The 57,671-nt window shown below is 43.4% G+C and carries 49 protein-coding genes and 2 pseudogenes (1 of these 51 only partly in view); 26 read left to right on the top strand and 25 right to left on the bottom strand.

The window, feature by feature from the left end; genetic code table 11:
• Positions 1–32: 32 nt before the first annotated feature.
• Together OCV44_RS20360 and OCV44_RS20355 are read right to left on the bottom strand one after the other, a co-directional pair.
• Positions 33–1,835, bottom strand: coding sequence for an HD domain-containing phosphohydrolase (locus OCV44_RS20360; RefSeq protein ID WP_139685123.1), 1,803 nt, complete (start codon positions 1,833–1,835; stop codon positions 33–35).
• Positions 1,836–1,896: 61 nt separating this feature from the next.
• On the bottom strand, positions 1,897–2,391 hold the full coding sequence (locus tag OCV44_RS20355; RefSeq protein WP_139685124.1) for a hypothetical protein: 495 nt from the start codon (positions 2,389–2,391) through the stop codon (positions 1,897–1,899).
• Positions 2,392–2,639: 248 nt separating this feature from the next.
• Here OCV44_RS20355 and OCV44_RS20350 point away from each other — a divergent pair, with 248 nt between their 5' ends.
• The 4 genes from OCV44_RS20350 (at position 2,640) to OCV44_RS20335 (ending at position 8,731) form a co-directional block, all read left to right on the top strand.
• Positions 2,640–3,116 (top strand): CreA family protein, encoded by a 477-nt coding sequence (locus OCV44_RS20350; protein ID WP_009845193.1) that lies wholly within the window; start codon positions 2,640–2,642, stop codon positions 3,114–3,116.
• A gap of 143 nt (positions 3,117–3,259) precedes the next feature.
• Positions 3,260–4,564 carry an inosine/guanosine kinase gene (locus OCV44_RS20345; RefSeq protein WP_139685125.1) on the top strand — a complete coding sequence of 435 codons (1,305 nt, stop codon included), beginning with the start codon at positions 3,260–3,262 and terminating at the stop codon, positions 4,562–4,564.
• Positions 4,565–4,837: 273 nt separating this feature from the next.
• Positions 4,838–6,586 (top strand): formate--tetrahydrofolate ligase, encoded by a 1,749-nt coding sequence (locus tag OCV44_RS20340; RefSeq protein ID WP_139685126.1) that lies wholly within the window; start codon positions 4,838–4,840, stop codon positions 6,584–6,586.
• A gap of 240 nt (positions 6,587–6,826) precedes the next feature.
• Positions 6,827–8,731 (top strand): sensor domain-containing diguanylate cyclase, encoded by a 1,905-nt coding sequence (locus tag OCV44_RS20335; protein WP_139685127.1) that lies wholly within the window; start codon positions 6,827–6,829, stop codon positions 8,729–8,731.
• 68 nt (positions 8,732–8,799) lie between these two features.
• On the opposite strand, the gene OCV44_RS20330 is transcribed toward OCV44_RS20335, so the two are convergent.
• On the bottom strand, positions 8,800–9,405 hold the full coding sequence (locus tag OCV44_RS20330) for a beta-phosphoglucomutase family hydrolase (RefSeq protein ID WP_009845180.1): 606 nt from the start codon (positions 9,403–9,405) through the stop codon (positions 8,800–8,802).
• 87 nt (positions 9,406–9,492) lie between these two features.
• On the opposite strand from OCV44_RS20330, the gene arfB reads away from it, so the two are divergent.
• The gene (arfB, locus tag OCV44_RS20325) at positions 9,493–9,903 is read left to right on the top strand and encodes an alternative ribosome rescue aminoacyl-tRNA hydrolase ArfB (protein WP_012600691.1); all 411 of its coding nucleotides are present in this window, start codon (positions 9,493–9,495) and stop codon (positions 9,901–9,903) included.
• A 106-nt stretch (positions 9,904–10,009) separates the two neighbouring features.
• Here the strand turns inward: arfB and OCV44_RS20320 are convergent, their stop codons facing one another.
• Complete coding sequence (locus OCV44_RS20320) at positions 10,010–10,327, bottom strand: helix-turn-helix domain-containing protein (protein ID WP_139685128.1); 318 nt, start codon at positions 10,325–10,327, stop codon at positions 10,010–10,012.
• A gap of 199 nt (positions 10,328–10,526) precedes the next feature.
• Between OCV44_RS20320 and OCV44_RS20315 the strand changes: the two genes are divergently transcribed.
• Positions 10,527–10,865, top strand: a complete 339-nt coding sequence (locus tag OCV44_RS20315; RefSeq protein WP_012600693.1) for a hypothetical protein — start codon at positions 10,527–10,529, stop codon at positions 10,863–10,865.
• Between the two features lie 139 nt (positions 10,866–11,004).
• Here the strand turns inward: OCV44_RS20315 and OCV44_RS20310 are convergent, their stop codons facing one another.
• From OCV44_RS20310 to OCV44_RS20300, 3 genes are all read right to left on the bottom strand, one after another.
• A complete protein-coding gene (locus OCV44_RS20310; RefSeq protein WP_139685129.1) occupies positions 11,005–12,162 on the bottom strand; it encodes a S1 family peptidase in 1,158 nt (385 codons plus the stop codon).
• Between the two features lie 297 nt (positions 12,163–12,459).
• Positions 12,460–13,593, bottom strand: a complete 1,134-nt coding sequence (gene gcvT, locus OCV44_RS20305; RefSeq protein WP_139685130.1) for a glycine cleavage system aminomethyltransferase GcvT — start codon at positions 13,591–13,593, stop codon at positions 12,460–12,462.
• A gap of 470 nt (positions 13,594–14,063) precedes the next feature.
• Entirely contained in the window at positions 14,064–14,687 is a 624-nt protein-coding gene (locus tag OCV44_RS20300; RefSeq protein WP_139685131.1) for a helix-turn-helix domain-containing protein, read from the bottom strand.
• 440 nt (positions 14,688–15,127) lie between these two features.
• On the opposite strand from OCV44_RS20300, the gene OCV44_RS20295 reads away from it, so the two are divergent.
• From OCV44_RS20295 to gcvP, 3 genes are all read left to right on the top strand, one after another.
• The gene (locus OCV44_RS20295) at positions 15,128–16,420 is read left to right on the top strand and encodes a serine hydroxymethyltransferase (RefSeq protein ID WP_139685132.1); all 1,293 of its coding nucleotides are present in this window, start codon (positions 15,128–15,130) and stop codon (positions 16,418–16,420) included.
• Between the two features lie 51 nt (positions 16,421–16,471).
• Positions 16,472–16,852, top strand: a complete 381-nt coding sequence (gene gcvH, locus OCV44_RS20290; RefSeq protein WP_009845137.1) for a glycine cleavage system protein GcvH — start codon at positions 16,472–16,474, stop codon at positions 16,850–16,852.
• A gap of 89 nt (positions 16,853–16,941) precedes the next feature.
• Positions 16,942–19,836: an aminomethyl-transferring glycine dehydrogenase gene (gene gcvP, locus OCV44_RS20285; protein ID WP_139685133.1), complete on the top strand. Its 2,895-nt coding sequence runs from the start codon at positions 16,942–16,944 to the stop codon at positions 19,834–19,836.
• A gap of 62 nt (positions 19,837–19,898) precedes the next feature.
• Here gcvP and OCV44_RS20280 read toward each other — a convergent pair whose 3' ends face one another.
• The 5 genes from OCV44_RS20280 to OCV44_RS20260 all read right to left on the bottom strand — a co-directional run bounded on the left by OCV44_RS20280 (position 19,899) and on the right by OCV44_RS20260 (position 24,575).
• Positions 19,899–21,221, bottom strand: a complete 1,323-nt coding sequence (locus OCV44_RS20280; protein ID WP_261900919.1) for an IS4-like element ISVbsp1 family transposase — start codon at positions 21,219–21,221, stop codon at positions 19,899–19,901.
• A 1,034-nt stretch (positions 21,222–22,255) separates the two neighbouring features.
• Positions 22,256–22,804 carry a hypothetical protein gene (locus OCV44_RS20275; RefSeq protein WP_139686204.1) on the bottom strand — a complete coding sequence of 183 codons (549 nt, stop codon included), beginning with the start codon at positions 22,802–22,804 and terminating at the stop codon, positions 22,256–22,258.
• 133 nt (positions 22,805–22,937) lie between these two features.
• Complete coding sequence (locus OCV44_RS20270; protein ID WP_139686205.1) at positions 22,938–23,435, bottom strand: DUF2867 domain-containing protein; 498 nt, start codon at positions 23,433–23,435, stop codon at positions 22,938–22,940.
• Between the two features lie 631 nt (positions 23,436–24,066).
• The gene (locus OCV44_RS20265; RefSeq protein WP_139686202.1) at positions 24,067–24,327 is read right to left on the bottom strand and encodes a Txe/YoeB family addiction module toxin; all 261 of its coding nucleotides are present in this window, start codon (positions 24,325–24,327) and stop codon (positions 24,067–24,069) included.
• Entirely contained in the window at positions 24,324–24,575 is a 252-nt protein-coding gene (locus OCV44_RS20260; protein ID WP_139686201.1) for a type II toxin-antitoxin system Phd/YefM family antitoxin, read from the bottom strand. Before OCV44_RS20260 ends, OCV44_RS20265 begins: the two co-directional genes overlap by 4 nt.
• Positions 24,576–24,702: 127 nt before the next feature.
• On the opposite strand from OCV44_RS20260, the pseudogene OCV44_RS20255 reads away from it, so the two are divergent.
• Positions 24,703–25,182, top strand: a pseudogene (locus OCV44_RS20255) (transposase); the annotation flags it as partial.
• 32 nt (positions 25,183–25,214) lie between these two features.
• Here OCV44_RS20255 and OCV44_RS20250 read toward each other — a convergent pair.
• The 3 genes from OCV44_RS20250 to OCV44_RS20240 form a co-directional block, all read right to left on the bottom strand.
• Positions 25,215–25,565 (bottom strand): cupin domain-containing protein, encoded by a 351-nt coding sequence (locus tag OCV44_RS20250; protein ID WP_139686200.1) that lies wholly within the window; start codon positions 25,563–25,565, stop codon positions 25,215–25,217.
• A 164-nt stretch (positions 25,566–25,729) separates the two neighbouring features.
• Positions 25,730–26,332: a putative adenosine monophosphate-protein transferase Fic gene (locus tag OCV44_RS20245; RefSeq protein WP_139686199.1), complete on the bottom strand. Its 603-nt coding sequence runs from the start codon at positions 26,330–26,332 to the stop codon at positions 25,730–25,732.
• A complete protein-coding gene (locus OCV44_RS20240; RefSeq protein WP_246091860.1) occupies positions 26,325–26,780 on the bottom strand; it encodes a YhfG family protein in 456 nt (151 codons plus the stop codon). The genes OCV44_RS20245 and OCV44_RS20240 overlap by 8 nt, the downstream gene beginning before the upstream one ends.
• A gap of 166 nt (positions 26,781–26,946) precedes the next feature.
• Here OCV44_RS20240 and OCV44_RS20235 point away from each other — a divergent pair.
• The 5 genes and pseudogenes from OCV44_RS20235 (at position 26,947) to OCV44_RS20210 (ending at position 31,094) form a co-directional block, all read left to right on the top strand.
• Positions 26,947–27,971, top strand: a pseudogene (locus OCV44_RS20235) (IS110 family transposase).
• A gap of 438 nt (positions 27,972–28,409) precedes the next feature.
• On the top strand, positions 28,410–28,658 hold the full coding sequence (locus OCV44_RS20225; protein WP_004730320.1) for a type II toxin-antitoxin system Phd/YefM family antitoxin: 249 nt from the start codon (positions 28,410–28,412) through the stop codon (positions 28,656–28,658).
• Entirely contained in the window at positions 28,648–28,938 is a 291-nt protein-coding gene (locus tag OCV44_RS20220; RefSeq protein ID WP_005377002.1) for a type II toxin-antitoxin system RelE family toxin, read from the top strand. The genes OCV44_RS20225 and OCV44_RS20220 overlap by 11 nt, the downstream gene beginning before the upstream one ends.
• 219 nt (positions 28,939–29,157) lie before the next feature.
• On the top strand, positions 29,158–30,045 hold the full coding sequence (locus OCV44_RS20215; RefSeq protein ID WP_139686322.1) for a tyrosine-type recombinase/integrase: 888 nt from the start codon (positions 29,158–29,160) through the stop codon (positions 30,043–30,045).
• Positions 30,042–31,094 carry an IS91 family transposase gene (locus tag OCV44_RS20210; RefSeq protein WP_139686321.1) on the top strand — a complete coding sequence of 351 codons (1,053 nt, stop codon included), beginning with the start codon at positions 30,042–30,044 and terminating at the stop codon, positions 31,092–31,094. The genes OCV44_RS20215 and OCV44_RS20210 overlap by 4 nt, the downstream gene beginning before the upstream one ends.
• A 255-nt stretch (positions 31,095–31,349) precedes the next feature.
• Here the strand turns inward: OCV44_RS20210 and OCV44_RS20205 are convergent, their stop codons facing one another.
• Together OCV44_RS20205 and OCV44_RS20200 are read right to left on the bottom strand one after the other, a co-directional pair.
• Positions 31,350–32,096, bottom strand: a complete 747-nt coding sequence (locus OCV44_RS20205) for a hypothetical protein (RefSeq protein WP_139686040.1) — start codon at positions 32,094–32,096, stop codon at positions 31,350–31,352.
• A 168-nt stretch (positions 32,097–32,264) separates the two neighbouring features.
• Positions 32,265–32,789 (bottom strand): hypothetical protein, encoded by a 525-nt coding sequence (locus tag OCV44_RS20200; RefSeq protein ID WP_170213754.1) that lies wholly within the window; start codon positions 32,787–32,789, stop codon positions 32,265–32,267.
• 375 nt (positions 32,790–33,164) lie between these two features.
• Here OCV44_RS20200 and OCV44_RS20195 point away from each other — a divergent pair, with 375 nt between their 5' ends.
• Positions 33,165–34,547, top strand: a complete 1,383-nt coding sequence (locus OCV44_RS20195) for an MATE family efflux transporter (RefSeq protein ID WP_139686039.1) — start codon at positions 33,165–33,167, stop codon at positions 34,545–34,547.
• A gap of 134 nt (positions 34,548–34,681) precedes the next feature.
• On the opposite strand, the gene OCV44_RS20190 is transcribed toward OCV44_RS20195, so the two are convergent.
• From OCV44_RS20190 to OCV44_RS20170, 5 genes are all read right to left on the bottom strand, one after another.
• On the bottom strand, positions 34,682–35,308 hold the full coding sequence (locus tag OCV44_RS20190) for a LysE family translocator (RefSeq protein ID WP_135443654.1): 627 nt from the start codon (positions 35,306–35,308) through the stop codon (positions 34,682–34,684).
• Between the two features lie 296 nt (positions 35,309–35,604).
• On the bottom strand, positions 35,605–36,009 hold the full coding sequence (locus OCV44_RS20185) for a hypothetical protein (RefSeq protein WP_139686038.1): 405 nt from the start codon (positions 36,007–36,009) through the stop codon (positions 35,605–35,607).
• A 187-nt stretch (positions 36,010–36,196) separates the two neighbouring features.
• Positions 36,197–36,595 carry a hypothetical protein gene (locus OCV44_RS20180; RefSeq protein ID WP_139686037.1) on the bottom strand — a complete coding sequence of 133 codons (399 nt, stop codon included), beginning with the start codon at positions 36,593–36,595 and terminating at the stop codon, positions 36,197–36,199.
• A 288-nt stretch (positions 36,596–36,883) separates the two neighbouring features.
• Positions 36,884–37,663, bottom strand: a complete 780-nt coding sequence (locus tag OCV44_RS20175) for a hypothetical protein (RefSeq protein WP_139686036.1) — start codon at positions 37,661–37,663, stop codon at positions 36,884–36,886.
• Between the two features lie 161 nt (positions 37,664–37,824).
• Positions 37,825–39,174: a D-serine ammonia-lyase gene (locus OCV44_RS20170; protein ID WP_139686035.1), complete on the bottom strand. Its 1,350-nt coding sequence runs from the start codon at positions 39,172–39,174 to the stop codon at positions 37,825–37,827.
• A 157-nt stretch (positions 39,175–39,331) separates the two neighbouring features.
• Here OCV44_RS20170 and OCV44_RS20165 point away from each other — a divergent pair, with 157 nt between their 5' ends.
• The 5 genes from OCV44_RS20165 (at position 39,332) to OCV44_RS20145 (ending at position 46,081) form a co-directional block, all read left to right on the top strand.
• Positions 39,332–40,525, top strand: a complete 1,194-nt coding sequence (locus OCV44_RS20165; protein ID WP_139686034.1) for an MFS transporter — start codon at positions 39,332–39,334, stop codon at positions 40,523–40,525.
• A gap of 204 nt (positions 40,526–40,729) precedes the next feature.
• Positions 40,730–42,139 carry an ATP-binding protein gene (locus OCV44_RS20160; RefSeq protein ID WP_139686033.1) on the top strand — a complete coding sequence of 470 codons (1,410 nt, stop codon included), beginning with the start codon at positions 40,730–40,732 and terminating at the stop codon, positions 42,137–42,139.
• Positions 42,117–42,767, top strand: coding sequence for a response regulator transcription factor (locus OCV44_RS20155; protein WP_139686032.1), 651 nt, complete (start codon positions 42,117–42,119; stop codon positions 42,765–42,767). Before OCV44_RS20160 ends, OCV44_RS20155 begins: the two co-directional genes overlap by 23 nt.
• Positions 42,764–43,582 (top strand): DUF2861 family protein, encoded by an 819-nt coding sequence (locus tag OCV44_RS20150; protein WP_139686031.1) that lies wholly within the window; start codon positions 42,764–42,766, stop codon positions 43,580–43,582. Before OCV44_RS20155 ends, OCV44_RS20150 begins: the two co-directional genes overlap by 4 nt.
• A gap of 147 nt (positions 43,583–43,729) precedes the next feature.
• Positions 43,730–46,081: a glycoside hydrolase gene (locus OCV44_RS20145; protein ID WP_139686030.1), complete on the top strand. Its 2,352-nt coding sequence runs from the start codon at positions 43,730–43,732 to the stop codon at positions 46,079–46,081.
• Positions 46,082–46,244: 163 nt separating this feature from the next.
• Here the strand turns inward: OCV44_RS20145 and OCV44_RS20140 are convergent, their stop codons facing one another.
• Entirely contained in the window at positions 46,245–47,147 is a 903-nt protein-coding gene (locus OCV44_RS20140) for a LysR family transcriptional regulator (protein ID WP_139686029.1), read from the bottom strand.
• A 127-nt stretch (positions 47,148–47,274) separates the two neighbouring features.
• Between OCV44_RS20140 and OCV44_RS20135 the strand changes: the two genes are divergently transcribed.
• The 5 genes from OCV44_RS20135 to OCV44_RS20115 all read left to right on the top strand — a co-directional run bounded on the left by OCV44_RS20135 (position 47,275) and on the right by OCV44_RS20115 (position 53,419).
• Entirely contained in the window at positions 47,275–48,339 is a 1,065-nt protein-coding gene (locus OCV44_RS20135; RefSeq protein ID WP_139686028.1) for an HlyD family secretion protein, read from the top strand.
• Positions 48,340–48,342: 3 nt separating this feature from the next.
• The gene (locus OCV44_RS20130) at positions 48,343–49,893 is read left to right on the top strand and encodes a DHA2 family efflux MFS transporter permease subunit (protein WP_017082337.1); all 1,551 of its coding nucleotides are present in this window, start codon (positions 48,343–48,345) and stop codon (positions 49,891–49,893) included.
• 287 nt (positions 49,894–50,180) lie between these two features.
• A complete protein-coding gene (locus tag OCV44_RS20125; protein ID WP_139686027.1) occupies positions 50,181–51,770 on the top strand; it encodes a response regulator in 1,590 nt (529 codons plus the stop codon).
• Entirely contained in the window at positions 51,764–52,096 is a 333-nt protein-coding gene (locus OCV44_RS20120; protein ID WP_086051039.1) for an Hpt domain-containing protein, read from the top strand. The genes OCV44_RS20125 and OCV44_RS20120 overlap by 7 nt, the downstream gene beginning before the upstream one ends.
• 426 nt (positions 52,097–52,522) lie before the next feature.
• Positions 52,523–53,419 (top strand): sigma-70 family RNA polymerase sigma factor, encoded by an 897-nt coding sequence (locus OCV44_RS20115; protein ID WP_139686026.1) that lies wholly within the window; start codon positions 52,523–52,525, stop codon positions 53,417–53,419.
• 238 nt (positions 53,420–53,657) lie between these two features.
• Here the strand turns inward: OCV44_RS20115 and OCV44_RS20110 are convergent, their stop codons facing one another.
• Both OCV44_RS20110 and OCV44_RS20105 read right to left on the bottom strand, forming a co-directional pair.
• Positions 53,658–54,011 (bottom strand): hypothetical protein, encoded by a 354-nt coding sequence (locus tag OCV44_RS20110; RefSeq protein ID WP_139684947.1) that lies wholly within the window; start codon positions 54,009–54,011, stop codon positions 53,658–53,660.
• 219 nt (positions 54,012–54,230) lie between these two features.
• Positions 54,231–57,671 carry the final stretch of a tandem-95 repeat protein gene (locus OCV44_RS20105; RefSeq protein ID WP_139684946.1) on the bottom strand. 16,650 nt of this gene lie beyond the right edge of the window, so 3,441 of the gene's 20,091 nt are visible here — the last part of the coding sequence; its start codon lies beyond the right edge, outside the window; its stop codon occupies positions 54,231–54,233.

The following is a 57,671-nucleotide window of genomic DNA, read 5'->3' as shown; positions in this document are numbered from 1 at the left end:
CACCAATCACGACTTTATTTGCCAATAAACCGTTAACTCACGGCCAATTCTTCAATAACAGTAGGTTTATCCGTTAATTCAATGCAGCATTCAGCGGTGTCTGGATACGAATCACGAATAGCGACAAACTCGGGTAAGTGGCTCAATAGTAATTGAGTAAGCTCAGGATCGAACTGACAGCCGCATTCTCTCTCAAATAAATCGACAACCATCTCTAATGGCCACGGCTCCTTGTAACAACGGGCACTGAGTAGTGCGTCAAACACATCGGCAACGGCAGTAATACGAGCAAACAAGTGAATTTCGTCACCCACTTTGCCATTAGGATATCCGGCCCCATCCCAACGTTCATGATGCTCGTTGGCGATGATTGCGGCCAGATTAGTAATATCACCAGCTCCACTTTTCAGTAAGTTATAGCCTGCCGTAGTGTGAAGCTTCATCACTTCCCACTCCTGCTCGGTCAATTTACCTGGTTTATCCAAGATTGATTCAGGAACTGAAATCTTACCCACATCGTGCATCGGGCTAATGATCTCTATCATCTCAACCTCGCGATGACTCAAGCCACGATACTTAGCAAGTAACGCAGACAACTTGGCGACACGCTTAACGTGATTACCTGTTTCGCCAGAACGAGTTTCAATCGCCTCTCCGAGGACATGAATCATATCCTTCTGAATATTCAGCGTTTGCTTCTGAAGTTTTAAAATTCGTTTGCTCTTTTTGGCTAGCTCTTTCTTTTGGCGTAAAGTGACAAATTGCATCAAAATAATCAGGCTCAAACCTGCAATAACCATCGATAGACCCAATAGCAACTGAAAGTTTTTACGAATGAAAGATGAAGGCTCGTTAATGAATATAGCGTCATCAGGTAGCGCGTTTGCACTAATCCCATGTCGCTTCATTGCAAGGTAGTTAAATACAAAACGTTTGTTATCACCGGGAGTTAAAGGTTGGTTGAAACCAAGAGGTAGGTACTTATCCAACGCATTAACCGCCTGCTCACCCATGCTTTGAGAGTGATTCACATAGCCACCCAATACATCTCCCGAAATATAGAACTGCCACAAAGCAAACACTGGAGCAGCACTTACTTTAGACAATGTATCCGAAATCTCTTGATAAGTATGATACACACCTTGATTCAATTCGGTATTGTAATGACTGAGCAAAACCGCGTCATCAGCAGAGATACCTTCCAAAAACTGACGGGTACGCACTAACGATAGATCGCGTATTTCAACCAATGTGATGTTAGGGAACTCAGCCATCACGCGATTCATTTCTTTCTGGATCAATTTAGAAGTGACACTGTAATCATTAACAAAATACAGTTTCTTTAGATTAGGTCTTAATTTAGAAATCAGCTCAATATTGACGTCTATCTGATCGTTCTCATAAAGCACGGTTGCTCTATCAGATACCGCATACATGTCAGTACTAGAATCATTGATACCGGCAGCAACGACAGGTGTGGAGCGACCAATCAAATTAGGCAGAGATTCAAGGAAGTTCGCCGCGTTGTCGTCAGTCGCGATTACACCATCAAACTTATAATCTGCATATTTGGTACGTAAGTAGTTCGCGATAGAATCGTAGTACTCAGGGCTATGGACGCGCTTTGAATCCAAATACTCGATTGAGAGTTTAACTTCGGCTTGAGATTGGCTGAACGCACTGTCTATCCCTTTTTGGAAGTCAGCAGTCCACTGATAAGAAGGTTCGTATGAGTGTAAAACTAGGATGCGTTTGATATCCCAGTCATTAGCAAAACTGAGTGAAGAATAAGCGCTAACACACAATACAGCGATTGAGAACAACAGCTTGTACATACAATACCCTTTAAATAAGACGGGGTATTTTACTTAAATTAACGCTTTCTCAAAGAACCTTTTAGTTCTCGACCCACACTTTATCGCGAGAAGCATGATCTTGTACCCAAAAATCAAGGATCTGCTTAGCGAAAGCGTTGATACTTTGACCACTTCCAACCACAACGTCTGAGATTAGCAGAGAATCCTCCGCTTCTGTAACGATAGCGCTCGCTGCAACATCACCATTTTGAGTCCCTATGTATAAGACATGTTCGTCAGATAACATAATCTGACTCAAAAACTCTAACATGTGCGCCCTTTCGGTTTCATCTTGGTAAGCGCTGGCTTGGTTAAGTGAAAAAAGTACGGTCAGTTTATGGAAATCGACTTTATGCAGTTCATCAATTTGGGAAGGTGTTTGATCTTGCGTGAGGAGTTGGTATGTCTTGGACGGGAGTTTGCTTTGATAAAGTTCTCGGCCTAGCAGGCTCTCTTTTGCGGGGTAGGCAATATCGAGTTGACTAAACAGCCATTGGTTTTTCTTCTGTACAATTTCAGGTATTTCGTTATTCATTCTTTTAGTACCTACGGTTAGTATCCCCAAATGTCACAGCTATTTGGAAGACATATATTCGACTGAGGTGCCGAGCTACAAGCACAGAGCATACAGAGCATGACCAAGGCCAACAAGTACTTTAAATGCTTCATATTTTCCATTATCCAACAACATCCTTTAAGAACTTAACGAAAAGCTCTACACTCGTATTCAAGCTTTCAATATCCTTATAGTAAACAGAACTCTATAAATAAAAAGGACTTCTTATGAAAAAAGCCTTAATAGCAGCGGGTATCATCACAATGTTGGCTGGCTGTTCGGACAACGAGGTTGGCGACGTCTCTCTTGGATTCTTCACAATGAAGGACATCAAAATGTCTTCTTTAGATGATGATAAAATCGCAGGTGTGACTTGTCATATCGCTTCGATCGAAGCAAACCTTAGCCTTTCCGATCCAAGCGATAGCTCTATCTCTTGTCGTCAAACCGGTGAAATTACATCAGAAATGATTGCTAAAATAGACAAAAGCAAATCTGGTGAAGTGGTATTCAAACAATCAAAAAGTATCTTCTTTAAAACAATGAAGGTTCGTCGTATCTACGATGCAGAGAATCAATCACTACTTTACTTATCATACACCACCAAAGAAACAGAAGGCAGTTTCAAGCATAGCCTTTCAACCGTTCCCCTATGGGGTACTGAGGCTTACGTTGATCCAGCAACACTCGTCCCAGCGGAATAGGCTCACGTAAATGCCCTCAAGCGAAAAGTAAAACGAGTCACCTGTACAGACATCGTACAGGTGATTCTAAATGTAATAAAAATGAAAGAATCAGAAACAAAATGTGATATCATGCGGCAAAATTTTTTCACTGTATTTTTCATATGAAGTTTCCTGGACAGCGTAAATCTAAACACTACTTTCCAACTCACGCACGTGATCCGTTGGTCAACCAAATGCAACAAACGCCTAAGCTTCACCGCGCAACAATTGTCGGTGTTGGTCAAACGATTGTTGATATCGAAGCCCGTGTTGATAACGCGTTCCTTGAAAAATATGAGCTGAGTAAAGGTCACTCACTGGTATTGGAAGAGAGTAAAGCAGATGCGCTGTACGAAGAGTTAGTTGAGCGCGGTTTGATCACGCATCAATATCCTGGCGATACTATCGGCAACACACTGCACAACTATTCCGTACTTGCAGACAGTAAATCTGTATTGCTCGGCGTTATGTCTAAGAAGATTGAAGTTGGCTCATTTGGTTATCGTTACCTTTGTCGTACTTCTTCTCGTATGAATCTAAATCACCTTCAAACTGTTGATGGTCCAATTGGTCGCTGCTATACGCTGATTTCTGAAGATGGCGAGCGTACATTTGCCATCAACGAAGGCCACATGAACCAACTGCTTCCTGAAAGTATTCCTGAGCAAGTGTTTGAGAAAGCATCAGCATTGGTTGTTTCGTCTTACCTAATGCGTGGCAAGCCTGAAGATCCGATGCCAAAAGCGGTGCAAAAAGCGATTGAATACGCGAAAGCGCACAATGTGCCAGTTGTACTAACACTTGGTACTAAGTACGTGATCGAAGGTAATGCGGAATGGTGGCAAGAATATCTGAAAGAGAACGTAACCATTGTCGCGATGAACGAAGACGAAGGTGAAGCGTTAACGGGTGAAAAAGATCCACTTCTAGCCGCTAACAAAGCGCTTGAGTGGGTTGACCTCGTTCTATGTACCGCTGGTCCAATTGGCTTATACATGGCTGGTTACACTGATGAGCCTGCGAAACGCGAAACCACCTTGCCATTGTTACCCGGTAACATCCCTGAGTTCAACAAATACGAATTCAGCCGCGCTATGCGTAAGCAAGACTGTGAATCTCCAGTAAAAGTGTACTCTCACATTGGCCCTTACCTAGGTGGCCCGCGCGAGATTAAAAACACCAATGGCGCTGGTGATGGTGCACTTTCTGCACTACTACACGACATGGCAGCAAACAGCTACCATCATGTAAACGTGCCAAACTCAGAAAAGCACGAACACACTTGCCTCACTTACTCGTCTTTGTCTCAAATTTGTAAGTACGCAAACCGTGTAAGTTACGAAGTATTAACTCAGCACTCTCCTCGCCTTTCTCGTGCGCTACCTGAACGCGAAGATAGCTTAGAAGAAACATACTGGGATCGTTAATCTTTTTAGGTAACCCCTAAATAAAATTATCTAATCTGCGAAGGGCTGCTAGTATGCAGCCCTTTTTCTATCAAACCCCAGATAACAGTAATTAAAGGTAATCAAATCGAATAGGTTGCTCGTTTAAGATTTGATCTCGCGCAATGACTCTTTAGATCTGTTATCTTCCAGCACATAATTGATGTGGTTTGCCTTTACATGGCAAATTTATACAGTACTATCGCCACGCAAACGTTTACGTACCACCTTTCGGTTCTGATATAAGGATCAAATATGCTGTCTGATATTGATATTTGTCGCTCTACTCCCCTTAAAAGCATCAGTGAGGTTGCCAAGCAAGCTGGCTTGCAACACAACGAACATCAGCCATTAGGGCAATACAAATCTAAAGTGTCTCTCACATCACTTGAACGCCTCGCTAGCCAACAAGATGGTAAATTAGTCGTTGTTACGGCAATCACACCTACGCCTCTTGGCGAGGGCAAAACCGTCACCACTATCGGTTTAGCACAAGGCCTTGCTAAAATTAACCAATCCGCTATGGCCTGTATTCGTCAGCCTTCGATGGGACCGGTATTTGGTGTAAAAGGTGGTGCAGCAGGCGGTGGCTATTCACAAGTTGCCCCAATGGAACAATTGAACCTGCACCTGACTGGCGATATTCATGCCGTTACGGTTGCTCATAACCTTGCCTCTGCCGCTATTGATGCTCGTTTGTATCATGAGCAGCGAGAAGGGTTAGAAGCCTTTGAGGCTCGCTCAGGCTTAAAAGCTCTGGATATAGACTCGCGCAGAATCGTGTGGCGACGTGTCCTTGACCACAATGACCGCGCACTGCGCATGATCACCGTAGGAAAGAACGAATCAGGCAAAACAATCAACGGTTTTGAACGTGAAGATGGTTTTGATATCTCGGCCGCTTCTGAGCTAATGGCCATTCTTGCCCTGGCTGACGACCTTCAAGACCTACGCAAGCGTATTGGTCGTGTCGTACTCGCTTATAACCATCAAGGCTTGCCATTAACCGCAGATGACTTCAACGTTGCGGGCGCTATGACAGTGACAATGAAAGACTCTATTGAGCCAACATTGATGCAAACCCTTGAAGGTGTACCTACCCTGATACATGCAGGACCTTTCGCGAATATCGCACACGGTAACTCTTCAATCATTGCCGATAAGATTGCGTTAAAGCTGAGTGACTTTGTCGTGACCGAAGGCGGCTTTGGCTCAGACATGGGTTTTGAGAAGGCGTGTAACATCAAGGTTAAAGCATCGAATAAGAAACCAGATTGCGCAGTGATCGTCGCGACATTACGCGGCCTAAAAGCGAATTCAGGCTTATACGATTTAAGACCGGGAACTCCCCTACCAGATTCTATCTTCAATGATGACCAAGACGCACTTATTGCTGGCTTTGAGAATCTCAAATGGCACATTAACAACGTTAAGCAATATCAAGTGCCGACCGTTGTTGCAATCAACCGATTCCCACAAGATTCAGGTCAAGAGCTCGGTGCTTTGAAACAGATGATCACCGATTTCGACCCAAGCGTTAGCGTTGAAGTCAGTGAAGCATTTGGTTTAGGTGGCGAAGGCGCAACGGATCTGGCTCATTCCGTGGTAAAAGCATGCCAAAATAACTGTGAATTTAAACCTTTGTACCTCTCTGAACAAAGCTTAGAAGAGAAACTGATGGCAGTTGCTGAAGTCGGTTATGGCGCGGCAAGTATTTCGCTATCACCACTCGCAAAAAAACAGTTGGCAGAGTTTAGCCAACACGGTTATAGCGACCTATCTGTGTGTTTAGCAAAAACGCCACTGTCTATATCCACTGAGGCGCATCTAAAGGGTGCACCTACACAATTTGACGTACCGGTTAGAGAACTAAAACTGTGTGCGGGTGCCGGCTTCATCTACGCTTTATGCGGCAATGTAATGACAATGCCAGGCCTACCTGACAAACCGGCTTTTATGCAATTGGACATTGACAGCAAAGGGAATATCATTGGCTTAAGTTAATTACGACCAGGCATAGGCTAAAAATCCGCTTTATCTAAAATAGCCTGTCCGTACTATGATCCCAATTATATTTACGGACGGGCCTCCTTTCTGATACCTAATTGCTCAACCAACACTCCAAATGCAATAAATTTCATTGAAATCAAAATAATATGCAATCCTTATTATAAGTTTTGGGTCAAGATCACATTAATAGGCCTATAAAATATATAGTATTGCGCTGATTTTTCGAGGACAGTGATGAATACGAGTATAAAAAAACTGATCGGCCAATTTCTATGTACCCTGTTTGTCCTAGGATTAGTCCCTGCTCTCTATATAAACTCTGAATTTGAACGGGTTGAAGCTCAGCATGCGCTGAACATCAAACAGTCGAATCAAAACCAAATCGAATACAGCTTTCATCAACTCGCGATTATTGTTGAGCAAATATCAAACGCGGTTCCCTCTATTGCCGCTTCACAGACCCTACTCCGTGCAGTTGCTGAACCTTCGATTGCTAACAAACAGGCACTTCAAGATCTCTGGGTAGTATTAGCAAACGGGCAACAATACTACTCTCAACTACGTTTCCTAGATCTAGACGCCAACGAAGTCTTCCGCGTCAACTACAAGGACGGTCAAGCAACTGTCGTCGCAGACCGCAAGTTACAGAACAAATCCTCTAGCGATTACTACAAAGTGCTACAAGAATTATCGATCGGAGAGGTAAGCGCTAAAGGCATTGATCTTGAGGCCGAAAATGGAGAGTTAGTTCGCCCCTTTGCGCCGACACTTCGCATTATGACGCCTGTGACTGTAGGGGAGCACATTATTGGCTATTTCATTGCTAACCTAAATATGCGCGAAATCTATGAACGCTTACAATACCAGATTGGGACATCAACAACTGTTCCTGTCATTCTCAACAAAACCGGACATGTCATCATGGGTCCCGCCCCTGAGGATTCATTTGGGCATGTGATTGAATCACGTTCAGACAAGACGTATGCAAAACTAGCCCCAGGCCTGTGGCAGAATATTCAGAGCGGCATCTCATCCAGCTATTTTGATGGTAAAAACTGGTATTTTCACTCTGACATCAGCCCTAAGATTAAGCAGTTTGAAGGACCAATTTATATGGTTCTTCATATTGAAGAACATCAATTTAACACTCAGTTTCAACAAGAAAATCACGCCATAGTCGTTCAGATAATCATACTCTCGATATTGATTTCAATGATTTCTGCAGGTTTCGTACTGTGGAACAGAAATCATAAAAAAAACAGCATAGATAGCCAACTAGCAAAAGCGGCGATGAATGGCATGTCGGCGTTAGTGATTACAGATAGAAATAACCGAATCATAAAAGTAAACCAAGAGTTCACCCGTGTCAGTGGCTACGAGTTAGAAGATGTAAAAGGTAAACAGCCTTCATTGTTTAACGCTGGCCGCTATAATGAAGAGTTCTACATTAAAATGTGGAGCGTCATTAAAGAGACAGGAATGTGGGAAGGCGAAGTGGTGAACCGACGTAAAGATGGCACCTTAATCACGGAAATTCTTCGCATCCAAACCATCAAAGACTCAAAAGGTGTGATTCAATTTTATGTCGCTTCATTTGTTGATATCAGCAAACACAAAGAGCTCGAGAATAAACTGAGAAACCTTAGTGAGAAAGATGCACTATCTGGCTGCTGGAATAGACGAAAGTTCGACCTAGAACTTCGTGACGAGTGTTCTCGCGTTAGTCGCTACCCTAATCGTGAACAATCTTGCTTAGCCATATTGGATATTGACCATTTCAAAGGCATTAACGATAGGTTTGGACATGATTATGGCGATAAAGCCATACAAACAGTAGCACAGGTACTGCAACGTGAATGTCGAGATACCGATTTCGTGGCTCGTATTGGTGGAGAAGAGTTTGGGGTTATCTTGCCTCACACGACACCACAAGAAGCCGACTATGTGCTTAATAGGCTGAGAATCGCGATCAGTATCGAGTTCGACAACGTCGTTACAATAAGTGGCGGAATAACCAACCTAACAGGTGAACCTGCTCTCAATTATAAGTGCGCCGATTTAGCACTATACGAAGCAAAAGCAGTAGGTAGAAACAGTGTATGTTTGTTCCTTGATAGCGAAATGAGCGAAATTGCATAGCAGAAGCCTGAGTCGCACCACCGCCCCGCTAACTTGTTCATTTCACTCTAGAGTCGTTCACTTAACAATCAACTCGGTGCGGGGTAGAACTCAAGCGTATTCCCTTCGACTACCAGAATGCAATCCATATTCGCAGCATGGGCTGCCTGCTTACCAAGGTGAGTATCTTCAAACACAACACACTGCTTTGGCTGTAAACCCATACCAAAACAAGCAGCTAAGAAAGTATCAGGGTTTGGTTTATGATTCTTCACATCTGTCGCTGTCACTAAGATATCCAACTTACTCAAGATATCCGTTTTATCTAACAGTTGTTCTGCGCTCTTGCGTTGACTGCCCGTTCCAACCGCAATCTTCTTGTCACCGAGATGGTCTATCAAAAGAGAATACGTACAAGGGATAATATCTCCTTTGTCTTCAATAGCTGCAAACGAAGCCATTTTAAACGTAGAAACCGCTTGTGGGTCGAGCGATAAACCGTACTTACTATTTACCTCACCCGCGATCTTATAACTCGGCATTCCACCTAAGCTATGCAGCCAAGACGCTTCGAAATAAAAGCCGAACTCTTCCGCCGTTTGTTGCCATGCTTTCACATGTGCTGGCATTGTATCGATCAACGTACCGTCCATATCAAAGATTAATCCTTCATACGCCGTTAAATCAATTTTCATCACTACTACCACTCTTTAAGAAAGTTACTGATACCATACCCAATATTCAGTATCATGACCCCATATTACTGTTCAAAATGGATGTTTATGTTACAAATATCTAACTCTGTTTCAATTCAAGACTGGGAACTCCAGCTAACCGCGATCAGAGCTCAAGGAGCCGGAGGTCAAAACGTCAATAAAGTATCGAGTGCGATACATTTGCGTTTTGACATCAAGCATTCCACCCTACCCGATTTCTACAAAGAAAAACTCCTGGCACATAAAGATGGTCGTATCACTAAAGATGGTGTGATTATCATTAAAGCTCAACAGTACAGAACTCAGGAGCAAAACCGAGACGATGCTTTGGTACGTTTGAAAGAGCTGATCTTAGAAGCAACAAAAGTTCAAAAAGTGAGACGAGCAACCAAGCCAACACGCGGGTCCCAGAAAAGACGCTTAGAGAGTAAGAAACAAAGAAGCACCACCAAGCAACTGCGCGGAAGAGTAGACTAATTGTTGTGTTCCGCCCGCGAACAAATCAAGCATGACACATCCGCTGTAACCCGTTGATTTGAACAACGCTCGATACCTATACCGAGCGCTATTGATTCGAAAAAGGCTACTGCTTCTTTTTGACCGACAAAATCAATTTTATCAACAGCATTCGCTCTTCACTGGTTAACAAACGACTAGCAGCAGCTACATCTTCCGCTGCTGCTTCAGACGCTCCTACAACGTCGAGTACGACATCCAAGTCCGTCACTTTCAAAGTTCTCGTGATCGAACGATACTGAGACATTTTGATATCAGCCTCTCCCCGCTCAATTCGTTGATAAGTTTTTAGGCTCATCCCTGCGCTAGCCGCCAATTTTTCTTGAGACCAATTGCCTTGCTTCCTGCGCTCAATCAGCGCAATGACTATAGGTTCTTGTGACATAAGCAACTCCAGAATAGACAGTTATGACCTAAATTCAGCAAGAAGCAGACCATATTGACTTAGAACAGTTTACATAAGCGATTAAAGGCATATTATTCGGCCGATAAAAACGTTACGTTTCATGGACTTTCACACTTACAACGGCGTTAACTCGCGGGCAGATAAGTTTGAATTATCAAGAGCTAGGAAATAAGAAAAATTGCAAATTGCGAATAATGATAGCGTGAAATTGGAAATTGCGAATCTCTATAAATTGGCATTTCCTTGCATACAACAGGCTTTAGAATCAGAAGATACCCGTAATGAAATTGTTGCGGTACAGCAGAGATTACTGACTTACAAAGAAGTGCTGTTACACGGAAATATGCTGGAAGATAAAGAATTAAAACAGGCTTTTTCTGCATTGAACCAAAGCGAGAAAGGTGTTGTACAAGGTGGTATTCAAAATATCAACGATGCCATAAAGCAAATGGATGAAATTATCGAAAGGTATAGCAGGAAGGCGAAAATCAATAAGCAGGCTTATCAACAAGTTTGAATTGATAGCACACAGAAATAACTAAGTCGACGCTGATGTTTTAAGCGTCGACTTAATCTAAGGCTTCTCTCATTAATGCTTAAATGAACAAACTGTCGAGGTATAGCCCTCAACTATGCCGATAAACGTCTACTTAACGTTAAATAGATTGTCTTCTTATAATAAGTAAACCCAGTGCGAATATCGACAAGAAACCCAAAGAGCCGCCGCTGCTAGAACCTGAGTTGGTGCCTGAATTAGAGCCACCCGATAGACTGATTTTCGGCATTGATGTTTCATTTAGCAAAGCAGTAGATGAATCAAGGGTTTGACCATCGCTCACACGTACGAGAACACGAGAGCTCGGTGTACTTCTAACTTCAAAAGTTGCGTTTTCAGTGCCTGAAACAACTCGCTGAATCCATCCTGCATAATCATAAACCTCCGTAAAAACAGACGTATATTTTTCAGTAAGGCTGCCACATGTACCCGGCCCGTAACTTGTAATACCAATTTGCTGATAGCTACTCCCATCCCACCAATAGACAGGACCGCCTGAATCACCATTACAGGTCGAGTTTTTATATCCATTGAACTGCGCTCCATCAAAACAAAGCTGTTTGTCTGTTGAATTACAGCTATTTGTAGCATCGAAGGTTAAATTCGCTTGATTGACTACATTAGTAGCAGTTCTAGAAACCGTTTTGCCTTGGTCATCAGTTATATGACTCGTCAAGCCTCGGCCAACTGCTTTAAACGTATCTTGACCACGGTTCAATGCATAGACATTGTCGAATGTAGAGTTAATTGAAGAAGAGTAGTCTCGTACATTTAAGGCTGTTTTGAGTTTCAAGATAGCAATATCGTTTGGTAATACTTTCCCGTTGATGGGATCAAGATTATTACTATAGTCACTTGGATAATATATCTTTTCAACTCGTGCTGATTGGTATCCACCGTTGTTATATTTTGTTTGGTCCGCCATTCCTGGAACAACCCAAGTATTAAGCATCCACACGTAACTTTCATACACACAATGGGCAGCGGTAAGCACGAATTGTGCATCTATAATGGTTCCACCACAGTAGTTAGAAAATTTGGAACCATCATGAAAGTACAGGCTAGTAAACGTTGGATAAGTGTTAGTTAGCTCTGCATCTGTTGTGGGACTGCCATTGATAATATAAGGTGAAACACCAGCACTAGGAGCACTTTCGACCGAGTTTTCCGTCGCCATAACACTTGATGTGTAAATCAATGGAGCTAACAGCCCTAAAACGGCTTTACGAACCGGACTCATTGTATGGTTAACATTCATAGATAACTCCTTGTAACCCCTACTACTTATTTACAAAAATGATGAATCGTCACCATAACACGTTACCACTAATATTATAGTAAGCAATTTTAATGATATAGCCATATGTCTCGTTTTAAAAAACGAACTTTCAGGTATCTGGGCTTGTAGCGCTATAGAAAGTTATACGCTCTTAAAAAGAGATACGTTCATAAAAAGGGAGATGGGCTTAAAACAAAAAAGCCTACCGTTGAACTTCTCTATACAAAGAAGCGAACAATAGGCTTTGTTTAGCTTAGCGGTTTCTCTTAAAAGAGATTAGCCACGGTAGTAACGTTGAGGTACGAATGGCATTTTTTCTACTGTCATTGGTAGCTTCTTACCACGCACTTCGGCGAAGACTTCAGTGCCAATAGCTGCTAGGTCAGTACGAACATAAGCCATAGACACTGGCTTGCCAGCGTTAGGCCCCGCAGTACCGCTTGTTACAACACCAATCTTGTTGTCTTCAGCATCGAACAGCTCAGCGCCTTCACGTACTGGAGCTTTAGTTTGACCAACAAGACCAACACGCTTGCGTTGAACATCTTTCGTTGCGATTTGCTCAAGGATGATATCAGCGCCAGGGAAACCGCCTGCACGTTCACCGTCAGTACGACGCACTTTTTGAATGCCCCATAGAAGGCTAGCTTCTACTGGAGTAGTTGTTGTGTCTAAGTCGTGACCGTACAGACATAGGCCACACTCAAGACGAAGTGAGTCACGAGCGCCAAGGCCGATCCACTCTACTTCCGCTTCTGAAGTCAGCTTGCGTGCTAGTGCTTCAGCGTGATCGTTAGGGACAGAGATCTCGTAGCCATCTTCCCCCGTGTAACCACTGCGGCTCACGATGCATTCAACGCCATCGATATCGACTTTTTGAACATCCATGAACAGCATGTCAGCAACGCTAGGTTGAAAACGAGCCAGAACTTCAGACGCTTTAGGGCCTTGGAGGGCTAATAGAGCGCGGTCATCAATCACTTCCATCTCTACGTCAGCTGGAAGGTGCGCCGTTAGGTGGTCGATATCTTGTGTTTTACAAGCTGCGTTCACAACAACAAACAGATGATCACCAAGGTTAGCAACCATCAAGTCATCCATGATACCGCCCTGCTCGTTAGTAAAGAACGCGTAGCGCTGCTTACCAGAAGGAAGATCAATAATATCTACAGGAACCAAAGATTCTAAGACAGCAGCTGCGTTTGCACCATGTAGGCGTAGTTGCCCCATGTGAGAAACATCAAAAAGACCAGCAGCATCACGAGTATGTAAATGCTCTTTCTTTACACCAAGTGGGTACTGGACTGGCATATCGTAGCCAGCGAAAGGAACCATCTTTGCACCCTCTTCAACGTGAAGCGCATGCAATGGTGTTGTTAGTAGGTCTTGATTAGCGTGTTCTTGAGTCATTTTATTCTCCATGAAGCGTTACAGGCTGTCCAAAAATCGAGTCTGCCGCTTATATCTCTATTTAGAGTCGCCTCTAACGATACTGGTTAACGTTAGAAACAGTAGATAGTAAAAAGTGATGTCTTTTATATAGGCTTATATCGTTAGCTTTATAAATACAAACAACTGTACACAACCTATACAACTCACTTTTTAAGAATTCACTTCAGTAAACTTCAATCAACATGAGTAAACCATGTTCACTATAATAAACAAGCCTGCGTCGGTTTTACACCCTTAACAATAGTCAAACAGCTCAAAATGTGACATTTAACAATTTAAAAACAATTGTGCGATACATACAAAAACGCGATATTGATGATTTTCGCATCAATATCGCGTCAATTAGCTAACGTTCAAAACAAAAGCAAACGTTTGCATTCACTATAAGAAATTCAAAGTTAGTTAACTTATTTTGCAGTGACCTACCGTTATTTTGCAGTGACCCACAGAATAAGTGCATCTTCAGCACTCGTTGAAATCAGCATATGACCCATATTCGCATCGTAATACATGCTATCGCCTTCACTCATTGGCACAGGCTCGTAGAATTCTGAGTAGAACATCACATCACCAGAGATGATCATTAAGAACTCTTCACCATCGTGGCGCACCCAATCGTTATACTCTTCAAAAGTACGAGCTCTCACTCGACTCTTAAACGGCATCATCCTCTTATTAGAGAGCTCTGTGGCAAGCAATTCGTGTTCATAAGTTGGTGTTGGGTGTGGTTTACCTTGGCCTACCTTGGTTAAATCACGACGTCCTGTGGCGACTTTTTTTCTAGGCGGCTCAAAGAGTTGCGGCATGTCTATCTGCAAACCCATAGCCAATTTCTGCATCGCTTGAAAGGTCGGAGAGATCTGTTCGTTCTCTATTTTACTCAGCGTAGAACGCGCCAAGCCGGTTCTTTGGCTTGCCTCTTCTAGCGTGATCCCAAGCTTACTGCGAATGTCTTTAATACGCTGGCCAAGCCTAAGAGGTTCGATATTCTGGTCTAACGTTTCCTTCGCCAACGTTAGAGATGGGTACTCATCATAAATGTCTTCTGACATAGGTCCCTCATTAATTTTTTACTTCCTGTCTATTAATTTCATTGTTGCATAAAGCGCTTTGTTGATTAAAGAGCGCACAGAGAAATAAAGCGTGCTCCCCGTAGCAAAACAAGAAAATCTGTTTCCTATTGGAAATTTTTGTTGAAAATTGATTTTAACGGAGCTATGTTATCGACTTGTTAGATGAAGAGATGCTACTTCGGCTTGCCGCAAATGATAGATTTAACATTTGTAAGAGCTGTTTTTTACCCGAATTTTTGGGAACCAATTCGTGCTGCATTGACCCTACAACGATCGCTTAGACGCTGTAAGAGTATATTTAATACGCAATCAACGTATAGCTGTACCTATATAGCGCAAACGATACCGATGCAGAAATCAACGTAAGACCTAATGGACTATAAAAACAATCACCATTAGCTTAATGAAAGGTCTCGACAATGAACCCTTACCAAAACCACAGCTTAGACAGTTTTTTCTCTACGAACCTATCTGGTACTGACGACGCCGTATTTGCTGGAATCCAAGCAGAGAACACTCGTCAAAACGAACAAATCGAACTTATTGCTTCTGAGAACATCGTTTCTAAAGCAGTAATGCAAGCTCAAGGCACTTGCCTAACCAACAAATACGCAGAAGGCTACCCAGGCCGTCGCTACTACGGTGGTTGTGAGCACGTAGATACAGTAGAAGCTATCGCGATTGAACGTGCTAAACAGCTGTTCAAATGTGAATACGTAAACGTGCAGCCTCACTCTGGCGCTCAAGCAAACGGTGCAGTAAAACTTGCCCTACTTCAACCAGGCGACACAATCCTTGGTATGTCTTTAGATGCTGGTGGTCACCTTACACACGGTGCACGTCCTGCAATGTCGGGCAAGTGGTTCAACGCCGTTCAATATGGCGTAGACCGCGACACACTTGAAATCGATTACGAAGCAGTTCGCGCTTTAGCTGTCGAAAGCCAACCTAAAATGATTATTGCAGGTGGTAGTGCTATCCCACGCGTTATTGATTTCGCTAAATTCCGCGAAATTGCTGACGAAGTTGGCGCCATCCTAATGGTTGATATGGCACACATCGCGGGTCTTATCGCGACAGGTGCTCACCCTAGCCCACTACCACACGCACACGTTGTTACCACAACGACGCACAAAACACTTCGTGGCCCACGCGGCGGCATGATTCTGACGAACCACGAAGACATAAACAAAAAGATCAATTCTGCAGTATTCCCAGGCCTTCAAGGCGGCCCACTAATGCACGTTATCGCGGCTAAAGCAGTGGCGTTTGGCGAAGCACTTGGCCCAGAATTTAATACTTATATTGATTCAGTGATCGACAACGCAAAAGTTCTTGCTGAAGTGTTGCAAACTCGCGGTTGTGACATTGTGACTGGCGGTACAGACACACATCTAATGCTGGTAGACCTTCGCCCTAAAGGCTTGAAAGGTAACGTAACTGAAGAAGCATTAGAGCGTGCAGGGATCACATGTAACAAAAATGGCATACCATTCGATACAGAGAAGCCTATGATTACTTCGGGTATCCGTTTAGGCACGCCAGCTGGAACCAGTCGTGGTTTTGGCACTGAAGAATTCAAACTTATCGGTGAATGGATCGGTGATGTACTTGATGGCTTAGTTGAAAGCCCTGAAGGCAATGCTGAAGTTGAGCAACGTGTTCGCAAGCAAGTTAAAGAGCTTTGCAAACGCTTCCCTCTTTACCGTTAAACCAATTTTAAGATTTATATTAAAACCTCATAAATTTTTGGAGAATAAGCAATGGACAATACACTAAAGTTTGCAGACAGCCACGAGTGGGTAAAAGACAACGGTGACGGTACTGTAACTATTGGTATTTCTGAGCACGCTCAAGAGCTACTTGGTGACGTTGTGTTTGTTGACCTGCCAGACACTGAAGACGAAATTGAAGCTGGCGAAAGCTTCTCTCTAGTTGAATCAGTGAAAGCGGCTTCTGATATCTACGCACCAATCTCTGGCGAAATTGTAGAAATCAACGAAGAATTAGAAGATAGCCCAGAGCTAATCAACGAAGAACCTTATGAAGGTGGTTGGATTGTTAAAGTGAAGATGTCTGATGCGTCTGAACTAAACAACCTTAAAGATGCGGAAGAATACCTAAGCTCTGTAGAAGAAGACTAATAGGTAACCTCATTACGATAAAGCTGCTCTTTGGAGCAGCTTAATTTTAGGGGCTAGCTCACGGCTCCAGAGAGAAAGTAGAACATATCATGACTGAATTACTTCAAAGCCAATTACTGAAAGACTTGGGTACACAAAACGAGTTTGTTGCTCGTCATAACGGCCCTAATAAAGCAGACCAGCAAAAAATGCTTGAAGCGATCAACGCGACTAGCCTAGACGCACTGATCGACGAAACGGTTCCTGCACAAATCCGTCTTGAAAAACCAATGACACTTGCTGCGCCACTGAGCGAAATGGACATGCTGACCTCTCTTAAAGAGATCGCTAACCTAAACCAAGTGAAACGTACCTTTATTGGCCAAGGCTACTACAACACATTCACTCCAAACGTTATTTTACGTAACGTTCTAGAGAACCCAGGCTGGTACACAGCTTACACCCCATACCAACCAGAGATTTCTCAAGGTCGCCTTGAAGCTCTACTCAATTACCAACAAATGGTAATGGACCTTACTGGTTTGGAAATCGCGAATGCATCCCTTCTTGATGAAGCGACAGCGGCTGGCGAAGCGATGACACTGTGTAAGCGAGCTGGTAAAAGCAAGAGCAAAGTATTCTTCGTTGCTGACGATGTTCACCCTCAAACACTAGAAGTTGTTAAAACTCGTGCTGAGTACATCGGCTTTGAAGTCATGGTTGGTGCTCTTGAAACACTTCCAGAGCAAGACGTATTTGGTGCGCTTCTCCAATACCCTGGTACAACAGGCGAAGTTCGCGACCTAACTGACATCATCGCGAAAGCTCAAGCTAACAAGACTCTTGTAACCGTTGCAACTGACCTACTTGCTTCTGCACTACTTAAGCCTGTTGGCGAAATGGGCGCAGACGTAGCAATTGGCTCAGCGCAACGTTTCGGCGTTCCTATGGGATACGGCGGTCCACACGCTGCATTCATGGCAACACGTGAAAAGCATAAGCGTACAATGCCAGGTCGTGTAATTGGTGTATCTATCGATACGCACGGTAACCAAGCACTACGTATGGCAATGCAAACTCGTGAGCAACACATCCGCCGCGAGAAAGCGACATCAAATATTTGTACAGCTCAAGCACTTCTAGCAAATATGGCGTCTTTCTACGCGGTTTACCACGGTGCAGAAGGCCTACGTACAATTGCTCGTCGTACACACCACATGACCGCTATCCTAGCGGCTGGCCTGACTAAAGCGGGTTACGAGCTAACAAACAACAGCTTCTTCGATACCATCACGCTAAACACAGAAGACAAGACAGATGCACTGTACGCGAAAGCGCAAGCAGCAGACATCAACCTTCGCTTACTTCAAGGTAAAGAAGGTAATGGTAAGATCGGTATCAGCTTAGACGAAACAACAACGATCGACGACGTAAACTCACTGTTCGCTATCTTCGACGTGAAAGAAGACGTTCAAGCACTATCTTCTGACATTGCATCAAATGAGTTTGCAGCAATTCCAGAAAACTGCCGTCGCGAATCAGAGTTCCTAACTCACCCAGTATTCAACACGCACCACAGTGAAACGCAAATGATGCGTTACCTAAAACAGCTTGAGAACAAAGACTTCTCACTAACGCACGGCATGATCCCACTGGGCAGCTGTACGATGAAGCTGAACGCTGCTGCTGAGATGATTCCAGTAACATGGCCTGAGTTTGGTTCTATTCACCCATTCGCACCTCTAGAGCAAGCGGCTGGTTACACGGCACTAGCAAAAGATCTAAAAGAGAAGCTTTGTGAAATTACCGGTTACGACGATTTCTCACTACAGCCTAACTCTGGTGCATCTGGCGAATACGCAGGTCTAATCGCGATTCAACGTTACCACGCAAGCCGCGGTGAAGCTCACCGTAACGTTTGTCTGATTCCAAGCTCTGCGCACGGTACTAACCCTGCAACAGCATCTATGGTTTCAATGAAGGTAGTGGTTGTTAAGTGTGATGAAGATGGCAACATCGACATGACAGACCTAGCAGCGAAAATCGAGAAGCACAAAGACAACCTATCAAGCATCATGATCACTTACCCTTCTACGCACGGCGTATACGAAGAGCAAGTGAAAGAAGTGTGTGAACAAGTACACGCAACGGGCGGTCAGGTTTACCTAGACGGCGCGAACATGAACGCTCAAGTAGGCCTAACTTCACCTGGCTTCATTGGTTCAGACGTATCTCACTTGAACCTACACAAAACATTCTGTATCCCACACGGTGGCGGCGGTCCAGGTATGGGTCCTATCGGTGTTAAATCGCACCTAGCACCTTTCCTACCAGGTCACATCGAAAACGGTGTACAAGGTTCAGACTACGCGGTATCAGCAGCAGATCTAGGTAGTGCTTCAATTCTACCTATCTCTTGGGCTTACATCGCAATGATGGGCGAACCTGGCCTAACAGACGCAACGAAAGTAGCGATTCTGAACGCGAACTACGTGATGGAAAAACTACGTCCTCACTACCCTGTTCTTTACCGTGGCACTAACGGCCGCGTAGCGCACGAATGTATTATCGATATTCGTCCACTTAAAGAAGACACTGGTATCAGCGAAGAAGATATTGCTAAGCGTCTAATGGACTTCGGTTTCCACGCACCGACTATGTCTTTCCCAGTAGCGGGCACACTAATGGTAGAGCCAACTGAATCTGAAGATTTAGAAGAGCTAGACCGTTTCTGTGAAGCGATGATCGCAATCCGTCACGAAATGGCAGCAGTGAAAGCGGGTGAATGGCCACTAGACAACAACCCTCTAGTGAACGCACCGCACACACAAGTTGACCTTTCAGGCGCAGAATGGGATCGTCCTTACTCTCGCGAACTGGCTTGCTTCCCATCGAAAGCAACCAAGAATTCGAAGTACTGGCCAACAGTTAACCGTGTAGACAACGTATACGGCGACCGTAACCTAATCTGTTCTTGCCCAAGCATCGATAACTACGAAGACTAATTTTTGTAGATTTTTGATAAACAAAAGGCGAACCAAATGGTTTAATGCCGTTCGGATAAGCATTACTGCTTGAATCTGAACGGATATTTGGCTGGGACAAAGAGGACTGAACGTGGAAACGTTCGGTCCTTTCTTTTATCTGGAAGAATGAAGTGACTCAAACTTTCTCTCATCCTTTTCAGTTTTACAGGTAGAGTTCCGTCTGGACTTAAAGCTAACCAACGTAATTGCGCATCAATAAGGTTAATTGCGGCGGTAAAACTGACCCTAGTCGCTCGAACCCCGGCTTCTGAAGCTATCTTAACCATCTCTAATCGCACTAAGTTATAGGCAAGTAATACGCCCCAAAGCTCTTGCTTCACACCGGCAGAAAAACGACTTCGTAAAGTGACGTGACTTTGCAGTTGAGTCTGTTTAATTTCACCATAACCTTCTTCTATCTCCCAGCGTTGCCAATAAATACGCAGCAGGCTTTCTAGCGAGTATTTACTAGGGTCTGTAAGTGAAGTAATAAAACCTTTTATCTCACCTTTTGGCTCTTGATATAGGACTAATCTGGCTTCCCAACGTGCGGGTAAATTCGGATTCTGCCGTTGAGCTTGAGGAGAGATAGGCATTGAGATAAGCATGTCGTTCTCCGCATATTTCTCCAACACTTCATAGCGTAGTTTACGTTTTGCAGGCATTAACCAGTGCGCATTTTCCGCACTCTCTTGCCAGGACAGCAAAAGGTCTGCCGAGAAATAACAACGATCAAATAAGGTCAATGAGTGTGCGGGGATGTCATTGAATAGGCGCTTAGCTAAGGTCGTTTCACCGACATGACAACCATCAAAAGCCGCCCCCATAATCATTCGAGTTTCTGTTGACATCAAAGCGACTAAACGAAGTTGAGGGTAAGGTTTCAATTTTTTGGAGATGAACCCAAATTGTTCAGCGTTCTCTGGGGAATCCTGACACCGAAATGTTGTTCCATCGACAGCAAGAACATTAAGCTCTAAGTCTTTGTCTTGTTGAAGGATATCTCCGTTCCAAGCCTTTACCGTTGTGTGAAACAGAGCCGCTAACGGACTCTCATCTAGACGTCGGCGTGAATCAGTTAGGACACTGGGTGCAACACGAGACCAGCTATCTTCAGGTTTAGGCTGAAGTGCAATGTCTAATGAACTGCATACCTCTTTGATAGACATGTTGCGTTGCAGCCCCATCCAAATAACTAACCAGACAGCTTGCTGAGCGGGAAGTCGGCGTCGTCTTATGCTCGCTTTATTGGTTTCAAGAAGAGCTTGTTCTATCCACTCAATCTGAATGGCGTCGACGACAGATTCATAATTGTCGGCATCTTCAATGGTCTCGTGTGCCATTGCTAATTCTTGTTCAAGCATAAAAAATCCCCATCAACGTTGTTGATGGGGATTATCTGCTAACTGCAAGATCGTTCAAGTCTTCTTAAACGATCGGCATTAAACCAAATGGTTCGCCTTTTTGTTTTCTGAAATTCAAGGTCAACAAATGCATTGACCTTACCGTAAGGGAAAGGTTTAAGGTTGAACTAAACCAACACTGAATTAGGAATCAATTATGGGATGTTGTAACAAAGCGCCAAAAGGTGGTGCTCCTCTTGGCTTACTTCTAAAAGTAACGCTTGGGATTGGTCTTTTTGTGTTTATGTTAGCTTTGTGGCAATAGGAAGCTAATGCACACTAGGTTTGAAGCTAAGAAGTGATGGTATGAACAAGATAAATAGCGCCAAGTTGGTATCGGCGCCATAGTCGTTTGTTATGACTCAGTTTCGTCGATGTACTCAATCTGATTATTCACAGAAATGGCTAAAACTATTGCAAAAACAATCGCGATTGTGATTCTAAGAAAAGTCGATGGGATAATAGATTGTGTAGAAATGACAAACGGACCAGCGAAACCACCAGAAACAGCTCCTAGATAAGTTCGCCTCCGACTCCATTTCATCAGCGAACCACATTCAATACAACGATACTTAGTCCAATGAGAACTAAAGAAAAACCAGCTACATGCCACATTTTTCCGACACTTGGGACATTGTCTAGACTTCATAATTGCCTCATAAAATTAAACTAAGCCGATATAAAACAACCTGATTAAAGAAACATCAAATTTTCTAGCTAGAGTTTCGAGCGAGTTCATGAGTTATAAAACCTTACTAAGTGGCTGATAACGCACACTCACCCTAAAGCCACGCACTTTAGACACAAAACCCAATTGGAACTTAAAATGCCAAGCCTTAGCAGTTCACCTTGATGAAAATTTCAAGGCGATACGCCCTTACAATCCAATCGTACAATTTACTTAATAAAGTGGTTTCGGGCTTGTTCAACACTCGGGATTTAGTGTTGGCTACGCAACACCTTAATCCTTACTTTTTAGGTGAATTACACGAAGATTACAAATAATCGCCCGCCTTTTTGTAGGCTTCAAGTTCAATAGGCGACTCAGCGTAGCCAAAGACTTTTAGTTGTAACAAATATTTCTTTGTAAATGCTTCAAGGCCCATATCCTCTATTTGCTTTACATGGATCAGCTCATGAGACATTAATAATTTGTCACCTTTTGCTCTATTAGCTATCCAAATACCGTAGCCAAATGTTGTACCAGTAATGTAAGGAGAGTCTAGCCCTAAGCGTTGCATCTGAAATAACAACGATTCATTTTCCGGCAAAGGAATTGAATCGGCATAATGCACGCGAATTTTTTCAGGGTGTTTGATGCCAATCTTGTGCGCTATTTCAATATATTGAGGTAGTAAAGGGACACCTTGGGTTAGAGCTATTTCTTCATTTTTTATTACATACTTAATAGAAAGTGGAAAATACGCTTCTAACTGCTCTAATAAATGGCTAGGAGGATTTGCATAGACTTCATTCTTGTCTTCGCAACCTAAAATTGAAATAGCCAAGAGCAACAGTGTGATAATTTTTAGTGTTCTTCTCATTTGCTGTGAACTCCTTTTCACCTCACGCCAGCAAAACACGTTTGCTACCATGCAGATTAAATCTAAATTTACCACTTAATACGGCAAATCAAATCAAAATAGCCAAACGTTAGCTGCCTACTTGAACAATTTATTATGCCTGTTCTAGTCCTTTCAGGGAGCTTGGTACTATTATTTTATGAAATGGCGTAACGAAGAACATATAGATCTTACCAAACACATTGTTCACATGAACCACGGTATTTGCGTGAACAATTGCAGTTTCTCCTTCAGGCTCAATAAGAAAAGAAACTCGGACATCGAGGTGTTTATCACAGTCTTCTAATACAACTTCATTCTCAGTTGAACTGACCAGCGTAAAAATACCGACTCGTTCACCTACTACATATTCTGAACCTAATTTCTCTCGAGATACATCTTGTAGACCACCCAAATTTTTTAAACCGAGTTTAGATACAACCCAGTTTCTCATAGACATCAGAAATGCAATCCAACTCGGTGTCTGAGCGGCTATTTCAAGAAACACTTCAATAGCAGTTTGATTGTTGTATTTTATTTTTTTCGAAAAACTATCACAGAAATATGAATTTTTGGAATATTCGCTCAATATTGATTTCTTGGGTATAGACATAAACTCTCCGTCAAAAGGCATAGACATAATGACCCCCACGAAAGGTACTAGCCTTCAATACCGTGGGTTAGCTTAAAGCCATAGCCATAATTAGTATGTCAAACGACTAAATTTGGAGGCTAGCGCGAATAACGATAGCATAATTTTCATTGACTTAGATACGCATGAGTCCTTCATACAAGTCGTTACATTGAAAGAACATAGATGCGAACAACGTGAACACCTTAAACACAGAACTCAACGCAAACTAAAAACGCCACACGTTTTTGTGTATGTTTGGAGTGTTTGTTAGTTGCACAACGCGCGCTGAATTTTTTGCTTATTGTCGATAATGTATTTTATATCATCAAGATAAGATTGAAGATGACCATGCTCGATATTCTCAGAAAATTGTTCGCTGCCACTGGCTGCCCCTTGGCGCATGAAGCTTACTAGCGCGTTTAGGCGGATAACCATATAATCTGCGAGTTGTTCCCGCTGAGCCAACGAAGCGCCATAACTGTCGCAAAATACCCTAGCTCTTGTCGTTTGATCCTCTATCGAATGACATGGATTCCCCCTAGCATGCGGGCTGAAAACAACGCCAAAAATTAGTTATTGACGGCATAATCGTTTGTTAACTGCGATTCAATTAGTAGTGATAACGACAAGAAATCATCGTCAAATGTGAATCATTCACTGCATAAACTAGTCTATTTGTATCGTCAATCCTGCGTGACCAAAAACCAGCTAAGTTTTCTTTCAATGGCTCAGGTTTGCCAATGCCTTCAAATGGTAAACGCTTTGCATCTGTGATTAACTTATTAATACGTTTAAGGGTTTTCTTGTCCTGTCCTTGCCAATATAAATAATCATCCCACGCTTCATCAGTCCACGCTAACATTCGACTCATTCAAGTAAATCTCTTTCCGTAGTTTGACCTTCATTGTATTGAGTAATTGATTTGTTTAAGTGAGCAGCATTCGCAGGAGAACGTGATAAATATATCGTTTCCATTAAACTATTGTAGTAGTCCATAGACATTACAACCGCGTCTTCAGAATCTCGACGAGTGATGACTGTGCAGTCTGCATCATTAACCACGCCATCAAGAACAGATTTAAGACCATTTCTGGCTTCAGTAAAAGAAACTATACGCATAATTATCTCTTTGTTGAGTTGTACCTAATGTTGAACAAGTATAAATCATAAAAACAAAGTGTACAATATATTGCACAGGTAACAAAAAAGCAGTTAACGCCGACAATAAGATGTGCCCTACTGAATTAACATCAAACCAATGCTAAACACGATAAAAAATCAAATCACCAAGTTAGAACAAAAGCTCGTTAAACTCATTGAAGATAGTCCTGAATACCAGGCTAAAAACACAATATTGCAAAGCGTCCCAGGAATAGGAAACATTGCCGCCGCACCAATAATTAGTAACGTACCTGAACTTGGTTACATCACGAATAAACAAGCAGCATCACTGATTGGTGTCGCTCCAATAACACGCGAAAGTGGGCGCTACAAAGATAAGCGCGTGATCAAAGGCGGTCGAACGCAAGTACGCACAGTGTTATATATGGCAATGATGTCAGCCATGCAATGTAACCCCGTATTCAAAGCGACGTATGCTCGACTTTTAGCTGCCGGAAAGCCAAAGAAAGTCGCAATAATCGCGTGTGTTCGAAAGATGGTTGTGACCCTTAATTCTATGCTGATAGATGGCGCCATGTGGGATGAAAGTACAGCCAAAAACTAATCATTGACGCCATAGTCGTTTGTTATTGCGATTTACTTCAGACTTGCCTGAATTATTAACAGCTCAATATCATTGCTTGATGTGTTAACTAAACCATGTGTGCCAAAACATTTATTAACGATCATGTCTCCTGAAACCACTTTTCTTTCTATACCTTCAATGGTCATAGTGCCTTCACCTTTCAAAATGATATACATTTCTTCATCGTCTCCATGAGTATGTTCGCCCATAGAGCTTCCCGGCGGCATAACGACACGAATAGCGAAATCCCAAGGACCGTCAAAGTCCTTACGCCTGAACGCACGATAGATGTCTATTGAGCCTTTTCCATCATGACTGTTTTCATCCACTTCTTTATCGCAAGTGTAAAAATTACGTATCATTATTCTAGAATTCCTTTCTTATTACTTTCCACAGGTATGCAAAGCGCAATAACGATTAGCTAAGCGGCTAACAAACCTGCCACCTCACCCAATTTAAACACCTTAAACACACAACTAAACCAAGCTGAAAATTCCGAGTGTAGCAAATCGTGTTGATGCGATTGTTAACTGCGCTTTTCAGCTTTAGTTACACAAACAGAAAACAGCTCTTTCATCGGCACATAATTACAATGATAACCATGGATATTTGCGGCTACCCACTGCTCAGAAGTAATACCAACAAAATTAATATTGTAACCACAGTTGATTGCAATATGCTCAAACAACAAACGCTGAGCACGACCATTACCTTCTCGAAATGGATGTAGAACGTTAATGTCGCAATAATACTCAGCTAATTTAGTTAGAAATTCATCGTATGGTAGATCCACTAAATACTTATCTTTTTCTAACATTGAAAACAGATTATTCGCTTCTTTTTCAATCCTAACTACATTACAGAAACGTGTATTTCCCTTTGAAATATCAATCGTTCTTAGTTCGCCTGCCCATTCAAATAGATCGGAGAACAAATTTTGATGAATTGAACGCAGGTAGCTGAAATCGTAAGGGGGTAATTGAAACTCCACATACATTGCAGCTAACGTTGTTAAATCACGTTCAGCAGCCTCTAATACGGCTTCATTTCTGATATTGAGCTTATTAACAAGAACTGTACTATTTTCGTAAGTATAAGGATCTTGTGTTGTGCCATATTTATCAGCCATTGAGCGCCTCTAACGAATTTACGTTTGAGTATTTGTTTAACAAAATTTGACGTTGTTGCTCTCTATCGAGTGATAAATCGAAATCACTAGCAACATCATGTCCCTCTAAACGCATACTTTCTTTAAAGTTATCCATTTTAACTTGTTCGAAATAGGCATGTTTTTCTTCGTAAGAAGAAAGTATTGAATTACTTGGCATAACTAAATCAATCTCATTAAGTTGAGATTGAATCGTTTTTCCTGACTCAAAGACACCCCAGCTGTTAATAGAAAAACGAAAGGTTCGACCTTGGCGCTCTCTTTGAATATTTAAGCCTAAATTTTCAACTAATGAGTTAACTACGGATTGTACTTTACGTTCAGAAATCCCAGTTGCAGCCACGATAGCTTGAGTATTTGGAGATTCCAATCGTGTCATTGCAGCTAAAACTAATAATTCGTACTTCATGCTTACCTCGCACATTTATGCGGAAATAATATTAGTCTACTACTCAAAGGGAATCATTACCATATTTGAAAACTAAATTAATAAAGAAGCGGTTAACGAATGACATGGATTCCCCCTTCCGAGGATCTGCCACACTTATGTGGTGCTTAAATGCACCGGAGGCACCATGTCTGATTATTCTTATTTCTGCGGTATCGACCTAGCTAAAAACCACTTTAGCCTTCATGCCGTAGACCAAAATGGTAAGGTCTTACTTCATAAGTCAGTAACCCACTCTAAACTACTGACTAAAAAGTAAATATGCCACTCATACGTATAGGCGTTGAAGCGTGTGGTGGTGCACATTATTGGGCAAGAACACTCAATAAACTGGGTCACGACACCCGCATTATGGCTGTTAAATACGTAATTCCTTATCGAACTAAAGGGAAGAACGACCTTAATGATGCAGTCGCTATCTGCGAAGCTGTTCAGCGTCCATCTACTCGCTTTGTTCCTGTTAAGTCCCCCGAGCAACAAGCCATCCTATCGGTACATAGAATAAGAGAGCATTGGGTTCGTGAACGCACCGCGCTTATGAATCGCATGCGCGCCCTACTTTCTGAGTTCGGATTGATCATTCCCGTTGGTCGCTCTTCATTGATGAAACTGGTTCCCTTAATACTCGAAGATGCAGAAAATGAAATGCCACATCTAGCTAGAACGGTGATTGCCGATGCTTATCACCACCTTGGTGAATTGAATCAACGTATCGCCGATACTGAACAAGTCTTTGATTCTTTTGCTAAGGTCAGCACTAATGTTCAACGAGTGATGAAGGTTCGAGGTATCGGGCCGCAAACTGCAACAGCGATACTCGCTTCGATAGGTAATGGCTCTCAATTTGATAAAAGCCGTGATTTCTCTGCTTGGCTAGGACTCGTACCAAAACAATATTCGACGGGAGGAAAGCCTCGCTTAGGTCGGATAACCAAACACGGTGACAAATATTTACGAACACTATTAGTTCACGGCGCAAGGACCGTGATTGCCAACCTTGGCGACAAGCAAGATAAGTTAAGTCAGTGGTGTCGTGGCGTTCTAGAACGAAGAGGAATGAACCGAGCAATAGTGGCACTGGCCGCGAAGAACGCACGAATTATATGGTCGCTTTTGCACAATCAAACAGAATACGAAAACTATGCTGATTAAGTAAAAAACTAAGCAGCATAAAGAGTTAACCCCACCGGGTCATTGCAGACGCTAATGATGGAGATAGGTTAAGACCACTTGCGGAGAGCCTGTTAATGCGGCGGACACACTAGATGTCATCTAACGAATAAGGCACCGCAGTCGCGCAAGTCATCAGGGCCACGACGTATGCGAATCGTCGATAAGTAGGCCGAATGTAGAGCGGCAGTCCAAAACCCATCAACATAAGTTTAGCGGATGTTTGACAACCGGGGGAATCCATGTAGCCCTGTTAAGGTGTGAGCAACGCAATACCGAAGCCCCCGCATACCACCTTAAACACAAATCGCAACGCCTAGCAAAAATGCCAAGCGTTGCGAATCACTCTTAAGCAACTTGTTATACCGCTTGGTTGAGGCTAAAATGACCAAAACAAAGACCACTTAAGAGACCTATTACATGACCACTAGAATTTTAGCCGATGTTGCTGCAAGCATTACTGAATTAAAAGCTAACCCTATGAAAGTTGCAACTAGTGCTTACGGTGAACCTGTTGCTGTACTGAACCGAAATGAGCCAGCATTTTATTGCGTACCAGCCGAAGCGTACGAAATGATGATGGACAGACTCGAAGATCTTGAACTACTAACTATTGCGAAAGAGCGTGAATCTGAAGAGAGCATTTCGGTAAATATTGATGACCTATAAACTCGACTTTAAAAAGAGCGCACTCAAAGAGTGGAAAAAGCTTGGCTCAACGCTTCAACAACAATTTAAGAAAAAGCTAATCGAGCGCTTAGATAACCCGCATGTTCCGGCTTCAAAACTCTCTGGAGCTGACAACATGTATAAGATTAAGCTTCGCCAATCGGGCTACCGTCTCGTCTACAAAGTTGAAGACGATGTCATCATTGTAACCGTCTTAGCAGTCGGAAAACGCGAACGTAGCGATGTTTACCGTAAAGCTATGAAAAGGTTAGATGATTGATTGCGGTATAACGATTAGCTAAGTGGCTAACAAACCTGCCACCTCGCTCAATTAAAACACCTTAAACACGCAACTAAACCAAGCTAAAAATGCCAAGCGTTTGTTAGAATCCGTCTTAAATTGTTTGTTGAACGAAGCCGCTACGCGGCAGAGTAAAACGAGTGCGAACCATACTCTTGTAACACCATCACCCTGATGGTCGTTGACAGGAGTAAGCCCATGAAACCCGATGACTTAAAACGCTACAACACCCTTTATGAACAACACCTTACCAACCTAAAGCTACAAGGTAAACGACCTGCGACCATTGATGCCTATTCTCGTGCGGTTCGTCGGATCACCGCTCATTTCGATCGCGTTCCTGATACGTTAACCACGGCAGATCTCAAACAGTTCTTCGCGTCTCTTATCCAAACCCACTCGTGGAGCACCATAAAACTCGATCGTAATGGCTTGCAGTTCTTCTATCGCTACACGCTGGGTAAACAGTGGGAATGGCTCAATATCGTGAAGCCGCCACAAGTGAAAAGACTGCCCGACATACTCACACCGCAACAAGTCAGCTCGCTGATTAACCATACGCGACAGGCTCGTTATCAAGTGTTTTTCTTGACCCTTTACAGTATGGGATTACGCCTTGGTGAAGGACTTAACCTCACCGTTCATGATATCGACAGCCAAACAATGCGCGTTCACATACGGGAAGGAAAAGGCGGGAAAGACCGAATGGTGCCGCTTCCTCTGCGAACGCTTAAAACTCTTCGTGTGCATTGGCTCAGCCATAAGCACCCGCGATTACTGTTTCCAGGGCTTAGAAAAGGTGACAACGCACCGATGGACAGAGGCGGCATTCAAAAAACCATGAAGCTTGTGCTCAAAGAGTGTGACATCCAAAAACACGCCAGCCCCCACTCTCTCAGACACTGCTTTGCAACGCACCTACTTGAGCAAGGGCTTGACCTGCGTTCACTGCAAACGCTGCTGGGTCACGCAAGCCTCAACACCACAGCCCGTTACACCCGAATAACTCAGATAAAGCAGCGTGATGCGGCGATGGCCATCAACCAATTAACGGATGCTCTAGACTTAACAGGGAGCATGAAATGAGTACGTTCATTGAGCTGCTTCGCCAACATCACCGTGCGCTTAAGCGTCACTATCATACTCAGATGAATGGCGATATGCATCGGGCCATTAGGGCGATGCTCCGTTGCAAGACCGAGCAACAAGGTCGCTCACAATGGTTCTGTAGTCACTGTCATCACGACGACCGATTACCGCTTTCTTGTGGTCACCGACACTGCCCTCAATGCCAACAACGCACCACTTCTGACTGGCTACAACGTCAACAGCAAAAGCGGTTACCTGTTCACTATTTCATGGTGACCTTCACTTTGCCGTATCAACTAAGAGTCTTAGCAAGACATCAACCTAGAGCGACATATAACGGTATGTTTAAGGTGGCATCGGGGGTTTTAAAGGACTTTGCGAAAAGACAGATGCAAGGTGAACTTGGTTTTACCGCCGTGCTGCATACCCACAGCCGACAACGAAACTTGCACCCACATCTGCACATTATCGTAGCGGCAGGCCAATACGATGCATCAAGGCAAACATGGCACAAAGGCAACAAGCATTACCTTTTTAACGCATTTGCTTTAGCCAAAATCTGGCGAGCAAGAATGCTAGAGGCCATTAATCAACACCCAACATTGTGGCTGCCGAGTGGCATTCCCAAACAATGGGTGGTCGATTGTAGGCAGGTTGGTTACGGTCAGTCTGCACTGAGCTATTTGTCGCGCTATCTCTATCGCGGTGTGCTGCCTGATGAAGACATCATCCATATCACCGATGATACGGTCACGTTCCGCTATAAAGAGAGCCAAACCAAAGCATGGCGAACGCGCACCTTGCCGACTCTCAAGTTCTTGCTGCTCATTTTGCAACACGTGCTCCCCAAAGGGTTACAACGAGTTCGAGACTACGGCTTTTTACGTGGTCAAGCACACGCCTTAAGAGCCCGTATTCAGCTGTTGCTGTTGAACTTACTCTATATGATGCCGCCACTCACCGCACCGATAAGGACCAAAGCGATACGAGTATGCCCTTGCTGTGAGCATGAGATGGCGTACGTTGGAGTGAGTCGACCCATCTAGCCGAAAGGCATTTGATAATAAGGAGAATGGCATCAACGAAAACAGAGGATACGTGACGACGAAAGAAAGAGAAAATAACTAACTGGTTGATAAGATTGCTATCGCAACCTTATCTTGACCTCGCTCGCCTTGAGAAAAGCCTCAAAGCGATGTGCCCTTCAAATACAATCGTACAATTTACTTAATAAAGTGGCTTCGGGCTTGTTCAACACTTGGGATTTAGTGTTGGCTGCGCAACACCTTAATCCTTATTTGTTAGGCTTTTACTTTCAACACGACCACAACACCAACAAAATGGTGTTTTGAATCGCTATCTACATAACACCCATCAACATCATCCATAACCCTTCCCTCAAGCTCTTTACTTAACGTAAATGTCTCAATTTCTATGGATAAATCAGACAAACCTCCAACCTCTGAGGTCCAGCCCTCGTATTTTTGCTTTAAACTTCTAAGGTTTGTTTCTACGGTTTGACTATCATTTGTTTTAGAAAAACTGTGTACTGATGAAAAAATACCAGCTTTCATTAAAGAGTTGCCTGTATCCCCTGTGATTCTCAAAAATTCCGCATTTCTCTTTAAATCTTTAATTACTAAATTACGTGTCGGATTAAAGCTCTTAAGCTCAATTACACAAAATGGTGATTTTCCAAATATATTATTAGGGTATTGTTCTTTATATACTGCAATATCTACCCTGCCCGTTCTTTGAATAAATGGAGTGCCTTTTCGAAATATAGTCGAATGTTTTTTTAATGGATGCCCCCATTTAACTGGGGTTAAGCAATCTTTCGCCAATTGCTTAACATTTTTCTCTATATATATTTCAAATGGATCAGCATAGTAACCATTTAAAGCGGCGATTTCTTTCGCCACATTAACGGTAAAGACATATTCAGCACCAAACTGACTTGCTGGTGAATCCGTAAAATACAAGGTATCAATGTAAGATTTTCTCATGCCTAATTTTACTTTATCAATAATATTATTGATGTCTTTCATTATTACATCCCGTTTAAAGAGTGAACTAAACATGGAGGAGACAGGAAGCCTAACGCCTGCATAACACGTTTGCTACGATACAGACATAGCTGAATTTTACTGCCTTAATCACTAAAACTAAAGGCAAACTGACAACGCCGAGTGTAGCAAATCGTGTTGATGCATTTGTTATGCCTGTGCATATTTATGTGAATACAAAACAACCAATTCATCTAATGCTTGTCTAGCTAAAGCAATATTTTCTCCCGTTCTTTCAAAGGCCTCACGATTGTGCGCAGCAGCTTGAGTACTAAAACCATATGAAACATCATTTCGATAACTTTTGATTAGGACTTCATAATGAGCAACGTAATAATTTTGAAAATCGGCACATGCATCTCGAAACTCAGGAAAATATATTAGCGATAATGAAAAAGCTTTTCTTGCCGGTATATTTACACCGTATTTTGTTATTTCATCCATACTTTTGCATTCACCAGCCTCAACACTCCAGACTAAGGATTCCTGAATACAATCCATCAATTGTTCATACTTTTCACGAAGTAGTACATTTTTAAGATGTTTTTTATTTAAGTGCTCCTTCAGTAAAACTGCAAATTGAGAAACTAGTACACCAGCAAGAGCTGAACTTGCCGAAACAACTGAAATTAATACTGTTTTATCCATTACATTATTCTCACCAGAAAAAGGCATAACAGTTCTTAGACAGAAAAATTCTGCATTTAAATATAGAATTTTTCTATCTAGTTTCTTATGCCATCAATTGTACTAAATTTAGTTCATCCATAACAGTGACTTATGATGTGCGCATTGAAATTCAACAGGCAAATATAGAAACTTTCTATCTAGTATTATTCATATTAAAATCATTGGGTTATGTGCATAGAAACAGTATCTAAACCATGTGAATCTGGCGTTCTTCCAGAGCAGATTAGCCCCTATAAATCCAAAGCTTGACCCTATACGGTAAGGTGTTTATATTGTCGCCCGCCCAACGGGGCACATCCTAAAATACACACCGGCCATCCTGCCATCATTCGTGTATTTATATTGGTGTTGTGAACTTCCATGCTAACGAAATTTCGTCCTTTTACTCGTGAATCGGGTGCGCTTATGCACCTTTCGGTTCCAATCATTTTGACTCAAATAGCGACCCAAGCGATGGGATTTGTCGATACGACAATGGCTGGCCAAGTGAGCCCTGCCGATCTCGCCGCTATTGCACTTGGTACCAGCCTTTGGATTCCGGTGTTGCTACTGTTACGTGGTGTGATTATGGCTTTAACGCCTGTTGTCGCTTACCATCGCGGGGCCCGTGACTTCCAAAGTATCTCTGTTGAATTCTTCCAGATGGTTTGGTTGGCATTAATAGCGAGTGTGCTACTTATCGCTTACTTAGTAAGTGCGAAACCGATCCTAGAATGGATTGGGGTTGCCGCTGAGATCATTCCAATTGGTAGCGACTATGCGTTTGCCCTAGCCTTCGGTGTGCCGGGTATTGCCCTATTTTACACCTTGAATGGCTTTTGTGAGGGTATGAACAACACCAAAGTGCCAATGATCATTTCTGTGGTTGGTTTGTTGGTGAATATTCCCGTTAACTACGTGCTTATCTACGGTAAGTTCGGCTTCCCTGAAATGGGCGCTGTAGGTTGTGGTTGGGCGACAAGTTTGGTGTATTGGCTAATGTCGGGAATGCTGTACTCCTACATTAAAGGTCATCACCACTACAAGACCATCATCAATTTTTCAGATGCGAAGCCAAAAGCAAAAGAGATGCTTCACCTTCTAAGGTTAGGTTTACCTATCGGGATGAACATCGCTGTGTGTGGCAGTATCTTTGCGGTAATCGCATTGATGATTGGCCGTATTGGTGCAGAGAATGTAGCAGCTGCGCAAATCGCTCTGAATATATCGAGCCTAACTTACGTGATTCCGATGAGTATCTCGTTTGGCATTACGATTCGTGTTGGTCACGCTTTGGGTGAGAAAGACGAACTAGGCGCTATTGAACGTAGTAAAGTTGGTATCTTGGTTGCTGCGTTAGTATCGTTGCTTTCAGTTGCGATGTTCCTGTTGTTCCCTGAGTGGATCATTAGGCTCTACACTACCGATCCTGCAATAAGCGCGACAGCAGCGGTATTGTTGACCTTTACTGCTATGTATCAATTCAGCGATGCGTTGCAAACCTCTGCTAATGGCGCATTACGTGGCTATAAAGACACTAAGATCCCGATGATGTTAGCCATCGCTTCATACTGGGGCTTGGCACTACCACTCGGCATGGTGCTCGGACTAACAGACCACATTGTTCCAGCAATGGGTGAAGAAGGATTTTGGATTGGTATTCTTACGGGCTTAAGTATCTCTGCTACGCTGATGTTAATTCGCTTGCGATACGTGATTAAGAAGCGCGATTTACTGCCTTCAATTAACGCAGCAATTCGCTAATACTGCTCTAGTAAGCGAATACCGCACCTGAAAGTAAATACAAAAAAGCGCGTTACTGCCACAAGGCAATAACGCGCTTTTTCTATTTAAATTGAACTGTGTTTATCTGTTTGTCTGTTTATCTGTTTATCTGTTTATCTGTTTATCGCCAAATATGATCCAGCCGCAATCATTATTCCACCAGCACTTTGATTTAGTCTTTTATGTGCGCGTGGCGTTTTAAGTAAACTTGCCATTCTGCCAGCCCCCATCGCAATCAGCATGACACCGGACATCAAAGCAACAAATGCTAAAACGGAAACCAAGACGATATCTTGTGAGCGTAAAACCGTCAGGTCAATGAAAGTCGGCAAGAACGAAATATAAAATAGAATCACTTTAGGGTTTGATGCTGAAATCAAAAAGCCTTGTGCGAAACTTGCGAGTTCTGATTTCTGACTTTGCTTCGCAGCGAGTTCCGCTGAGCCTTGCACTTCAGGTAGGCTTTTAAACATCTTGTACCCAAGATAAATTAAATACGCCGCACCAAGGTAACGAATCACCTCAAAAGCAAACGACCAATTCTCGGCAATGGTCGCTAGGCCGAAGCAGGCGAGCGTAAGATAAATAAGGTCACTGCAAATCATACCTAACGAAAGCGTGATGCACTTGCGCCATCCATGAACCATACCACGAGCTAAAATCGCAAATACGCCAGGTCCCGGAGTAATACCAAATATAAACATAGCAATAAAGAATGTAACTGCGCCTTCTAGTGACATCTGCCGTCCCTCAAATATCATTCAACATTATAAGTTTTGAACGTATCACGGAGCTCCGATTCGGGTAAAGAACGTTTTTGTCTAAGGGCATATTTGACTAACAGCGTTTTGACTAAAAACGATTCACACAACTCATGTTTTGAATAAGTGTCACACGTCATTTCCCCTGCTAAACTTTCGCCTAGTCCTCGTCCTAAGCCCAACGTCTTTTTCGTTAAGAAACCAAAAGGCGAACCACTTGGCTCGCCTTCATCATTTCATTTAATCATTTTTGATTACTGTGATTCTTTAACTGCTTAACCGTTACCCGTGGCAAATATTCCAAAGGTCAGAATATTCAATGTATCTGTCACACCTTCTAAAGACTTTATGACTTTCTTAGTCGGTTCGTTGTTAAGTAATAGGTAACTTCCAAGCCCTTTTTCATTGTCGGTCTCTACTTTATCTTCAGTCGCTTGTTTAGCGTTTACTTGAGAAGCATCAATTGACTCAGCTTCAGCCTTTGCATTTATATATGATAGATCAGCATTTTTTTCATCACTAGACTCAGCAATGACGTTTAGATTCGTATCTTCTTCGACAGTGTTCGACAAAGTGTTTTCATTGCTCAGTGTCTGCTCTTCGATTCGCGCTTTACTCGTTGTCGAGCAAGCCGTTAAGAAAAACAAGCTAACGATGAATGTGAGTGAGTTTCTCATCATAATGATAAAATACGAAATTAATAAAACATCGTTCGATTGTATTTTATTTGATTGACTACATCCAGTGATTAGCAGAGCAAACGTGAAAAGTGGTGTTTTGAAAGAGTAAAGAAAAGCGTACAGCTTTAGTGATTAAGCCGAACAACTAAAGACCTAAATCAGATTGCTATCAAGGTCTCGAATGTAACTAGTCTTCACGCCTATGTCGTTTGGAGGAAACAAGTGAGTCGGATACAAGTGAGTAGGAAACTAAACTATCATCCCCCACCTTAAACACCCACATATTCGCGCCTTCGATGAAGTGAAATTCATCGGCCGATTCTGTAGGCTTTAGCATCGCAATGAATTTCGATAGCGCTGGTTCATTGATGATGAAACTCCCTTCTGACGTATTACTATCAAGATCGTTGCTGACTTTAATATTCAAAGTGGATTCAGGCAGAATATCGGGTAACCAGCCTCTGTCGAACAAGCGCTCTTCTTTAGCTTTTTCATACGTCGAATATTCACTGCTTACCACATCTGAACAACCAGACAACAAGACCAAAGCTGGAAGTAGTAAAGGGAGTAGAACGTTAATTTTCATTCAATTACCATGACTTTAATATAGGTTTTGAGACCAAGCTTAACTACACAAATCCCAAAAATCATTCATAAAAATGATTTTATAAATCAATTGCAATTTCCATTCAAATCAATTGACTTTCTTTACATCCAAGCCAGTAATTAGTGGCTAAATTCCTTAGTATTGTAAACTTTTTATAATCAAGTAATTGCCCTTTCATATACTCGATGTTTGGCCTGTTGAAAGTATCGCTATCGGCCAAATAATACGGGGGACCTACACCCGGGAATAGAACTTAGGATTAACTCGTTATAGGCGCGTACACAGGCCGATGATTCGGTCACACATGGCTTGATTGACTGAAAAGTGCGTATTCAAAAACGCCAATTGAGCGAGCGCCGATTCAGCCGTTCTGTCATAGCCTTGTGTGAACGTTGGCAATAACTTAGCAAACTTAGGAAAGCGCGCTTCTAGCCTTCTATCTGACATAAACTCATCGACGAATTCTGGCTCAGACGTTTCAGTTTGATCGACAAGATCGATTAGACGATCAAGCGCGTAAGATTGAACAAAGCGAGAGCCAGAAAGCTTCTCACCGCGATTATATCGGCTCATGCCCACATAAAGATTGGTCAGTGCTTCACCGATGATCCATTCTTGAGAATTCGTTTCAGCGACACCTTTTACAGGTGGCACACAGCACTGAGTATCAAAGTCGGCTTCCTGCCAAACAATACGACCTTCAGCAAATGGAATATGCGCTAATTCGTGTGGTTCGAATACCGCAAACTCACAGAATATTCCATCGGCATAAAGTACTTTGTAGCCATCGATGGTGTTCCTTACGGCATAGTCGATTGGAAGAATGTCAGACAACCAATGCAAGCTGTCTAAGAAGTATTGCTTGTGCCCCGTTTGCACTATCGCGAAGAAATCAACGTCTGAATACTGATCCAATCGCTCCGTTTCAATGCCAACAGAACCTAGCCCTAATAAAGCATGCGCCTTACCAGAAGCTTTCAAAGATTCCCCAATCGCATCTAGACGCTGTAAGAGTTTTTTTGGTGTATTTGGCTGTTGTGCTTGCATCGCTCTATCCCTATCAAATTGAATGCCACTCAAGCTAACTGATAGTTAGAACACCTATGAAGCCTAATTTATAAAATATGTGCTTGATATAACGATCTGCGTAAGTTATTGCTTCGTTTAAACTCACCAATAATCCACAAGCGTCCGTCTTTCTATCCAATTTACACCGATGCCTTAGCTAAGTAAGCGGCCATTTCTGGTGGTGGCACCATGCCTCCGCCAGTCGCCCATACAAGGTGTGTTGCATTGGCTAGCACCGACTCATCAATATCTAGACGAGCAAGATATTCTCTATTCTGTTCAACATGAATCACACCCGGCATCCCCGCCAGTGCAGAAGGCTCCAATTGAATGCCTTCCGCTTTATTCAATTCACTGAGCAAGTGGTACATACGTTCGTCGGTTAACGTGTAATAGCCGTCTAGTAAACGTTCCATAGCTCGACCAACAAAACCAGAAGCACGACCAACGGCAAGCCCGTCTGCTGCGGTCAGGTTATCGATACCAAGATCTTGCACCGCGATTTCATCATGTAAGCCGGTATGGACACCTAACAACATACAAGGCGAATGAGTCGGCTCAGCAAAAATACAGTGCACATGGTCACCAAAAGCCATCTTTAGGCCAAATGCGACACCACCGGGGCCGCCACCGACTCCACATGGTAAGTAAACAAACAATGGGTGTTCTTTATCCACTGAAATATGTTGTTGTTCAAATTGCTGTTTGAGCCTTTGCCCTGCCACCGAGTAGCCAAGGAACAGAGTTTGAGAGTTTTCATCATCAATGAAGAAACAACTCGGATCTTGTTCCGCTTCTTTGCGACCTTGCTCTACTGCAACGCCATAATCTTGCTCGTACTCAACCACATTGACACCATGCTCACGCAGTTTGTTCTTCTTCCATTCTCTGGCGTCAGCAGACATGTGAACGGATACCGTAAAGCCTAACTTGGCACTCATGATGCCAATCGACATGCCTAAGTTACCCGTTGAACCTACGGCAATACTGTATTGTTGGAAGAAGTTACGAAATTCAGGTTCTAGCAACTTACTGTAGTCATCGCTCTCACACAGTAACCCAGCTTCAATGGCGAGCTTCTCGGCATGCGTTAGTACTTCATAGATACCGCCACGGGCTTTGATTGAACCTGAAATCGGCAAGTGACTGTCTTTTTTCATCATCAAGCGCCCTTTGATTGATGACTGATAATGATCCTCTAGTACTGATTTCATAGATGGTATATCAATAAGCTCAGATTCGATGATGCCATTGGTCACCTGTGTTTCAGGGAATGCCTTCGCAAGATAAGGAGCGAACCTTTGCAATCTCAGACTCGCACCATTAATGTCTTTCTCGCCTAACCCCACATAGGGTAAACCTTGCTCTAATGTCGTGATGTTCGGATTAAACCAATTCACCTCTTCTAGCGCTATAAGTTGCTTTAACAACGGAAAATCGCTGGTGAGCTTATCTATATTTAATTCACTTTTTGGGTTCAATTCAGTCATGGGTGAGCTTCTCCGGTATAGCACCATCATCTCTGGTACACAGCAATCTGCGCTCGTACAAACATTTAGTTTTGAGCCTATTAAAACGGTATTTGTTTAATCATTCAATCCTCTGTAGGCTAGCCTCTCTTCTCATAAGCACACAGTAGAACGATCTATGAGCGTCTCACTTCGTAACAGTATTTTCATCATGTTAGGAATTCTATTCCTTTCACTTAACCTTCGCGGGCCTTTTACAAGCTTGGCTCCGGTGCTTTCTCAGGTTATGGAAGGGCTCAATCTTAACTCTTCAGCGGCCGGATTTTTGACAGCTTTGCCACTGTTAACGTTCGCTTTGTTTTCGCCATTCGTCACCAAGATATCCCAACGAATTGGCCTTGAGCCTAGCCTGTTGTTAGCATTAGTGCTGATCACGACAGGCATAACACTGCGATCTTGGGGAGTTATTTCGACCTTATACATAGGTACTGTGATGATCGGCCTTGGTATCGCGATTGGTAACGTGTTGCTGCCGGTTGTGGTCAAAATCAGCTTCCCAACACGCATCGCTACTGTGACTTCTTTGTATATCTTTACGATGGGAGTTGGTTCGACGTTAGGCTCAAGTCTGATGGTTCCGTTTTCAGAGCTTACCTTGTTCACGTTTACTGGTTGGCAGCTAGCGCTGGTAATGAACCTCCTATTTCCAATATTAGCCTTGATGATCTGGTTACCAAAAATCAGAAAACGTTCTTCTTCTGCAACGAATAAGAAGCAAGACGACAAACCTCTTCCAATGAAAAAGATGATTAAGAGTGGCCTTGCGTGGCAAGTGACGTTGGCGCTGGGGCTTAACTCATTTACCTTCTACTCTTTTGCGGGCTGGTTACCACAAATCCTGAACGATCTTGGCTACAGCGAGATCGATGCAGGCTACATCTACGGGTTCCTACAGTTTTCAACCATGGTCCCGGGATTGCTGTTACTGCCGTTCTTAGGAAAAAGCGATAACCAACAATGGCTCATTACACTTTGTGCTTCGAGTGTATTTATTGGATTAATTGGCCTTCTGTATTTGCCTGAGTTTGCGATTTTCTGGGTAGGACTGTTTGGATTGGCTAACTGTTCGACCTTTATTATCGCGCTTTCTTTTGTTGGCTTACGTACATCGAATAGCAGCCAAGCCGCTTCGCTTTCGGGTATGGCTCAAGGGATCGGTTATGCCTTAGCAGCGACTGGTCCGACTCTGGTTGGTAAGCTTCATTCACAGACAGACTCTTGGAGTGTTCCTATTCTTCTGATTGCATCCGTTGCATTTGCTTGCACGATATTCGCGGCACTGGCAGCCAGAGACAAAAAGGTCAGCGTTTAAACGAGCACAGAACAGTGATTGTTTTTGCGTCTCTCTTGCTAGCGATTGTATTGATATATTCATTCGGCGATAAACCAAACGCATCTTTAAAAGCATGACCCACTCTACAATTTGTTGTTAAAGGAACACTTGTTGACATTCAGGTTACAAATCACGTCTAAAACTCTTTAGACTCGCCCCACGACTTTTAATGAGAATGATTGGATGCGCAGGTTTACCTTAGCCCTTTGCTTGACCTTTTGGCTCCCAACTCTTGCCAATGCACAAAGTTTGCAAGACAAATGGCAAACCCTGTATCAACTGAGCTGGCAATCGTCTCCTATCTTCGTTTCTCAGCAAGAGTTAACCCAGTACCCGAAAGCACTTCTTCAAGAAAGCAGCCGCTACCCGGACTTCAACAAATTCAGTTGGGGCGACATCGCAGAGTTGGCCTCGATACAAGATCACTGCCAAGCGATTGAAAGCACCAACCCTTCTTTAAGTGATGCCATCGAATTCGAACTGGCTTTATGTCGGGAACAAACTTTGGATTCAATTTGGTTTGCAGCACACTCCAAACGACACCCGGCTGGTGGGAGTTTTGCTGATCGCTATGTTGCTCGTTACCCAGAGAGCAGTGAACAAATTCGTCCATTTTTGAGTATCAGCAATCCTTTGCACCCGTTGTACAGCAGACTAGAAAGCTTAACGAACAACGGACAAGAAGCGCTGCTCAATGGATACCGCGCTTGGCAACAAGGTGATGTGCTTTGGTTAAGTGGCGAACAAGGTTGGAAAGCGATCCCATCGAAAGTTTGGGAACCTATCGCCGATCAACAACAAGTGACACTGTCCGGTGAAAACTGCTCTTTTCGTTACAGCAACCTATGCCTTAGTGAGTCGAACAACGACACTATTTTCATGAAAATCATGATCATCTCATTACTGGTTGTTTTACTTTCAATATTAGGACGATCTCTGTACCTCAAAACAAAGCAGCGAAAAGAGAGACAGTTTATCTTGCAGCTTCTCACTCATGAGCTTCGCACGCCAATCACCAGCCTTGGTCTAACCGTTGAAATGTTCAGGAATCGCTATGATGACTTTTCTGATGAAACTCAAAATGCGGTTTGGCGTTTAATATCCGACTATCAAAGGCTTTCTCAGCTCACAGAAAACAGCAAAGTGTACCTAAGTTCGGATCAGTCGGAGCCATTATTGAAGCAAAACGCATCCTTAGAAGAGTGGCTCGATCATGTATGTGAAAAGCACAATGTCGAGTATCAATGTGAATCAAGTGACGTTGAACTTAACCTGCCGTATTACTGGCTTACTATCTGTTTAGATAACTTAATCAAGAATGCCAGACAACATGGGCAAGGTAAGGTTTTGGTAAAGGTCGAACTCACAGACAAGTTGACTATTGAGGTGCAAGACGAGGGGCACTTCCCTTCACCGATACAACGGCTGATGTCCCGTATCACGCCAAGTGAAACGCACAGACAAGACAATATGGGCATTGGCCTAACGATTGTCGAACACTTGATAAAACAAGCGAATGGCCGCCTCATTATTCTTCGTAACCCAACCCGATGTATTTTGGAAATCGCTTATGAACACCCTACTGCTGATTGAAGACGACCAACTGCTTGGGCAAGGCCTCGTCAGCTTCTTTGAGTCCAATGGTTATCAATGCCTTTGGGTGCAAGATGCAAAGCACGCCAGTAAGCTATGGTTACGTGCCGACTTAGTAGTACTTGATCGACAACTCGAAGATGGCGACAGTTTACGACACTTGCCTAATTGGTTACTGCTCAAGGCGCTACCTGTGATCGTGTTGACGGCTAAAGTGGAAGTCCAGCAACGCGTTGAAGGACTAATGGCGGGCGCAAAAGACTACGTAACTAAGCCATTTTCGAACGATGAATTGCTTGCCAGAGTCATTACGCAGCTTCGCCCGTTAGGTGTTAGCCACTTGAATTACGCCAACATCCAAATCAACTTGTCGGAACGGATCGCTTACCTGGATGAAAGCCCTATAGCGCTCAAGCCTAAAGAATTTCAGGTATTGGTGTTGTTTGTTCAAAACCAAGGCCGTGTGTTTCATCGAGATGAGCTACTCAATAAAATCTGGGGGTATCAAGCCTTCCCAAGCACAAGAACCGTTGATAACCATATACTACGTTTACGCCAGAAACTGCCAACGCTAAATCTAGAGACGCATCGTGGAGTTGGTTATCGTTTGGCTGGGGAATCACAATGAAAATAAGCTATCTAACAGCACTGTTCTGTACATTGCCCTTTGCGTGTAATGCGGCTTGGTTTACAGACACGCCATTACAACACACCTATCAATCGCTGCTTGATGATCAACCGCAAGTTGCGTGGCAAGAGCTGCAAATCGCGCTTGATCAGGAGAAGCTAGATGGTCAGCTTTGGCTACCCGTTAAACAAGAAATTCTAAGCCGAACTCAATGTGGAACTCAGCTTGAACAAAGTGCTACGCCCAACAACCACATTCAAGTTAGCTTTATCTGGCGTCACGGTCTTTCATCACAAGGCTATCAAATCAAAGTGTCTGCGGAGCAATTCAGCGAAAAGGTAGAAGCGCAAACACAACGTATTTCTCTCGTTTCACCTGATGGTAAAGTGGTTATCGACGGACAACTCAATTCTGATGTCGAATATCAAGAGATGGAAACCAGTGAGATGTTCATCAAACCGGAATCGGGTGTTTATCAGTTAACGATTGGGGCGAACAACTACCCTATTATTGCGGCTTTGGATGACAGCAAGCGATGGTTAACACTCGAAAGTAAACTCAACGACCCGCATATTGAGGTAACACCACCCGAGATCATCGACAACTGCCCAGACACCAGTGTCAGTTGGCAGTGGTTTGATGCAAACTACGATATGTTAGGTTTCAAGATACCAATCAAAACAACGCAAGCCTCCATTCCCTCAGAGAGCCCGTTGGGTGCCAATGCCAAACACTTGAGCGCATCGGTTGAAATGTTTGAATACCAAGGCACGATTGAAGTTCAATATGTACAACGTGTCGCGGTGCCTTTCTAAGTTAAGCTCGCATCTCACAGACATTCGTAACAAGGTGCAAAACCTGAGCTGAGCTGAGCAATGGAACTTCGAATAGAGACATATAGGTGACAAAGCACTAGCGCTACTTGGGTGTAATGACCGTACTTACTCTTACGGAATCTAGATATGCTCAATGTTCGTCATCAACTTACTTTTACGTCTTTTGCTATTGCGGCTCTATTCACGACTTGTGCTTTCTCGGCAAACGCACAAGATAATCAAGTCACTCTTATTAGCAATAGCCACGCTAGCAGCAATAGGCACTTTAGCAGCAGCAACGCCAGCAATACAGTGTCGATTTCAACGAAAACATTAGCGATAGATTGGAATGGCTTCAACGTTAATAGCGCAGCTCTGACCGTTGATCGTCAGCCTCAAAAGGTTACTCACCTAGTCACAGACTCAAAAACCAAAGCTTATTGGACACTCATGCCAAGCGGCATCCATGTTGAAGCTGAACTTAAGCAAAGTGATCTTCTTGTCCAATTTACTTTACCTTCAAACACACAGGTGAAACGAAATCACCCCATTGAACTCGTTTGGTTTGACCTAGCAGAACAACAAACTCAAACTCTATTTCTGCCCTTTAGCGAAGGAATGCGTGTTCCTACCAATAATAAGCAATGGGCAAACTATCTAGTCGACAACCATTCTGGAAGCAACACCACCCAAGACTTGAAAATGCCGTTTTGGACTGTACAACAGAATGATCAATTCATCAGTTACCAGATGATTAACCCAACCAACAACCAATTGCTTTTTTCTGATGCGTCATCGGATATGTCTTCTGATAAGAAGACCAAGATTGATATGCGCGCTTCACACCAATTTACAACGCTGAATCAATCACAGCCTTTTACGGTTCGTATAACAATTGGAGACTCTTGGTTAGACGGCGCCAAACAATACCGCGATTGGCGCATCGATCATGGTCTCTCTGAGTCACTAGTGGAAAAGCAAAAGCGTAACCCAGATGTGAATAAGCTAATCGGCGCAAGCCACGTCTACTTGTTTGGTAAAGACCCGTTAAGTATCCAAGATGTGAGCGACTGGTGGGGATTAAAAGCTTGGTACCTAGAAGACTCTAAACTAAACATTTCAAGTGAAGCGAAGCGAGAGTTATCAACTCTATCCAAGGGTAAAGATTGGTTTAGCCAATATCACAAACAGCTGTTGTTGGACTCTATCAGCCAGTCATTACGAGGCTTGTACCCTATTGCGACTCCAACACTTGCTGATAACACCATAAACGCTCAACACACCGCAGGTCAGAGCAAGAAAAGCTGGTTGATTAAACACGCCTCTTCTTATCTCAATGCACCTGATACTTGGGGGCAAGCCTTATCATCGGATATGGTCAACAATCTGAACAAAGCAGGATTAAATAAGCTTTGGTTAGGCTTCGATAACTGGATGCCTGCATTCTATCAACCGAATGCCGTCGAATTGGCTAAACAATCCGGTTATCTGGTCGGTACCTACGATTCCTACAACACAGCCATACCCGCCAAGTTAAACGACAACTGGCTAACCGCTCAATTGCCAGAGCCGATACGTAAAAGTTGTGCGATTGAACTAGCGGATGGCAGCTTCAAAAAAGGATTCCGAGGTAACGGTTATTATCTAAATCCGAATTGCCATTTGGATTATGTAAAACAGCGCGCCGTAGACATCATGCGTTTTGGTCACTTCAATAGCCTGTTCTTAGATGTAGATGCGACTGCGATGGCGCGCGAGGATTATCGAGACAATACCAGTGAGTCGCATATGCTTTCAGGCTTCAATAACCGCATGCAGTGGTTAAGCGAGCAACCAGACTTGGTGCTTGGTTCTGAAGATGGCAATAGTCTGACAACAAAAGGCATCGCCTTTGCACATGGCTTAGAAACGGTTGGCTTTGGTTGGACTGACAAAGACATGAAAGAAAATCGAAATTCGCCTTATTACTTGGGCCGTTGGTATCCTGATCATAAACCTGACTTCTTCTTTAAGTCAGCTAAGGTCAAAGAACCCTACAAGTCATTGCTGTTTTCACCTCAATACCGAATTCCGTTATACCAAGCTGTATTCCATGACGAAGTGATTAACACCCACCATTGGCATTCAGACAGTTTAAAATTCACCAATGTGAAAGCAAATCGTGATTTAACGGCCATGCTTTACAACACGCCAGCGATGGTTCACTTAACTAGAGATGAAGCATTGTCGAGCTCAAGCCCAAGGATTAAGGCATTGAAACACTATCAAGATGGATTTGAGCCTATACATGAGCAGTTATGGGATAAACAATTGATCGATTTTGCTTGGTTAAATAACAGTGGCAAGATTCAACAAACCGTGTTCGATGACGACAGTAAGATCATCGCAAATTTCTCTAACCAAGCATTTAACCAAAACGGTGTCGATGTTGAGGCAGCGTCTATCAAAGCCCTATTAAGCAACGGACAAGTCGTAAAGTGGAAACCAGAACTTAATTGATCGTCTCTTAGTTCTTCGTTAATTTTTTCAGTTCGTTAGTTTTTCAGTTATTTAGTGTTCTATTCCGACACTAAATAACTGAATACTTGTGTAGCCCTTTTGAGAGGTGAAAGCTGGCAGTTGAGAGTTAGTCGTTGATAGTTGATAGTTGATAGACAAAAGGCTACTTTTGTTTTTCACTTTGACAAGCCGTTAGCAGGTAATCAATAAATACCTTTTTGCGCTTCGGCATTAACTGCCGATCGGCATACACCAAGCTCACTGAAACTTGCGGCATCTCATATTCTGGCAATAGGCGAACTAACCTACCCGTCTTAAAGTGCTCTCGACAAATAAACTCTGGTAGCACGGCTAATCCAAGTCCATCTACACAGGCGGTAAGGCAGGATGTAATCGTATTTACCCTCAACTGGCAAGGTAGCTCAATTAATACCGATTCGCCCTCCTCCAACTGCAAATGCCATTTGGGTAGGCGTGCCGCTTTGTTCACCACCTCAATCATCCGAAATGGAGACTGTAAATCTGACGGTGATCTTATGTCTCCAAACTGTTCCAAATATTCTGGGCTCGCAACAAGCGCTCTTTTGGATGTCGTGAGATATCGAGAAACCAGACTCGAATCCACCAACTCACCAATTTGCGCGTAAAGATCAATCCCTTCCGCAATGATGTCGACTTCTCTATTGGTCAGTTCTAAATTCAATGTGACGTTTGGATGCTCTTTAAGGAAGTTGTGTATGTGTTTTGCTAGCACTTGGTGGCCTAGTTCTACTGGGAGTACCACGTTTAAAGGACCACGAATCAGGTCTTGGTTTGCTGAGACTTCTAATTCGGCTTGGCTCATGATCTCATGCATTTGAATACTCGACTGATAAAACCGTTCGCCCTCTGGGGTTAATACAAGACTTCTCGTCGACCGGGTGATTAGCCTCACACCTAGATGTTGTTCTAGCTCTGCCAATTTTCGACTTACGGTTGACTTGGTCATGTTGAGTGTTTCAGCAGCCTGCGTAAAACTCCCACAATCAACCACTTGTGTAAAAATAGTCACAGCATTTAAGTCCATCCGACCTCTCCAAACTCTTAATTAGTAAGATTTTTGCAACAGTGTTTCTCTTTTTTCCTATCTTATCAATCAATGAGATTCATTTACAATTCGTTACATCTAAATAAAATCAAAATGAGAAAAAGAAATGACAGATATCAATAACGCTTCGCAACCAGTAAGCACAAAAAAACGTAAAAAAGCACCGCTTATTGCTACTGCGATCATGCTGTCATTGGGCTTAGCTGGCGCTGGATATTGGTATGGCTATGGCCAGTACTTCGAATCGACCGATAACGCCTACCTACAAGGCGACATCACCAATATTAGTCCAAAAGTGTCTGGCTACATTGTTAAGTCTTACGTGAGTGATAACCAACCCGTTAAAGAAGGCGATTTATTGGTGCAAATCGATGATCGTGATTACCAATCCGCACTTGCACAAGCTCATGCCCATTTAACCGTAGTCGAATCAAGCGTACATAATCTTGTTGCTCAACAAACGTTACAACGTAGCCAAATCAACCAAGCCGAAAGCCGCGTCGATTCAGCACAAGCCGAATACGAGCGTGCTATTCAGCAAGTCGTTCGCTCTCGTAGCCTATTGAAACGTAACTATGCTTCGCAAGATGAAGTCGACAGCATGGTCGCACAACAAAAAGTCACCCAAGCAGAACTCGAAGAAGCGAAAGCAAACCTCGTCGCAAGTAACGATCAATTGATCGTAATTGCCAGCGAAATCGAACAAGCAAATGCCTCAGTAACCGAAGCTCAGGCGCAAGAACAACAGGCGCAACTTAATCTGGATTACACCAAAGTATACGCGCCAACAGACGGCGTGATTGGCAAGCGAAGTGTCCGTGAAGGTTTACTGATTCAAGCAGGCGCCCCACTAATGAGTTTGGTGCCAAACAACCAAGTGTGGATTGAAGCCAACTTCAAAGAGACACAACTCAGCGGCATTCACAAAGGTCAGACTGTTGAAGTGGAATTGGACGCTTTCCCAGGCCAACCACTTGAAGGCGTAGTCGACAGTTTCTCTCCTGCGACTGGAGCTAAGTTTGCACTCCTGCCACCAGAAAATGCGACAGGTAACTTCACCAAGATTGTTCAACGTGTACCGGTGAAAATTACCATTCCAGATCAGCAAGAGTTGAAAGGTCGACTGCTTCCTGGTTTGTCTGTGGTAGCGACCATCGATAAACGAGGCTAGACCATGAGTAACGCTGGTGTTGTCACCCACACTAATGATGATGGAGAAGTTTCAAGACGCCATTGGATCGCCCTATTCGGCGGCTTAATTGGCGCGTTTATGGCGATTTTGGACATTCAGATCACCAACTCGTCACTCAAAGACATTCAAGGTGCGCTGTCTGCCACCTTAGATGAAAGCTCGTGGATCTCTACGTCTTATCTAGTCGCAGAGATGATTGCTATCCCACTCAGTGGTTGGCTTTCTAAAGCGCTCGGAAAACGCCGTTATATCACGTGGACGACGGCCATTTTCACCATTTCATCTTTGCTGTGTTCGTTCTCTTGGAACATGACCTCGATGATCGTATTCCGCGCGATGCAGGGCTTTAGTGGTGGTGCTTTAATTCCGCTGGCTTTCTCGCTAGTGATTCAGCTTTTGCCGGTCAACAAGCGTGCCGTGGGTATGGCATTGTTCGGCGTAACGGCGACCTTTGCTCCATCGATCGGCCCAACATTTGGTGGCTGGCTGACGGAGAACTTCTCGTGGCACTATATTTTCTACATCAACATCCCACCAGCTTTGCTCGTGATCACCATGATCCGATATGGCTTGGATGATGAAAAGCTCGACCTTGGCACGCTGAAAAAAGCGGACTGGTTTGGTATCGCGACCATGGCGTTAGGGCTCGGTTGTTTGGAAGTTGTACTAGAAGAAGGTAACCGTGAAGAGTGGTTCAGTTCGAGCTTCATCATAGGCTTAAGTATTGTGTCGGCGGTCAGTTTGGTTTACTTCGTGATAAACGAACTCCAACACAAAAAGCCGCTCGTGAATTTGCGGCTATTGCGGGATGGGCAATTTGCTATGTCTTGTATCGCCTATTTGATTCTGGGGATGGCATTGCTCGGCTCTATCTATGTGCTGCCGATGTATCTCACTCAAATTCAGCAATATAACGCGATGGAAATTGGTGAAGTGCTAATGTGGATGGGTTTCCCACAGTTGTTGATATTCCCAATCGTTCCTAAGCTGACGCAAATCATTAAACCTAAGTACTTAGTGACCTTTGGTTTCGCGATGTTTGGCTTCAGTTGTTACGTGAATACACATATGACGATTGATTTTGGTGGCCAACAGTTGATTTTATCTATGGTTCTGCGTGCTATAGGTAGTCCGTTTATTATGGTTCCGCTGTCTTTGGTTGCGATGAAAAACATCAGCAAAATGGATACACCTGACGCATCTACTTTAACCAACGTAATGCGTAACTTAGGGGGTGCTTTCAGTATCGCGATTATTGCTACGCTACTCGACAACAAAACGCGTGAGCATTTGGCTCACATCAAGGAGTCATTACCTTCCGTGAGTCAACTGGGTTGGCAGACGCTTCAGCAACAACAAGCGTTTTTCATTCAGTCAGGAAGTGATGCCGCAACGGCGATGCAACAAGCTCAAGCAAGCTTACTAGGCACCATGCAACGTGACGCCGCCATTATGGCTTACAACGATGTGTTCTTAATGATGACGGCGTTCTTGGCTCTAGCTGCAGTATTGATTCTAAATATGCGTGATTAGCGCTAGAGTTTTGTTTAATAAAGCTTCAAGAAAAGAACAACATTTCGAATAAAAATCGAACAATTAAACTGAGAGGTAAGCTTATCGGCTTGCCTCTTTTTTATTTCTAAAACACGTATAACCCAACGAAAGTCAGGTAAAAGTAACCTGCGTTTGAAGTCTTTCATAAATGTTATCGAATACTCCTTAATTACCAATAGTTTATTGAGTGTTTGTCTGTGATATTGGCACCTTGACAATGTGCAACTTGACGCCTAAATTAAAAATAACATTTGGTATTGAGGAAAATGGATTTGACCTTACCACCAGACCTACGGGTTTTGATTGTCGACGACTCTAAAAGTGCAACGATACTGATCAAGCAACAATTGGCGAGCCTAGGCATTACACACGATTGCGTTTTCGTTGCAACCGATTATCGACAAGCCATTAAAGCGGTCGAGACGCATTCATTTCATGTACTCCTCATCGATTACCACTTAGAGCAATCCTTCACGGGCTTTGAGCTTTTGGGAATTCTGTATCGAAATCGCTTAATAGATCACACTGTGGCGACAATCTTACTCTCTGGAGATATGCGTCAGGAAACGGTTCTCACCGCCCTTTCAGGTGAAACACACCATTTCGTTTCTAAACCGATTCATACTCAGAGGTTAGGTAAAAAGATCCAAAGTGCCGTGTCCGTCTCGAAGAAACTGACACAACTGAACGATTTATATCCAATTGCCAGTCAGGAGAGATTAGCTCAGGCTTTGGCGATCTCTCCCAATGGCAGTAGCGTACAGTTCGAAGCGACATTGATTGAACATTTAATTGCGGGAAAGAAATGGCAGCTACTCTCTAGCGTCATTAACCATTCGAAAACAAACATGCACCCAACAAAATTGGTGGCCGAAGCTCTGATTCTCGACAGCTTAGGCAAGCCGAATCTAGCCATAGATAAGCTCCACAACTTTCTGATAGCGCAGCCACTCTCATTGAGCGTTATGGATTGTTTAAGCTGCATCTACGAAAAACATAAGATGTTGTTGCCTGCTCTTAAATTGGCGATTCGTGCATTTGAGATGACACCGAGTATCAGCCATCGTGCAATCAGGGCTATCGACTTAGCTGAGAACGCAGATAACACACGTATGATCATAAAGTTAGGTGAGATGTATGCGACTCACATTTCAGCAGCTGACATTGATGTCATACACTCCATTGGTGCGCACTTTAATTCGTTAAAAGCGGCTTACCAACGCGAGACACAACTAAAGTACAAACGTATTTTGCTTGAGCATGCCAACCAATTCACAGAGTCGGTAAACCTTAAACTGCCGGTAAAACAACAACAGCAAGTTCTGGCCAGCCTTGCCCTATTTCAAAGTAATATTTTGCTGATTGAGAACAGCCCTCAAGTCGCTCACAAAAAAGTGATTCGAGCCTCTACGTTATTAGCAAATAACTTTTACAGCCAACCCACTTACTTACTGGTTCAATTGTTACCTCTTCTGACTCACTTTGGCGAATACTCCCTGTACCACTTAGTTGCAGAGTGCTTAAAAACTCGTGGAGAGACAATAAACCATCAACTCAAATCTAAAGACGTAGACCCTTCTAGTTGTGTAAATATCGAAGATTCAGATTCAATCCAAGAACTAAAGGACTACATTGACAATTACCCGTATTCCATTGCGGCGAAACTTGACTATATATATGCAATCTATAACGCTGATATAGAAGAAAACCTTAGACACGAATACTTGAAGCAACTTGCACAATTGGAGCTTCCACCTAGATGGAGTCAATGGCTAAGTGATTCATTAAGATCAGGTTTTTCGAACAAACCGCCTAGCCCATTTTCAACATACAACCGACAGGAGTCTATATGCTAGATATTGATGCCTTAAATGCCTACTTAGATAATGACAGAGAAATAATCTTCGCTGTATTGTCTGTGTATCAAGAAGATCATGGCAATTCATTAGAAGAGATACAAGAACTAGTACAGCAACAAGATTGGGGCAAGCTTCATTTTGTCGTACATACATTAAAAGGCATATTAGCCAGCTTTGGTGAAGAAACAGCCACAGTGGCTTTAGAAAGAATCGAGCAAAACACATCCAATAAATTGGCGCCTCAAGCGGATGACCTTTCGGTTATCTACAGCGAAGTGAAAATCATCAATCAACAAATCGATGATGTGCTCAGCACTTACTAGTCGATAGAATTAAGACTGACGTGGTGAGACTAGGGTCAATGTTTCCAAATAGCCAAAGGAGCTAAGGCACTTGGAAACATTGAACCTCGACTCTTGTCATTGTGCTTATCATTTCTCCTCTCAATTATAGCTCCAACCCACACCTATAAATTCATGACATTTATCTAGATAAAGCAATGCATAACACATGCTTTATAAACTAACCATGTTGATGTTTTAAATGAAAAACCAACACACTTGATGAGATGCAAAATAGTTAAATATTTGTAGATTTTTTTGTGACTTAAACATACGAAATTGCATTTTATTTATTGGTAAAGAAGAAACTGTTATCTACACTCTAATTAAGCCAAGCATTAATCACTTGGTAGCATAATAATAAAATAAAAAAACAGAACGTTCAGTCGGCTAAAAAAGGACAAGGAAATGAACAATGACAGTTTTGCTGCGTTTCAGGGGATCACGGATGACACACCCATCAAAGAATCATTTTCTACCAGAGCAGAACCTTATGCTCACTATCTAAAGGATATTGTGGGGATTGATCTGCTTTCGCGTGAAGATGAGGTGTATTACGCAAAATTGAATCGCGCGGGTGATAAAAAAGCGCGTGATGTCATGATCGAATCAAACCTACGCCTTGTTGTGAAAATCGCAAAGAGTTACCTAAAACGTAAAGGCAATAATTTCACTCTGCTCGACCTGATCGAGGAAGGTAATATTGGCTTAATTAAGGCCATCGACAAATACGATCCCGAACCCGGTTATCGTTTTTCAACCTATGCTGTGTGGTGGATTCGTGAAAACATTGAAGCGGCATTAATGAACACGGGTCGTACCGTGCGATTACCGGCTCACGTCTGTAAAGAAATAAACAGCCTCGCCTCAAAAAAGCTCGATGTAAGCAAAAAAATGAGTAAAGAGGTTTCCATTTCTGAGTTATCAGACAGTTCTGGTGTTAAGGCCGAACGCGTTGATCAACTAGTGGCGTTAAGCGGATTTATTGACGTGACGACAACGGTTGGAACTAGCCATGCACCTATGGTGCTTGACCAATGCGAAAGTGAATATATCCCCGACCCTCAACAAGACTGTGAAGATCAATCCTTTACCCAAGCTCTAGAGCAAATCATCAATACACTTCCTCCAAAATTACAAAAGGTGCTCATCCACCGTTTTGGTTTCTTTGATAACAAGGTGAAAACCCTGTCTGAGGTAGGACAAATGTTGGATGTCAATGTGTCTAATGAGCGAGTTAGACAGATGCAGAAGGAAGCGGTTGAGAGAATTCAAAAACGACTCAAATTTGATGGTTGGGTATAAGCCATTAAGCAACCAAGCAACCAAGCAACCAAGCAACCAAGCAACCAAGCAACCAAGCAACCAAGCAAAAAGCTTAGCAGCCAGAACGCTAGTTAGCTAAATCAGACATTTAAAGAACAATCCCAGGGTGAGCCTCAAAAGCTTGCCCTTTTGTTTATCTGCTGTCTTGGCAAAACTCGAGCCATCAAAAGCTCTCAAAACAAGCCATCATGGCAAACAGGCCAAAGCCTTCGTTCACTCACCTTAACGAACCGGTTCGCTCACTACGTAGAATCAGGTAATTCACATAGGTAGTTTCAAGGCAGTCTTGTTCCCACACCGACAAGATTCGCCTCGCTGCGAAGTAATAATCTTTGTTCCGCAATAACATTCCAACCGTGCCGCTGAGTTTCTCAAATCGAACTTGATCGCTTACTGAAATATACTCATCTTCATTTTCAATAATCGGCGCTAAACCATCGGCAAACCAATTATTCAATATTTCTCGCATCTCTAATTCAGATTCAGGCACATCCACACTCGACAACTCACGATGTTGAGGCGGTGGCACAATGTACTTCGACGCTTGCGGTGAACTGACATATCGATACATGTCGTCCCTCCTTTTAATTAACTCTTCTAATAATTAAGGACATTTTTACTTGTTCTCAAATTTATTTAGCGAACAAACAATATTATTTAGAACAACAAACAATAAAAAAGCCATGCATCAATGACACTACATGGCTTTGATGAGGGCAGCTTTACACTGCCCTATCTTCTTGTTGGTTTAGACTAAATGTCGGTTCAGACTAAAACCAAGCCCTCTCGATTAAATCGAGCTTTGATCGAAGTCGTTGCCTTGATCAGTGCCAGTTTGAGAATCTGAATCGAAGCTTCCAGAGTCGTCCGTGAAGTCAACACCTTGATCTTGACCACCTGAACTTGTCCAGTCGCTGCCACCAGATTCCATACCCGCCATGTCCGGTTGCTGCTCTTGCGTAGAACCTTGCATGGTGTATTGATCATCGACCTCAACTTCAACAGAACCGCTCGCACCATCTATTGAACTACCCAAATCATCGTAACCTTGGAATTGAACCTCGCTAGTACCTTCGTACCCTTCTGGAAGTTCAACGGATACAGGCTGATCTAGGTTGCCACTGATTGTGAAGCTACCATCACCGTTATCCAGTGCGTTGCTCACAGTAGCGCCTTCAGGTAAGCCAGACATTTCCGCATAATCAACTGATTCGTTACCACTCACCTCATCTGGAATCGAGATAGAGATAGTATCGCCAGGTGCCGCAGTTACATCAGCAGCGCTGTCTTCCGTTTCAGCATCAGTATCTTGAGCTTGGTCATCAGCTTGTTGAGCCACTTCCACTGGCTGCTCTTCTGTTGCTTGAGCTGCTTGAACTTGTGGTTCATCACTTTGTACTGAATCATCGGCTACTTGGATGCTTAAACTGTGGCTTGATACTTCACCGCCGTCGTTGACTTCAACATTCATCGCTAAGTTGCCATCGAAGTCTTCGTTTGGCCAGTAGGTCCACTCACCTTCGCCAGATTCAGCAAAAAAGCCAGCATCGTTCGCGTCTGCAACATCTACAACTTGTGCAGAATCACTCACGCCTAACTCATCCACCAGCTGTGACTCGGTGATAGTTAGTGAACCATCATCAGCTAAGGCGTAACCTTCACTCGCCACTGCTTCATCACCACCTTGGATATCCACATTGAAGAAGCTTTCGATGCGATTTTCGCCATCGGTCGCGATAAACCCAACTTGAACATCGCCAGTGTAGTCTTCAGCAGGAGTGAATTGATAGTTACCTTGGTTATCGCTCTCAATTACGCCCTGACCTTCCATCAAGCTTACAGACTCAATACTTAAGCTATCGCCTTCTGCATCGCTCAGGTTCGATAACATGTCTTCATCAGTGAACGACAAGGTTGCATCCGCTGCGATTTCCGTCGTCGTGATGCTGTTAACTTCAGGTGCTGCATTCTCTTGCGAGTCGCCTTCTTTCACAACTACGCCAGTTTGCTCATCATGAAGTACGCCATCTTTGTCCACCACGTAAGCAATATCGGCTTCGCCAGTAAAGCCTGGTGCTGGTGTGAACGTCCAGGTGCCATCGCCATTATCGACAATCTCACCTTGGCTACGGTCGGCAAGATGAACCAGTTTCACTTCATCGTCGCTCTCAGCATCCACATTCTCAGCCAAACCGATTAGGTCGTCCGCCGTTAGGATGATGGCATCACCCGCTACGGTTTCGAAATCACCAGAATCGATGCCATCTTCAAACGCTTCCGGCTCATCTCCGTAATCAACCGTTGTTGCGCTTACGGTTACGAAGAACTCACCATGGAAGTCTTCAGGAGGCGTCATTTGAATATTAGAGATATCCCAGTCGAACAGGTCGATGTATTGACCCGGCTCGGTGATCATCACGGTATTCACGCCATCCGTTACCTCAAATCCAACAGGGAAACCTGTCATCACCAAGTTACTTAGCGTTTCTGAATCATCGACTAAGCCAACATTCAGCCCTAGGTGGCCAGTTTCATCTTCACCGAACACCAATGGACCGTCATGGTCAGTTGAAATAACCGCGCCATCAGCGACAGGACGTACGTATACAGGAACATCGAGAACCGTTTCAAACTCACCGTCACTCACGACAACTTGTAGGTCAGAAACTCCTGCAAAATCGCCTGTTGGTGTGAATGTCCAAGTACCATCACCGTTGTCCGTTACTTCCCCACCATCTTCACCGTCTGCGGTGATAATGCGAGAAACAACAAGGTCAGCGGTATCAATGTCACCGAACAAGTTCATCAAGTCGCCAGCATCGAAGGTGAACGCGCCATCTTCGTCTGTGGTCATCATTGCGTTACCGACGTTAAATGGTGCGTCGTTAACCGGAATGACATCCACATTCAGCGAGCCATCAACCACTTCTTCACCATCAGTTGCCTGATAACCTAGTTCTACCAAGCCATTGAAGTCTTGCGTAGTCACTAAGTGATACATGCCGTCTGGTTGCTGAGTTAAGGTCGCATTCGCTGGAGCACGAACCGTGATGCTTTCGATGCTGATCTCGTCGCCATCAAGGTCTGTGACTTGATCCGCGATGTAGGCTGGGTCAATCACCATGACCACATCTTCTTCACCTTGCATCTCAATCATTGGTGCTTCAGGTGCATCATTCACTGGCGTAACATCAATGTTACCGTCGACTGAAATTGTCTCTTGGCCATCGCTAACGTTAAATGTCATTGGCACATCGCCATTGAAATTTTCGTTTGGCGTAAATGACCAAGTACCATCTTCGTTGTCTAACAACTCACCCAAGCTAGGATCGATTTGTAGACCAGAAGCTGACAGCTCGTCTGCGGTGTTATCGATGTCGGTAGCTTGAGCTAACAACATATCTTGTGTGATAAGAATGGTGCTGTCTTCGGCTGTGGTTAGTTCCACTTCCTCAGATTCTGGCCCATCGTTCACAGCCAGAACTTCGATTCCTGCCGTTGTTGTTGCAGTTGCACCGTCATCATCGGTCACGACCACATCTAGGCTGATATCACCATTAAAGTTCTCGTTTGGCGTGAAGGTCACAGACCCATTATCGTTTTGAACCAAGGAGCCGTCAGAGCCTGAATAAGTCACGCTTTCAAGCGACACTTCACCGACCACATCGGAGCTATTAGCAATTAGCTGTTCAGGGCTGATTGTTATGGTGCCATCTTCGTTCATTTGGTAAGACGTTGCGCCTGCCACTGGAGCATCGTTAACGTCTGTTACCGTTACGTCGATGTTTGCATCAACCGTCTCAGTGCCATCAGACACTGTGAAGCCAAGATTTACATCGCCATTGAAGTTCTCGTTCGGAGCAAAGGTGTAAGTGCCATCGCCATTGTCGGTGAACACACCCTCTGCGCCAGTGTAAGACACATCCGCGATAGACAGGTCATCACCATCAATATCCGCAGCGCCTGCTAATAGGTCAGCGTCAGTGAAGATTAACGTACCATCTTCCTCAACGGTAAAGCTTTGGTCAGCAGCCGTTGGTAAGTCATTGACTGGGTTAACCGTTAGGTCAACGCCAGCTTGAACTGTTTCAAGGCCATCTGAGACATCGAAGCTTAGGTCAATGTCGCCATTGAAGTCCGGATCCGGTGTAATAGTAAATGAGCCATCATCGTTCGCCGTTACCGTCGCGTTATCACCTGCGGTTAGGTTCGCAGCGGTAAGGTCATCGCC

It is taken from the genome of Vibrio tasmaniensis, from assembly GCF_024347635.1.
GTDB lineage: Bacteria > Pseudomonadota > Gammaproteobacteria > Enterobacterales > Vibrionaceae > Vibrio > Vibrio tasmaniensis.
This window is presented reverse-complemented; position numbering and strand designations above follow the sequence as displayed.

Excerpts from the sequence above, each read along its gene's own strand:
- OCV44_RS20360 (WP_139685123.1), bottom strand. The coding sequence starts at position 1,835 with ATGTACAAGCTGTTGTTCTCAATCGCTGTATTGTGTGTTAGCGCTTAT.
- OCV44_RS20355 (WP_139685124.1), bottom strand. The coding sequence starts at position 2,391 with ATGAATAACGAAATACCTGAAATTGTACAGAAGAAAAACCAATGGCTG.
- OCV44_RS20350 (WP_009845193.1), top strand. The coding sequence starts at position 2,640 with ATGAAAAAAGCCTTAATAGCAGCGGGTATCATCACAATGTTGGCTGGC.
- OCV44_RS20345 (WP_139685125.1), top strand. The coding sequence starts at position 3,260 with ATGAAGTTTCCTGGACAGCGTAAATCTAAACACTACTTTCCAACTCAC.
- OCV44_RS20340 (WP_139685126.1), top strand. The coding sequence starts at position 4,838 with ATGCTGTCTGATATTGATATTTGTCGCTCTACTCCCCTTAAAAGCATC.
- OCV44_RS20335 (WP_139685127.1), top strand. The coding sequence starts at position 6,827 with ATGAATACGAGTATAAAAAAACTGATCGGCCAATTTCTATGTACCCTG.
- OCV44_RS20330 (WP_009845180.1), bottom strand. The coding sequence starts at position 9,405 with ATGAAAATTGATTTAACGGCGTATGAAGGATTAATCTTTGATATGGAC.
- arfB (WP_012600691.1), top strand. The coding sequence starts at position 9,493 with ATGTTACAAATATCTAACTCTGTTTCAATTCAAGACTGGGAACTCCAG.
- OCV44_RS20320 (WP_139685128.1), bottom strand. The coding sequence starts at position 10,327 with ATGTCACAAGAACCTATAGTCATTGCGCTGATTGAGCGCAGGAAGCAA.
- OCV44_RS20310 (WP_139685129.1), bottom strand. The coding sequence starts at position 12,162 with ATGAATGTTAACCATACAATGAGTCCGGTTCGTAAAGCCGTTTTAGGG.
- gcvT (WP_139685130.1), bottom strand. The coding sequence starts at position 13,593 with ATGACTCAAGAACACGCTAATCAAGACCTACTAACAACACCATTGCAT.
- OCV44_RS20300 (WP_139685131.1), bottom strand. The coding sequence starts at position 14,687 with ATGTCAGAAGACATTTATGATGAGTACCCATCTCTAACGTTGGCGAAG.
- OCV44_RS20295 (WP_139685132.1), top strand. The coding sequence starts at position 15,128 with ATGAACCCTTACCAAAACCACAGCTTAGACAGTTTTTTCTCTACGAAC.
- gcvH (WP_009845137.1), top strand. The coding sequence starts at position 16,472 with ATGGACAATACACTAAAGTTTGCAGACAGCCACGAGTGGGTAAAAGAC.
- gcvP (WP_139685133.1), top strand. The coding sequence starts at position 16,942 with ATGACTGAATTACTTCAAAGCCAATTACTGAAAGACTTGGGTACACAA.
- OCV44_RS20280 (WP_261900919.1), bottom strand. The coding sequence starts at position 21,221 with ATGCTTGAACAAGAATTAGCAATGGCACACGAGACCATTGAAGATGCC.
- OCV44_RS20275 (WP_139686204.1), bottom strand. The coding sequence starts at position 22,804 with ATGAGAAGAACACTAAAAATTATCACACTGTTGCTCTTGGCTATTTCA.
- OCV44_RS20270 (WP_139686205.1), bottom strand. The coding sequence starts at position 23,435 with ATGTCTATACCCAAGAAATCAATATTGAGCGAATATTCCAAAAATTCA.
- OCV44_RS20265 (WP_139686202.1), bottom strand. The coding sequence starts at position 24,327 with ATGAGTCGAATGTTAGCGTGGACTGATGAAGCGTGGGATGATTATTTA.
- OCV44_RS20260 (WP_139686201.1), bottom strand. The coding sequence starts at position 24,575 with ATGCGTATAGTTTCTTTTACTGAAGCCAGAAATGGTCTTAAATCTGTT.
- OCV44_RS20250 (WP_139686200.1), bottom strand. The coding sequence starts at position 25,565 with ATGATACGTAATTTTTACACTTGCGATAAAGAAGTGGATGAAAACAGT.
- OCV44_RS20245 (WP_139686199.1), bottom strand. The coding sequence starts at position 26,332 with ATGGCTGATAAATATGGCACAACACAAGATCCTTATACTTACGAAAAT.
- OCV44_RS20240 (WP_246091860.1), bottom strand. The coding sequence starts at position 26,780 with ATGAAGTACGAATTATTAGTTTTAGCTGCAATGACACGATTGGAATCT.
- OCV44_RS20225 (WP_004730320.1), top strand. The coding sequence starts at position 28,410 with ATGACCACTAGAATTTTAGCCGATGTTGCTGCAAGCATTACTGAATTA.
- OCV44_RS20220 (WP_005377002.1), top strand. The coding sequence starts at position 28,648 with ATGACCTATAAACTCGACTTTAAAAAGAGCGCACTCAAAGAGTGGAAA.
- OCV44_RS20215 (WP_139686322.1), top strand. The coding sequence starts at position 29,158 with ATGAAACCCGATGACTTAAAACGCTACAACACCCTTTATGAACAACAC.
- OCV44_RS20210 (WP_139686321.1), top strand. The coding sequence starts at position 30,042 with ATGAGTACGTTCATTGAGCTGCTTCGCCAACATCACCGTGCGCTTAAG.
- OCV44_RS20205 (WP_139686040.1), bottom strand. The coding sequence starts at position 32,096 with ATGAAAGACATCAATAATATTATTGATAAAGTAAAATTAGGCATGAGA.
- OCV44_RS20200 (WP_170213754.1), bottom strand. The coding sequence starts at position 32,789 with ATGCCTTTTTCTGGTGAGAATAATGTAATGGATAAAACAGTATTAATT.
- OCV44_RS20195 (WP_139686039.1), top strand. The coding sequence starts at position 33,165 with ATGCTAACGAAATTTCGTCCTTTTACTCGTGAATCGGGTGCGCTTATG.
- OCV44_RS20190 (WP_135443654.1), bottom strand. The coding sequence starts at position 35,308 with ATGTCACTAGAAGGCGCAGTTACATTCTTTATTGCTATGTTTATATTT.
- OCV44_RS20185 (WP_139686038.1), bottom strand. The coding sequence starts at position 36,009 with ATGATGAGAAACTCACTCACATTCATCGTTAGCTTGTTTTTCTTAACG.
- OCV44_RS20180 (WP_139686037.1), bottom strand. The coding sequence starts at position 36,595 with ATGAAAATTAACGTTCTACTCCCTTTACTACTTCCAGCTTTGGTCTTG.
- OCV44_RS20175 (WP_139686036.1), bottom strand. The coding sequence starts at position 37,663 with ATGCAAGCACAACAGCCAAATACACCAAAAAAACTCTTACAGCGTCTA.
- OCV44_RS20170 (WP_139686035.1), bottom strand. The coding sequence starts at position 39,174 with ATGACTGAATTGAACCCAAAAAGTGAATTAAATATAGATAAGCTCACC.
- OCV44_RS20165 (WP_139686034.1), top strand. The coding sequence starts at position 39,332 with ATGAGCGTCTCACTTCGTAACAGTATTTTCATCATGTTAGGAATTCTA.
- OCV44_RS20160 (WP_139686033.1), top strand. The coding sequence starts at position 40,730 with ATGCGCAGGTTTACCTTAGCCCTTTGCTTGACCTTTTGGCTCCCAACT.
- OCV44_RS20155 (WP_139686032.1), top strand. The coding sequence starts at position 42,117 with ATGAACACCCTACTGCTGATTGAAGACGACCAACTGCTTGGGCAAGGC.
- OCV44_RS20150 (WP_139686031.1), top strand. The coding sequence starts at position 42,764 with ATGAAAATAAGCTATCTAACAGCACTGTTCTGTACATTGCCCTTTGCG.
- OCV44_RS20145 (WP_139686030.1), top strand. The coding sequence starts at position 43,730 with ATGCTCAATGTTCGTCATCAACTTACTTTTACGTCTTTTGCTATTGCG.
- OCV44_RS20140 (WP_139686029.1), bottom strand. The coding sequence starts at position 47,147 with ATGGACTTAAATGCTGTGACTATTTTTACACAAGTGGTTGATTGTGGG.
- OCV44_RS20135 (WP_139686028.1), top strand. The coding sequence starts at position 47,275 with ATGACAGATATCAATAACGCTTCGCAACCAGTAAGCACAAAAAAACGT.
- OCV44_RS20130 (WP_017082337.1), top strand. The coding sequence starts at position 48,343 with ATGAGTAACGCTGGTGTTGTCACCCACACTAATGATGATGGAGAAGTT.
- OCV44_RS20125 (WP_139686027.1), top strand. The coding sequence starts at position 50,181 with ATGGATTTGACCTTACCACCAGACCTACGGGTTTTGATTGTCGACGAC.
- OCV44_RS20120 (WP_086051039.1), top strand. The coding sequence starts at position 51,764 with ATGCTAGATATTGATGCCTTAAATGCCTACTTAGATAATGACAGAGAA.
- OCV44_RS20115 (WP_139686026.1), top strand. The coding sequence starts at position 52,523 with ATGAACAATGACAGTTTTGCTGCGTTTCAGGGGATCACGGATGACACA.
- OCV44_RS20110 (WP_139684947.1), bottom strand. The coding sequence starts at position 54,011 with ATGTATCGATATGTCAGTTCACCGCAAGCGTCGAAGTACATTGTGCCA.